The organism is Haemophilus paracuniculus (assembly GCF_002015115.1).
Taxonomy (GTDB): domain Bacteria; phylum Pseudomonadota; class Gammaproteobacteria; order Enterobacterales; family Pasteurellaceae; genus Haemophilus_E; species Haemophilus_E paracuniculus.
Genome location: NZ_MUYA01000008.1, coordinates 126257 through 183927, shown reverse-complemented (window position 1 = coordinate 183927; position 57671 = coordinate 126257). Strand labels below are relative to the sequence as shown.

Below are 57671 nucleotides of genomic sequence, written 5' to 3'. Positions count from 1 at the left end.
TGATGAGCGTAACTTCGTGGTGGTTTCTGACCCTTATCCGACCGCTTCCGCCTTGTCTGCGGACTTGATCTTACCAACCGCAATGTGGGTGGAAAAAGAGGGTGGCTACGGCAACGCCGAACGCCGTACCCAATTCTGGCACCAACAAGTAAAAGCCCCAGGTGAAGCAAAATCAGACTTGTGGCAATTAGTCGAGTTTTCTAAATACTTCAAAACAGACGAAGTATGGCCAGAAGAATTACTCGCTGCCAACCCAGAATTTAAAGGCAAAACCCTTTACGATGTGTTGTACCTCAACGGCAACGTAAACAAATTCCCGAAAGTGGAAGGTCAGTTGAACGATGAAGCGGATTACTTCGGTTTCTACATTCAAAAAGGCTTGTTTGAAGAGTATGCGACTTTCGGTCGCGGACACGGCCACGACCTCGCCGACTTCGATGTTTACCACCAAGTGAAAGGCTTGCGTTGGCCAGTAGTGAACGGCAAAGAGACCCAATGGCGTTATCGTGAAGGCTTCGACCCTTATGTGAAAGAGGGCGAAGGCGTGGCGTTCTACGGCTATCCAGACAAAAAAGCGATCATTTTAGCCGTGCCATACGAGCCACCTGCGGAAGCCCCAGATGCGGAATACGATTTATGGCTCTCAACGGGTCGTGTGCTGGAACATTGGCACTCTGGCTCAATGACACGCCGCGTGCCAGAGTTGCACCGTTCGTTCCCGAACAACCTCGTGTATATGCACCCAACGGATGCCCAAGAACGTGGTTTACGCCACGGCGACAAAGTGAAATTGATCACTCGCCGTGGGGAAATGATTTCGCACCTTGATACCCGTGGTCGTAACAAAGTGCCACAAGGCTTGGTGTTTACAATGTTCTTCGATGCAGGACAATTAGTAAACAAACTCACCCTTGACGCCACCGACCCAATTTCCAAAGAAACCGACTTCAAAAAATGTGCGGTGAAAGTGGTTAAGGCGTAATTCAAGCGTAGTAATAGAATGATCTGCCCCCGCTCGCGGGGGAAGTGGTTGCGCGAAGCGAAACCGAAGGGGGCAAGCGGTAGGATTTGCGAAAAATTTTACCAAACTGACCGCTTGATCCCCCTACCCCGCCTAACGGCGGTACTTCCCCCGCAAGCGGGGGCAGATAAGAATAGAGAGGATCAACCTTGAAACTCGACCCAAACCGCCGTCAGTTTTTGAAAAACGCTACGCGTACCGTGGCTGGGGTTTGTGGGGTGGGCATTATTTTAGGCTTACAGCAACAGCAGAGCCTTGCCCGACAAGGGGTAGCGTTGCGTCCCCCTGGGGCGTTAGCCGATGATAAAGATTTCGCCGCCGCTTGCGTGCGGTGCGGACAATGCGTTCAAGCCTGTCCTTACGAGATGTTGCATTTGGCGTCCTTGCTGTCGCCCGTTGAGGCTGGCACGCCCTATTTTATCGCTCGCGATAAACCGTGCGAAATGTGTCCTGATATTCCGTGCGTCAAGGCTTGTCCAAGCGGTGCGTTAGATCCAAATTTAACCAACATTGACGATGCTCGAATGGGCTTGTCGGTGTTGTTGGATCAAGAAACCTGCTTGAACTGGCAAGGCTTGCGTTGTGATGTATGCTATCGGGTTTGTCCGCTGATTGATAAGGCGATCACCCTCGAAATGCAACGCAACGAGCGTTCAGGCAAGCACGCCAAATTTATCCCGACCGTCCATTCGGACGCTTGCACGGGCTGTGGCAAATGCGAAGAAGCCTGCGTGCTGGAAGAGGCGGCGATTAAGGTGTTGCCAATCTCGCTCGCCAAAGGAATGTTGGGCAAACATTATCGGTTAAGCTGGCAAGAGCAGGAAAAAGCGAACAAAGCCAAGCAAAAAGCCCCTCAACAAGGGGTAGGATTTTCGGAAAAAAACGCTAATCCAACCGAACCTGCTGAACCAACCCTTGTGCCACAAGGTTTTGGCGGATTAGGCGGTCAAGGCGGAAAATCGGGCTTATTCGGTTCAGACGGCTTAAACGGCTCGAACGGGGCAGGGGGGCAATAATGGCAAACCTACTCAAAGAAGCTGGCAAAGAAGCGATTGAAAAACTCGGCTGGTGGCAAGCCCACCGCTTTTTGATCCTTCGCCGATTAAGCCAACTCAGCATTGTGCTGATGTTTTTAAGTGGTCCGTTTTGGAATCTGTGGATCTTAAAAGGCAATTACAGTGCCAGCCTGTTGTTGGACGTCATCCCATTAAGCGATCCGCTGATCGTGGCACAAAGCCTCGCCACAGGCTACTTGCCCGAGTGGAAAACCTTAGTCGGGGCGGGCGTGATTATCGTCTGCTACGGCTTGTTGGCGAGCAAAGTGTTCTGCGGTTGGGTCTGTCCTGTGAATGTGGTAACGGATCTCGCTGCGTGGCTAAGACGCAAACTCGGCATCCGCCAATCGGCAAAACTGCCTCGCTCGTTACGCTACGGCATTTTGGCGATGATCCTTGTCGGCAGTGCCATTTCAGGCACGCTGTTGTGGGAATGGATCAACCCCGTGGCAGCAGTCGGTCGCACCTTTGTGTTCGGACTGGGGGCAACCCTGTGGCTGGTGGCGGCGGTGTTTTTATTCGATCTGCTGATTGTGGAACACGGCTGGTGCGGTCATCTCTGCCCGATTGGGGCGATGTATGGCGTGATCGGGGCGAAAAGCCTCGTGCGAATTAAAGTTACCGACCGAGCCAAATGCGACCGCTGTATGGATTGCTTCCACGTCTGCCCCGAACCCCAAGTATTACGCTTGCCCCTCAACGGCAAGCCCCAAGATAGCACCATCGTGTTATCCCCTGATTGTATTAGTTGCGGACGTTGTATTGATGTCTGTGCAGAACAAGTTTTTAGCCTCAGCACACGTTTCAAACGTGAGATCGCGGTCAAAAACTGCTAATTTTTAACGGAGTGAACAATGAAAAAATATCTCGCCCTATTATTTGCAAGCCTTGCAGTGTCTAGCTTTGCAGTGGAAAAAGTGGGTTCAAGCATTGCCGAAGGTGCAGAAAGCACCGCCCCAGCCTTTGAAAATATGCCAAAGGATAACGGCAAAATCGGCTTGAACTATGTGAATCAACCGCCGATGATTCCGCACAGCGTAAAAGGCTACCAAGTTACCAAAAACACCAACCAATGCTTAAACTGCCACGGGGTCGAAAACTACCGCACCACCGGCGCACCTCGCATTAGCCCAACTCACTTTATGGATCGTCAAGGCAACGTATCGGCGGAAACCTCGCCTCGCCGTTATTTCTGCTTACAATGCCACGTTCCACAAGCTGATGTTGATCCGATCATCGAAAACCAATTTGAACCAACCAAAGGTTTTGGGGGTAAATAATGTTCAAGCTGATCAAAGCCTTTTGGACGAAATTCCGCACCCCGAGCAAAATTGGCGTAGGCTTCATTGTGGTCGCCGCCGCCCTTGCTGGGATTTTATTGTGGGGCGGATTTAACGTTGCCCTTGAATACACCAACTCGGAAAAATTCTGTTCCAGTTGCCATATGAATGATGTCGTGCCGGAATATCGTGCTTCACCACACTACAATAACCGCAGTGGCGTGAAAGTAATCTGTTCCGATTGCCACTTACCGAAAGAGTTCATTCCGAAATGGACTCGTAAAATTGAAGCAAGTAAAGAGGTTTATGCTTACCTCACAGGCAAAGTCGATACCAAAGAAAAATTTGAAGCTCACCGTTTGGCAATGGCGGAACGTGAATGGGCAAGAATGAAAGCCAACAACTCGCAAGAGTGCCGCAACTGCCATAACTTCCAAGATATGGACTTTACCCAACAGAAAAACGTGGCCGCGAAAATGCACGCAATGGCGGAAAAAGAGGGGAAAACCTGTATCGACTGCCACAAAGGGATCGCCCACGATTTACCTGATATGAAAGGCATCAAATCTGGCTTCGCCCCGAAAGAAAACGAACAGCCAGCAAAATAATCATCTCATTCACAAAAAACCACCGAAAGGTGGTTTTTTATTGCCTCAGAATTTAGCTTGCAAGGGGTGGGATTTTGAAAAATTTCAATAAAAAACGGTCAGATTTTTTTTAAAATCTGACCGCTTGCAGAGAATAAAAGTTGAAACCTAACGCCCAAACATTCCGCCCAAGCCACCAAGTCCGCCGCCCATCAGCCCCTTCATTCCTCGCATCATCTTCGCCATTCCACCTTTACGCATTTTTTTCATCATACGTTGCATTTCGTCAAACTGTTTGAGCAGTTTATTTACGTCTTGCACCTGCGTGCCTGAGCCAAGAGCAATTCGGCGGCGGCGTGAGCCTTTGATGATGTCTGGGTTAGCACGTTCTTTGAGGGTCATTGAGTTGATGATCGCTTCCATTTTGACGAACATTTTGTCATCCACTTGATTTTTAACGTGGTCGGGCAAATTTTTTGCCCCTGGTAATTTGTCGAGCATCGACATCATTCCGCCCATTTTCTTCATTTCGATCAACTGTTCACGGAAATCTTCAAGGGTGAAATCATCGCCTTTCTTGAATTTTTGTGCCATTTTTTCCGCTTTTTCACGATCTACCGAACGCTCTAAATCTTCGATCAGCGACAGCACATCACCCATTCCCAAAATGCGAGAGGCAATTCGATCAGGGTGGAACGGCTCTAACGCATCAGTTTTCTCGCCCACCCCGAGGAATTTAATCGGCTTGCCTGTAATTTGACGAATCGACAACGCCGCACCGCCTCGTGCATCGCCGTCCACTTTGGTTAAGATTACGCCAGTGAGCGGTAATGCTTCATTAAAGGCTTTTGCCGTGTTCGCCGCATCTTGCCCCGTCATTGCATCCACCGTAAAGAGGGTTTCAATCGGATTCAACACTTGGTGGATCTGCTGGATTTCTTCCATCATCTCGCCGTCCACGTGCAAACGCCCTGCGGTATCGACAATCAACACATCAAAAAAATTGAGCTTGGCGTGTTTTAACGCATTTTCGGCAATTTCCACAGGCTTTTGGCTGGTTTCCGTTGGGAAGAAATCTACATTGAGGGTTTCAGCAAGGGTTTGAAGTTGCTTGATCGCCGCAGGGCGGTAAACGTCCGCAGACACCACTAACACCTTTTTCTTATGGCGTTCTTTGAGGAATTTCGCCAATTTCCCCACCGAGGTGGTTTTACCCGCCCCTTGTAAACCCGCCATTAAAATCACCGCAGGCGGTTGGGTGGCGAGGTTAAGGCTCTCGTTCGCCTCGCCCATTGCTTGTTCTAACTCGTTTTGGACGATCTTGACGAACTCTTGCCCTGGGGTGAGGCTTTTATTGACTTCCACCCCAATCGCACGCTCTTTGACCTTATTGATAAACTCACGCACCACGGGCAACGCCACGTCTGCTTCCAATAACGCCATACGCACTTCACGCAGGGTGTCTTTGATATTGTCTTCGGTTAAACGCCCCTTGCCACTGATATTGCGAAGGGTTTTCGATAATCGTTCGGAAAGGTTTTCAAACATAATTTTCTCGATGTGCAAAAATTTCTAACAATCTGACCGCTTGTCAGCGGAAAATGTGGGGCATTATACAAAATAATCGGGGGGATTGGGGGATAAGCACAAAAGAAAAGCCATTTCTGTTGAAATGGCTTTGAGACATTATGAAAAATTAAAATCCAAATACACCACGAATTGAACTTACCGCACCCATTACAGATTGAACCGCTGATGAACCTTGACGGATAGTTTCTGAATAGCCTTGTGCTTTGGCTGCTTGGGTTTGAGATTCCGCAATTTCATTTGCACGTTGCTTGTTATATTGATCCAACTCAGCTTTGGTAACACGAGAAGAATTTAACCCACGAGATGCGTTAATATCTTCTGTTCCTGCACAAGCAGTTAATAATGCTGACATACCTAAAACAATCAATAATTTTTTCATTTTGGTTTCCCTCATAAATTAACGAATGATATAAATTTTTTGTTTACTTGAGTTTTCTCTTGATTTATTGATTGCCTTAGCACGGTTCATTTCCATTGTACCCAAATCTTCAATGGCATCTTGACGTTTTTTACGCTCATCTCGATAGTCTTGCATTTCCATTGCACGAATTTCCGCACGGCGTTGAGCAATTTCCGCATCGCTTTGCCCTGTTGCTTTTGGCAAATAAAGAGAACTAAAAGAACTACAACCTGTAACCCCAAAAACAAAAGGGGCTATACATAAAAATTTCAAATTCATAGAAGCCTCACAAAACTTAGTTAAACTTACCGAATTGTAAAAAAAAAAAACAATTGTCAAGCAAGTAAAATTTAATTGAACAAAATACAACCAAACATTGTATCAGCTAGAAAATTTGCAGAAAGGCAAACCGCAAGGGATAGGATTTTGGAAAATTTATGAAATGCGAAAAAAGAAAAACCCCGATGATTTCTCATCGGGGCTATGAATATGGCTCCTCCTGCGGGACTCGAACCTGCGACATATGGATTAACAGTCCACCGTTCTACCGACTGAACTAAGGAGGAATAGCACTTTGCAATTTAAGTGGTGCCTCGAGGCGGAATCGAACCACCGACACGGGGATTTTCAATCCCCTGCTCTACCGACTGAGCTATCGAGGCATCTCGTCGTTTGCGGGGCGTATTATGCGGATTTCGTTTCGGCTCGTCAAACGTTTTTTGCAAAAAATCTGAAAAAATGCGTTGAAAGCTAGTTTTTTGTGCATATCGGGTATTTTTACAACATTTTTACATTCTTTGGGCGGAAAAAATCGCCCATTGGCAAGATTTTTCGTGCCATAAAAAACCCGTTGCAAGCGGGTAGATTGTGAAAAATTTCGCAAAATCCGACCGCTTGTTGAAAAAAATGCCTCAATCTTTCGATTAAGACATTTTTGCGAATGAAATTAACGCACGCGGCGGTATTTTTCTTGGGCTTTGCTTACTTTTATTAAATAGTTGCGAGCCTGCGAGGACGGGTGAGCGGTGGTTAAAATGCGATACACCGCGTCTGGCGAGAGTTCGTTAATGCGATCAATTGCCGCATATTTATCGCGGTCAAACACGCGTAACACCGCCCCAGCACCGCTGTTATACGCTGAAATCATTGCGTAGCGTTTGGAAGTTGGGTCGGTAATGCCGTCCAGATATTCATCACGCAAGATAGTGAGGTAAAGCGTCCCTGCGTCCACGTTATTTTCTGGGTGGTAGAGGTATTCACGGCTTGGTTGTCCGCTCATTCCTTTACGAGCAAAAATATCACGCCCTGCGGTGCGTGGCACAACCTGCATCAAGCCAATCGCATTCGCATAGCTTACCGCATAAGGGTTGAACGCCGATTCCACTTCCATAATCCCCAAAATCAGGCTTTCATCAATGCCGTAGCGTTTCGCCATTTTACGCACAATCGGCAAATAGGCTCTCGCACGCACTTCAACGTGGTTGGCGATCATCTCAATCGTAACGTAAGTAACGGTTTTGCCGTTTTGCAAGCGGCGAGTTTTGGTTTTATTTTGAATCAGGTAGGTCGCAAAATCGTTGGCAATCGCCACGTTTGAGATTTCACGGCTGAAATGATCCACCACCTGACCACGCAAGAACGGGCGGTCGCTGATTGGCGTGTCGCCCGAGGCGAAAAGGTCGATCCCCGCAGGGTCGCCACCCATTAAGAGCGTGTGGATAATCGCATTACGCAAGCGGTTTTGATCGCCTAAGGTTTCAATCGTGATCTGACCGTCTTCAAAGGAAATGTGGCTACGGGTGTAGAATTTATCCGTATATTTCACATAGTCTTTACGGCTGGCTTGCAACAGCTCATTCACGCCCCAAATTTCGTCAATGTTTTGCGAAAATTGCCCCGTGAGAATGTCCAAACCGTTGGTATCTTTATAAGTGCCGCCCGCTTTGGTGCGACTTTTTTTACTGGTGCTTTTGGTGTCGCTACCACAAGAGGCAAGGAAAGGAATAATGGCTAACACTGCCAAATATTTTGCATACTTCTTCATTGAATTACCTTATTTTTGCGGCACATAGCCTTCAATATGAATATCTTTCCCCTCAAACAAAAAACTGACCATTTCGCTTTCAAGCAGTTGGCGGTGTTCAGGGTTCATCATATTTAATTTTTTCTCATTGACGAGCATTGTCTGTTTTTTAATCCATTCCGCCCACGCTGGTTTGCTGATCGAATCAAAAATGCGTTTACCCAATTCCCCTGGGTAAAGTTGAAAATCCAAGCCTTCGGCTTCTTGTTTGAGGTACTCACAAAATACGGTGCGTGCCATTTGGGTTTCCTTAAATTGAAAAAATTAACTCATCGAGGATTCGTTTCACGGGCGTTGCCAGCCCGATTTCACTCGGCAAGGCGAGATCATACCAATAATCCGCTTCGGAAGATACCGAAAGGCGATAATTTCCCCGATTTTCTGCCACTTTTAATTCATTTTGCGGCGAAAGGGGAAGTTCAACCAAAATCGGAAAAATATCCAAATGAAAATGGCTAAACGTGTGGCGAAATGCGGTTAATTGTTGCGAAATTTGCAGATTTTTCGCCAAAAGCCACCGCTTGATCGCTGCTAAATCCTCAAATTGCGGGAAAACGTATAATCCGCCCCACAAGCCTTTCGCCTCTCGCTGTTGCAACAATACTTTTGAGCCTTGTTTCAAAATCAAAAAATAGCTTTGGCGTTCGGGCAAGGTTTTTTTCAGCTTTTTGGCAGGGAAATCCGCCCACGCTTGACGAGCGTTCGCCTCGCAAGATTTTTCGAGGGGGCAGAGCGAGCATTTTGGCTTGGTGCGGGTGCAAATCATCGCCCCCAAATCCATCATCGCCTGATTAAAATCCGCCACCTGCGAGCTTGGCGTAACGCAAGCGGTGAGATCCCACAAACGATTTTCCACCGCCTTTTCGCCCGACCAGCCCTCAACCGCAAAATAGCGAGAAAGCACCCGCTTGACGTTGCCGTCTAAAATCGGGTGCGGTGCGTCCAGCACGGACGACAAAATCGCCCCTGCGGTGCTTCGTCCCACGCCTGACAACGCCAGCACCTCGTCAAAATCGGTGGGAAATTCGCCGCCAAACTGATCCCGAATTTGTTGTGCCGCCTTGTGCAAATTCCTCGCCCGAGCGTAATAGCCCAAGCCTGTCCAGAGGTGCAACACTTCGTCTAGCGAGGCATTTGCTAAATCGGTAACGGTCGGAAAACGAGCGATAAACCGCTCAAAATAAGGGATCACCGTTGCCACCTGCGTTTGTTGCAACATCACTTCCGACAACCACACGCCGTAAAGGGTTTTGTTCGCCTGCCACGGCAAATGCTTACGCCCATACCGCTCAAACCACGCCAAAACCGCCTTGGCAAACGGCTTATTCGGGGAAGATTGGGCAAGCGGAAACTGCAATTTTTTCACGTCTCACTCATCATTTCACACAAAAATAAAGGGCAAAATGATACCGCAAGCGGTCAGATTTGAAAGATTTTTTGCAAAACTTTGCGATTGGGTAAAAATAAGTTGTACTAAAAACGATCAATGTAGTAACATTACTACAATTTAACAACCCAAAGGGGGAAATATGGCAATCATCACATCACGCGAGTTTAATCAAGGGTCAAGCAAGGTGCTGAAAGTCGCCGAAACCGAACCCGTTTACATCACCAAACGGGGCAAAATTACCAATGTGGTGCTAAGTTATGAGCAGTTTCAGCAGTATCAAGCCCCAGAACCTCAAACCAAAGAAATGAGCTTCGCCGAATACTTTTCTGGTCGTAACCACCCTGCGTCAGATTTGCCTGATGAGGTATTTGAAATTAAACGAGACGACAAAGATTGGAATCTTCGCTATGAGGAACTGTTTGACGAATGAAATACTTACTCGACACCAACATTCTGGCGGAATTACGCAAATTCGATAAGGGCTTAATCGATCCGAATGTGCAAAAGTGGTTGGCACAAATTCCGCCCTCGCAAACCTGCATCAGCGTGATTTCGCTAATGGAAGTGAAAATCGGCTGGCTGTTAAAAATGCGGAAAGATCCTACGCAGGGCAAAATGCTTGAAGATTGGTATCAAAAAACCTTGATCCTACTCTACCAAGATCGCACCTTGCCCGTTACCAGCGAAATCGCCTTGCTGTGTGCGGAATTGCATATTCCCAACAAACGCTCTTATAACGATGCGTTAATCGCCGCCACCGCAATGGCTCACAATTTAACGCTGGTTACTCGTAATACCAAAGATTTTCAAGGGTTGAAGATCAAACTGCTCAACCCTTTTGAATTTCCCACACTAATTCAATAAGGACACCCAATGACCCCCATTCTCGGCTTTCATCACGTTGCAATTATCGGCTCGGATTACGCCAAATCTAAACATTTCTACACCCAAATTTTAGGGGCGAAAATCATCGAAGAAACCTACCGAGCCGAACGCCAAAGCTACAAACTCGACCTCAAATTCCCAGACGGCTCGCAGATTGAGCTGTTTAGCTTCCCCAATCCGCCAGCTCGACAGTCCACGCCCGAAGCCTGCGGACTTCGCCACCTTGCGTTCAAAGTCGCCAACCTCGATCAAGCGGTGGCTTACCTCGAAAAAAATAGCGTTCCCTGCGAGCCGATCCGCCTTGACGACCTCACGGGCAAACGCTTCACTTTTTTCCGCGATCCCGATGATTTGCCGTTGGAATTTTACGAAATTTGAGCCAATCCCACCCCTTGCAACCGTTGAGTGAATTGAAAGATGCAATTTCCACCGATTTCCTACGGCGTTTTAATCCGCCGTTATAAACGTTTTTTAGCCGATATTTTGTTGCCGAACGGCGAGCAGATTACGATTCATTGCCCGAACACTGGGGCGATGACAGGTTGTGCCAACGAGGGCGACCGCGTGTGGTTTTCCACCAGCGACAACCCCAAACGCAAATACGCCCACACTTGGGAACTCACCGAAACCCAAGCAGGGCATTTTATTTGCGTCAATACCCAACGAGCGAACGAGCTGGTGGGCGAGGCGTTGCAACAGAAATGGATTGCGGAACTTGTCGAGTTTGACGAAATTCTGCCCGAAGTGAAATATGGCGTGGAAAATAGCCGTGTCGATTTTTTATTGCGAAAGCCACCGCTTGCAGAGTGTTTTGTCGAGGTGAAATCCACCACCTTGCTCACCGAAAATGGGCTGGGAATGTTCCCCGATGCCAAAACGGAACGGGGGCAGAAACATCTGCGAGAGCTGACGAACCTTGCGGAACAAGGCAAACAAGCGGTGATTTTCTTTGCGATTTTGCACACAGGGATCGAGCGTTTTGAGGTGGCGAAGCAAATCGACCCCAAATATGCCGAGCTGTTTGAACTCGCTCAAAAGGCTGGGGTGCAAGCCTTAGCCTATCTGGCGGAAGTGGAATGTTGCGAGGGTAAGCCTGTCGCAATGCGGCTAACGCAAGCGGTATCATTATGAAAAAAAGCGATCAATTTGATCGCTTTTTCATTATTTGGCAAAAACTTGAAATAAACCATAAACGCCTTTTAAATCTTTTTTCGCCATAAATTTAAATGGCAACAATAAATAATAAACAAATTTATATTGCTCAATAAAATGAACGGTTTTTTGCCAAACTTCACGGTTTTCATTGGCGGCGAAAATATCTCGCATTTTTCTGATTTGATCCAACGGCACATTTTCACAACATAAACCGTAAATAAATAATAAATTATCCCTGATTTTATTATAGGTTAGATTTTTGGAATGGGACGATGCCTCAAAATCAATAAAGGAAATTTTACCCTCTTTCCATAAAATATCTTTTGAATAAGGGCGACCGTGAACGAGATTTTGCTCGTGTAATTGAGCGAGGGCTTTGGCGGCATCGTTTAAAATCTGCTGTTTTTGTTCGTTGGAAATGGCGGATTTCAGCCAATCCCGCACGCTTTGCCCGCCGTTTTCCATTAGGATAAAACCCTGATCGAGCTGATAGATTTTTGGAATCGGGGCGTTGAGCGACATCAATTCTTTCAAGCGATCCACCTCTCGCTGAAAGGCTTTTTGCGGCGAACCTTTCAGCCAACGCATCACCGCACTCGGCTGTTCGGGTTGCTTGATAATGTAAGATTGATTGTCAAACTCAAATGGAATAATCCGCCGTGTGGGATTTTTCATCCGCAATTCATTCGCATAATCGAGCAATAACATTTATCCCCCCATTTTTATCTCAAACCCCGTTATTTTAACGGCTTTTTGACCGCAAAAAATCAGGGCAGTTAGCAGGGTAATTTTCAACTGCTCAAAAAAAAAAACGATAATGTTAATTTATTGTTTTATTTGATAAAAAACCTTTAAATTCCTTTTTATTTCATTGCCATTTTAGCCGCCAAATTCCTTGTTTTAAAAAGGGGTATTATTTTTATTTTGAGTGAGAATTTTTTATTTTCCACGTTGTCTTTTTTGGCATAAATCTTCCCATTTTTTAAGGACTTTTATGGCACTTTTACGCCCCCGTTGGACACTTTCGTCCACCACATTAGTGGTGCTGTTGGCACTCTATTTCTCGCTCGTGATGAACTATGCGTTTTATCGCGAAATTTTAACCCTGCAACCGCTCACCAACGAGCCTGCAACCTACTTTCTCTACACCATTCCCGTCGCTCTCTTTTTCGGGCTTTTGGTGGTGTTTCAAATTCTATCAATGCCGATTATCCATAAAGTGATCATTCCGCTCTTGCTGATTTTAAGTGCGGCGGCGAATTATAATTCGATCTTTTATGGGGTCTATTTCAATACCGAAATGATCGACAACATTTTACAAACCACCCCAGCGGAAGCCTCTCGGCTCGTCAATGCTTCGAGTACGATGTGGCTGATTGGTTTTGGGATTGTGCCAGCGGTGCTATATTTGTTGGTGAAAGTGGAATATAAACCGTTTTGGAAAGAATTACGCACCCGCCTTGCGGTGATTGTGATTGGTGTGATCGGCGTTCTTGCGATTGCCAAATTTTTCTATCAAGATTACGCCTCGTTTTTCCGCAACAATAAATCCCTCACCCATCTGATTGTGCCGTCTAATTTTGTGGCGTCCAGCTTTAACAAGGTGCGAGAAGTGCGACAAGCCAACCTGCCTTACACCGAACAAGATCCAAACATCAAACAAACCAAAACCGACCGCTTCCGCCACGTTACCGTGCTAGTGCTAGGCGAAACCACCCGTACCCAAAACTGGGGCTTGAATGGCTACGCTCGCCAAACCACGCCGAACCTCGCTCAACGGGGCGATCAAATCATCAACTTCACCGATGTTTCTAGTTGTGGCACGGCAACCGCTGCATCCGTGCCTTGTATGTTTTCTTCGTTCACCCGTGCCGATTACGAGCCATACAAAGCCGAAAAACAGGACAACATTCTCGACATCATTCAACGTTCAGGTATTGATGTGCGTTGGTACAATAACAGCACCGACTGCAAAGGCGTTTGCAAGCGGGTGAAAACTATCGAAATTTCAAAAGAGACCGCCGAATACTGCCGTGCGGGCGAATGTTTGGACAACATTCTGCTACCCGAATTGGATAAAGCCCTCGCCGAAGAGAGCCAGCAAGATATTTTGCTCGTGCTGCACACAATGGGCAATCACGGTCCGACTTATTATGAACGCTACACCGAGCCATATCGCCAGTTCACGCCCGATTGCCAAACCAACGAAATCAACCGTTGCACCCCGCAACAGATCGTGAACACCTACGACAACGGCATTTTGTACATTGACCAATTTATCAACAACGTGATCAAACGCCTTGAAAATAAAGAGAATTGGGAAAGCACCGTTTACTACATTTCCGATCACGGCGAATCCCTCGGCGAAGACGGCATTTATCTACATTCAGCCCCTTATGCGATTGCCCCAGCCACCCAAACCAAAGTGCCGATGACAATGTGGTTCTCAAAAGCATTCCGCCAAAACGAGGGCTTCGATTTTGACTGCTTGCAAACCAAAGCCAAAACCGAATCGTTCTCGCAGGATAACCTGTTCCACACAATGTTCAGCATAATGGACATCGACCCCAAAACCTCTAACACCTACAACCCCGCGTTAGACATTTTGGCACAATGCAAAAAAGCCAAATAACCTAAACCAAGCGGTCAGATTTGAAATTTTTTTGGATCTGACCGCTTATTTCATTATTTCCTTGTAAATCAATAGATTACGCTGATGTTGGCTATGCCTATCGCTTTGGCAAATTCCGCCAATTCATCAACCTGTTCAACCGTTGGCACATAAGGGATTAAGCCCTCGCTGTCCCTTGCCCCTTTGGTGTGGACGCGGATAATTTTGAGTAGGACGTGGGGATAAGGTTTGAGCAGTTGGGCGACTTTTTCGATCAGGGCTTTGGCATCAAAAAAATTGTTGAGAAACACAAGGCGGATTTCTTCCACTTTGTCTTGCGGTAGCAGTCGGGCAAGGTTGGATAAATTACGGTTCAGATTTTCCGCTTTGATATGCAGGCTGGTCGGGATAATTTGGCTCGGCACAATGCCTTGCTGATTTTTACGATCAAAACAGAGGGTTTGCAAGCCTACCCCCTCGCCTTTGAGATCGAACAAAAATTTGTCGGTAACGGCAATCAGCGGGGCGGTTGCTTCGTAATCGAAAAAACCGCTGCTATCCAAATAACAGGTTAATCCCTCCGCTTGCAACGCCTTGAATAACGGCACTAATTTTTTGTGATGAATGGTCGGCTCGCCGCCCGAGACGGTAACGCCCCGAATAAACGGCACGGCGGACATCACTTGCTCAAACAGAAATTGCAAGCTCACCAGCTTTGCCTGCTCGGAATAGCGTGCAATGGTTTCGGGATTGTGGCAGTAAAGGCAGTTGAGTTTACACCCTTGCAGAAAAATGCTGGTGCGGTTGCCCCGCCCCTCAACATTGGAAAAGGGAATAATGCGGTGCAACGGCACGAAGATTTCAGATAAAGCGGTCATTTTCGGCGAAATTTTTGCAAATTAGGCGTTCACATCCTTTTCATCACGCAGTTGGCGGTCAAATACGCTGGCACATTCGTCCGTGCCAGAGCCGTACCAAGTGGTATCTCGTAACACCGCCTCGCCCTTGCGAAAACGCTCCACTTCGCTTTTCTTGACGAGGTAACCCGTAACCCGAATTAAATCGGTGTTTTTGAGATAGGTGGTGATGTAGCGATAATCGAGGGCGAACGCTCCGTCAATAATATCCACCACCGCATCAAGATGATCGACATAGGTTTGATCGAAGGCAAACAGATCACCCGTGCCAGACGGAAAATACTTATGGAATGGGGCGGATTGTTTGAGGTGGGCGAGCAAAGTCGGCTCTTGCCCCACTCGCACGCGGTGGGCTGGGTTGTTCGCCTTATCTTCCTCGTGCATACTCGCCCCCACTTGGGCGTGCAACAGGTAGCGACCGCCCGTGCGTTCCACATAAAGCCCTTGATGATCGTTCACAATCTCTTGCAGTTTGTCCATTATCATTGTCGCAATTTGGTCGCCTCGTTCGCTCTGCCCAAAGGTTTCGTTTAGCCCCTCTTGTTTGAGCAAGTGGTTGGTCGCATCCGCCAAACCGACAATCGCAATCATACTGGTAAAGTTTTCTCGCTGAATAAAGCCCTCTTTCGCCAAGAAATCCGTAGCGAAAAAGTTGCTTTCTTCCACAAGGAATTTGTGCCGTTTGTCCATTGTGGAAAGGGCAAGTTTCGCCACTTTCGGCAACAGTTCGTCCACCATTTCCGCTACGCTTTGACAGGCTCGCCCAATCGTCCCCAACCGTAGGCGAGTGAGGGTATAAGCCCCACCACATTCAGGCAGAGCATTGTAACAACTCGCCACGCCATATTGCTCGCCCAAATCTTCAATGTAGTAGTGGTCATTGGCGAACGAAGGCTTCGACACCAATAAGCAGGCTTTGGCAGCAAGCTCGGCAAATTCCCGTGAGGTTTTGGTTTTATCGTAGCGAATGGTCATATTCGGGGTTGGATTTTCCAACTCAATCACCGCCCGTAAAATCAACCGCCCTGCTTTGGTGTCGAACGGTCCGATATTCGCGTGGCAGAATGAATCGGGAATGGTTTTGTCGATATGATTAAGGAAGCGTTTGATCTTGATGTAATCCTGCTCCTCGTCTGTGATGAAACGGTCGAGCAACAGATCCAAACGCCCAATATAGACAGGGAAAGTGGTAATCGAAGGAACGTGAGAATAAATAATCAACAAGCCGTCCAGCACCTCATCAAGGGTTTGTGGCACAGGCAGATCGAGAAATTGACAGCCTTTTTCCAAATAGACATTAAAATCAGGCAAAATATAACGAGGGCGGTAAATCGCATAGCCCTCGTTCAAATCGCAAATCATCTGATTTTCAATATAGTGCCATTCCTCATCGGTGTAGCCCAACAGCTCACGCGGATCAAACAACCGCTCGGCGATATTGGCTAAAATCATCGCTTTCTGTTGGCAAGTTAAACCGTTCGATTTTACGGTGGCTAAAATTTCGTCTAGTGTGGCTTTCATTGCATTTTCCTCTGTAAAAACAGTCGCTATTTTACCGAAAAAACCAATCCCGTTTTGCGATCTGGATCGCATTTTTGCAATGCAAGCGGTAAGTTAATCGAAAATTTCCACCAATCCCACCCCTTGCCCTTGATTTTTGCCGTTGTCGTCCTCAAATACCGCCCAGTTTTTCTAAAAATAAAGGATTGAAAATGACAACGATTGTATGCGTTCGTAAAGATGGCAAAGTGGCGATTGGCGGCGATGGGCAGGCGACTTTGGGTTCGTGCGTGGAAAAAGGCACGGTGCGTAAAGTTCGCCGTCTGTATAAAGACAAGGTGGTAACGGGCTTTGCTGGCTCAACCGCCGATGCCTTTATTTTGCGTGATCTGTTCGAGAAAAAATTGGAATTGCATCAAGGGCATTTGGTGCGAGCGGCGGTGGAACTCGCCAAAGAGTGGCGAACCGAACGTTCGCTTCGCCGTTTAGAGGCAATGATGATCGTGGCGAACGAGAGCGAATTTTTGTTGGTATCGGGTTCGGGCGATGTGATCGAACCAGAATTTGACGTGCTGGCGATTGGCTCGGGTGGCAACTACGCCAAAGCAGCCGCCCTTGCGTTGTTGCGTACCGAAAACAACCTTTCCGCCAAAGAGATTGTCAGCGAAGCCTTAAAAATCGCAGGCGATATTGATATTTACACTAACCACAATCACGTTATTGAAGAAGTGTAGCCATACAAGGGGTAGGATTTTAAAAAATTTTACTATATCAAAATCAAAGCACAATTTATAAATCAGAGAGAGCGTTCCCCCGTCATTTTGCGTTGAGCGTTTTCGTCAATTTCAAGAACGATTTGTACTGTTTGAGCCAGCTTGCTGGCGAGTTTACAAATCGTTCGTAGAAATTAGAAAAAAGCGAAACATCAGCAAAATGTTCGGGTGTGCTTTCTTTGGTTACTTTCTTTACACAAGTAAAGAAAGTAACATAAAAAAGAATTATCGGGATCTCAAATCCCAAAAACAAAATAAGGAATAAAACAATGTCAATGACCCCTCGTGAAATTGTGTCGGAATTAGACGCTCACATTATCGGACAAACAGATGCCAAACGTGCGGTGGCGATTGCCCTGCGTAACCGTTGGCGAAGAATGCAGCTGCCAGAGGCGTTGCGTCAAGAAGTTACCCCGAAAAACATTCTGATGATCGGACCGACGGGCGTGGGTAAAACCGAAATCGCTCGCCGTTTGGCGAAGCTCGCCAACGCCCCGTTTATCAAGGTGGAAGCGACCAAATTTACCGAAGTCGGCTATGTGGGTAAGGAAGTGGATTCGATCATTCGTGATTTGACCGATGTGTCGATGAAATTGGTTCGTCAGCAAGCGGTCGAAAAAAATCGTTTTCGTGCCGAAGAAGCGGCGGAAGATCGCATTTTAGACGTGTTGCTACCGCCCGCCAAAGATCAGTGGGGCAATGTGCAAGAGAGCGACAACGCCTCAACCCGTCAAATCTTCCGCAAAAAATTGCGTGAGGGGCAGTTGGACGAGAAAGAGATCGAAATTGATGTCGCAACCCCCGTTAGCGTGGAAATTATGACCCCACCAGGAATGGAAGAGATGACCTCGCAGCTGCAATCACTGTTTGAGGGCTTTTCGCCGAACAAAACCAAAAAACGCAAATTGAAAATCAAAGATGCGTTAAAAGTGATGATCGATGAAGAAGCGGCGAAGTTGGTCAATCCCGAAGAGCTGAAAGATCAAGCGATTGAAGCGGTGGAACAGCACGGCATTGTGTTTATTGATGAGATCGACAAAATCTGCAAAAAAGGCGAACATTCGGGCGGCGATGTGTCGCGTGAGGGTGTGCAGCGTGATTTGTTGCCGATTATTGAGGGATCAACGGTTAATACCAAACACGGAATGGTCAAAACCGACCATATTTTGTTCATCTGTTCAGGGGCGTTCCAAGTGGCTCGACCGTCTGATTTATTGCCAGAATTACAAGGGCGTTTGCCGATTCGTGTGGAATTAAAATCCCTCACCAAAAACGATTTCGAGCGAATTTTAACCGAGCCAAATGCTTCGCTCACCTTGCAATATCGTGAGTTGATGAAAACCGAGGGCGTAGAAATCGAATTTACCCCAGATGGCATTAGTCGCATTGCGGAATCGGCATTCCGTGTGAACGAAAAAACCGAAAACATCGGAGCGAGACGTTTGCACACCGTCCTCGAACGCCTAATGGACGGCATTTCATTCGATGCCAGCGAACGCAAAGGCGAAAAAATCGTAATTGACGAAAAATATGTCGCCGAAGCGTTGAATGACGTGGTTGAGAATGAGGATTTGAGTAGGTTTATTCTCTAATGCTAACGATACAAAGCAAATTTTATAAAGTTTTGATCTTATTCGCTTTTTAGCATAGAATAAAAAACAAGGAACGGCGGTAACCGTTCCTTGCAGCAAATCTACCTAGCCAGTAGTGCTACCCTTTAATAGCAGGCAAAGTAGAATAATGATGAACCACATAATAATGCGTTTCATATTTTTATCTCCACGATAAAGTTGAACGTAAAGATCTACTAAAACAGCCCGACAGGTGCGAACTGGCGGACTGATTTCAGCAGATCCGCCTCTGCCCCAAAGGCATTGGATTGATTATAGCATAAGAGCCTATCAAACATTCATTTGATAGGCTTTTCTTTTACCAATATCCGACGACTTTCGTAAACTTTGTAAGAAATTCCTCTATTTTTGAACTTTCCCTATTTTTTGTACCTAAGGCTAGGTAAAATTTGCCTCGCCACTCGGTTTTGGGAAGAAAGTCAAAAAAGGTGGCGATTTTTTATTCACTTACTTTAAGGAACAACAATGAATTTCGATTTATCTCAATTAGTGCAAGGCCCAGTGCGTGATTTAGTGTTAAACCAAATCACCAAACAATTCGGCATTTCTGGTGAACAAGGTGGTAGCCTTTTAACCAAAGGTTTATCAATGGTATTAGGCGGAATGACCCAAAAAGCAAGCACCCAACAAGGTGCGTCTGCACTTTTCGATTTAATCAAAAACACCAATTTCTCTGGCAATCCGTTAGATATTTTAACGGGTAAAGCAGACGCAGCAGCAAGCGGTAGCTTATTAGAAACAGGGGCAAAATTATTACCAAGCCTGTTCGGTGAGCGTGCAGATTCAATCACAGATTTCTTATCAAACAACCTTAACGTTTCTTCAACCACCACCAAAGGTGTGTTGGGAATGTTATTGCCAACCGTGTTCTCATTCTTCAAAGGCAAAATTTTAAACGGTTTAGGCTTAAACGGTTTCTTAGGCTTACTCGGCGACCAAACCAAAGCCTTAGCGTCAAACTTAGACAGCAACACCCTTGGTGCATTAGGTTTCTCTGGTAACTTCAACGATGTATTAGGCAACGTAGCGAAAGTAGGTGCAGGTTTAGCGGGTGCGGGTGCAGCCGTGAAAGCAGCCACTTCTTCTGCGGCTTCATCAGCAACGGCAGCCGCAAGCAAAGCAGCGACTGCGGTGAAAGAAGATAAAAAATCTGGCTTAGGCAAATGGGTAATCGGTGGTTTAGCTTTATTAGCGGCGATCTTCGGTTTGAAAAACTGCGGTGGCACAACCACTTCAACCCAAGCTACCCCAGCCCCAACCGCTGAAACCGCACCAGCAAGCGTTGCTTCAAAAGTGGTGGAAGGCTTAGGCAACTTAGCGTGGGCGAAATCAGACAAAGATTTTACCGTTTCTGGTACAGTGCAAAATGACGGTGTAAAAGCGAACATCTTAGACGCATTCAAAGGTTTAGCAGGTAACTTACCGCTTGTGGATAAATTAGCCGTTGATGCGAACGCACCACAATTCAGCTTTAATAACTTCGGCGGTTTGGTTGATGCGTTAAAAGCGTTCCCGAACGTAAACGGTTCATTCGCAGACAAAGCGTTCAACTTAATCGGTCAAGTAGCAAACGGCGATGAAAAAGCCAGCCTTGTGGATAAAGTGAAAGGCGTGCTTGGTTCAGCATTCGACATCAATGCAGACGGCGTGAAAGCAGACAACCCAGTGGCAAACCTCGTTGAGGGCTTAGGCAACTTAGGTTGGGCGAAATCAGATAAAGATTTCACGGTTTCTGGTACAGTTCAAAATGAAGGCGTAAAAGCGAACATCTTAGACGCTTTCAAAGGTTTAGCAGGCAACTTACCGCTTGTGGATAAATTAGCCGTTGATGCTAACGCACCACAATTTAGCTTCGGTAACTTCGCAGGTTTAGCGAACGCATTAAAAGCATTCCCAGCGGTAAACGGCGAATTTGCGGATAAAGTGGTAAACCTTGTGGGTCAAGTGGCAAATGCAGGCGAGAAAACTGCCCTTGTGGATAACGTGAAATCAGTGTTAGGCGATGTTTTCTCAATCAATGCAGATAAAGTAACTGTGGCAGAAGCTGCACAAGCCGCAGCCCCAGCAGCGAACGCAGCGGAAGAAGAAGCGGCAGAAATCGCTGATGTAAATGCGAACAAAATCGACTTAGAGATCGTGTTCAACACAGGTTCATCAGAAATTAGCTCACGTTACTTCCGCCGTTTAGACGCCTTTGCGAAACACTTAGTGGAAAGCAAACGCCAAGGCGAAATCGCAGGCTACACCGACAACACAGGTAACGCCGCTGCGAACCAACAACTTTCTGAAAAACGTGCAATCGCTGTGCGTAACTACTTAGTGAGCAAAGGCGTGGAAGAAAGTGCCTTAACCGCGAAAGGTTACGGTCAAGAAAACCCAGTGGCGGACAACAACACCGCAGAGGGTCGTGCGAAAAACCGCCGTATTGAGTTTAACGCGCGTTAATTTTCTCTCTTAATACAAAGCCCCCAACTTGGGGGCTTTTGTCGTTTTGGGGCTTTTTTGCTAAAATTCGCCCCAATCTAACCGCTTGTAAGCAGATTTTTGAGGTTTTTGTGCAGTTTTTTACCATTATGCGAATTGTCGGCATTCTTGTGATGAGCTTTTCATTCACAATGCTTGTGCCTGCGTTCGTGGCGTTAATTTATGATGACGGCGGCGGTCGAGCCTTTTTGGAAGCCTTTCTGCTCAATTTTACCGTTGGGGCGGTGCTTTGGTGGTTCTGTCGCAAGCACAAAAACGAACTGCGTTCCCGTGAGGGATTTTTAATTGTGGTGCTGTTCTGGGTGGTGCTTGGCTCGTTGGGGGCTGTGCCTTTTATTCTGCTCGAAAAGCCTGATTTGAATTTTAGCGAATCGGTGTTTGAGTCGTTTTCGGGGCTAACCACCACGGGGGCGACCGTGATTACGGGCTTAGACACCCTACCCAAAGCGATGTTGTTCTATCGCCAATTTCTGCAATGGCTAGGCGGAATGGGGATCATCGTGCTTGCGATTGCGATTATTCCGATGATCGGTCTCGGCAAATTATACCGTGCGGAAATGCCTGGCCCGCTCAAAGATCAAAAAATGCGGCCACGCTTCGCCGAAACCTCAAAAATGCTCTGGCAGATTTACCTCACGCTGACGGTGCTTTGTGCTTTCGCCTTTTGGCTGGCAGGAATGACCCCGTTCGATGCAATTTCCCACAGTTTTGCCACCATTTCGATTGGCGGATTTTCCACCCACGATGCGAGTATCGGCTACTTTAACAGCTCGGCGATCAACTACATCACGGTCGCCTTTTTGCTGATTTCGTCCTGTAATTTCGGCTTGCATTTTGCCCTGTTCGACCAACTCAAAGATCGCAACAACAAACGCAAACAGTCGATTTTTAGCCGCCTTTACTGGCAGGATTATGAATTTCGCTCGTTCGTATTTATTCAGCTCGCCCTGTTCGTAACTTGCGTGGTGGTGTTGAGCTTTTACAACTATTTTGACGACCCAAAAACCACCTTTGAGCAAGCGTTATTTCAATCGGTGTCGATTTCCACCACCGCAGGCTTCACTACTACCGATTTTTCCTCGTGGTCGTCCTTTTTGCCGATTTTGCTGGTGCTGGCTTCCTTTATCGGCGGTTGTGCTGGCTCAACGGGGGGAGGATTGAAAGTGATCCGCGTGCTATTACTTTATTTGCAAGCCAACCGAGAAATACACCGCTTCGTTCACCCGAACACGGTCAAGCCAATCAAACTCGGCAAACACGTTTTTTCCGAACGGATTGAAGAAGGTATTTGGGCGTTTTTCGCCGCCTACTTGTTTGTCTTTTTGGTCTGCTGGTTAGCGGTAATCGCCTGTGGAATGGAACCCTTTGACGGCTTCAATGCGGTGGTCGCCAGTCTCAACAATCTCGGGCCAGCCCTCGGCTCGGTGAGCAGTAATTTCACCCAAGTGCCAGACGCCGCCAAATGGGTGCTGACCATTGCAATGGTGTGCGGTCGTTTGGAAGTGTTCACGCTTCTCGTTATTTTAAGCCCTGTATTTTGGAAAGATTAAATGAAAACCTTAATTCTCTATCTCACTAATGACGGTCAAACCAAGAAAATTGCCGAAAAACTTGCCAGCCATATTGACCACGCCACCGAAGTGCTTTCCCTGCGGGAACAAGCGGGTATTTCCCCTGAAATTTTGGCGAGCTACGATCAAATCGTGATCGGGGCGTCCATTCGCTACGGGCATTTTGATAAATTGCTCGAACAATTTATCGAAAAACATTTCGCCCTACTCAACCAAAAACGCACCTCCTTTTTTAGCGTGAATCTGACCGCTCGCAAAGCCACCCGCAACACCCCGCAAACCAACACCTACACCCGCAAATTGCTGGCTCGCATCAAATGGCAACCCACGGTGGTGGAAGTGTTCGCAGGGGCTTTATTTTACCCTCGCTACACCTTACTCGACCGCCTCTGCATTCAACTGATAATGAAGATCACCAAAGGCGACACCGATGCCAGCAAAGAATACGAATACACCGACTGGCAACAGGTGCAACGCTTCGGTAAACAATTAAGTAAAGTTTGTTAAATTTCACTAACAAAAATGGCGAATTTATGTATAATTCGCCCCCTATTTTGCTTCGGCAAAAGAACATCAATTTTTTATTAAGGATTTAAAATGAGCATTTTAAAAGAGTTCCGTGAATTTGCGGTAAAAGGTAACGTAGTAGATATGGCTGTCGGTGTGATCATCGGCGGTGCGTTCGGTAAAATCGTTTCTTCACTTGTCAGCGATGTGATTATGCCACCAATCGGTTGGTTAATCGGCGGCGTAGATTTCAAAGATCTTGCAATCACTTTACAAGAAAAACAAGGCGAAACCGAAGCGGTAATGATCAAATACGGTGCATTTATCCAAAACGTATTTGATTTCTTAATTATCGCGATTGCGGTGTTTGGTATGGTGAAATTGATCAACTCACTCAAAAAAGCCCCAGAACCAGCCGCCCCAGCAGAGCCACCAGCACAAGAAAAATTACTTGCTGAAATTCGTGATTTATTAGCGAAAAAACAGTAATGTAGAAAATAGAAAACCGCTCGATTGAGCGGTTTTTTTATTTTCTAAATGGCTACAAGGGGTGGGATTTTTGAAAATTTCAGTTTCATTAAGAATTTGCCTCACATTTTGAATCCTTGCTCGAATAAATCCCCCGTCATTTTGCGTTGAGCGGTTTCGTTAATTTCAAGGGCGATTTGTACTGTTTGAGCTTGCGAAGCAAGCGAGTTTACAAATCGACCGCAGAAATTAGAAACAAGCGAAACATCAGCAAAATGCTCGGGGCGTGTTTCTTTGGTTACTTTCTTTGCTCGTGCAAAGAAAGTAACAATATCTAATGCGAAATTTTGTAAAATCCTACCCCTTGCAAAAGGATTAAACCCGAATTTGCTGTAAAAACCGTTTCGTGCGTTCGTGTTGGGGGTTGTTGAACAGGGCTTCGGGCGAGCCTTGTTCGACAATTTCGCCGCCGTCCATTACCACCACCACGTCCGCCACATCGAGGGCGAATTTGATTTCGTGCGTTACCACCACCATTGTCCAGCCCTCGTTGGCAAGCTCTTTCATCGTGTTTAGCACATCTTGCACTAATTCGGGGTCGAGGGCGGAAGTGGGTTCATCAAACAACATCAATTCAGGCTGAATCGCCAAGGCTCGGGCAATGCCGACCCGTTGCTGTTGTCCGCCCGACAGTTGGAACGGGTAGAGATCCGCTTTATCCGCCAAGCCCACTTTTGCAAGCAACGCCATCGCCTCTTGCTTGGCTTGTTCAACGGCTTTACCCTGCACAAAAACAGGGGCTTCGATGATATTTTCTAATGCCGTTTTATGCGGAAACAGGTTGTAATTTTGGAACACCATTCCCGATTTGCGTCTCAGGGCGAGAATTTCCTTTTTGGACGGACGGGCGGAAAAATCCACCGCAAGCGGTGCGTTTCCGTCAAAATTTAGCGTCCCCTGCTCGGGCATTTCGAGGGCGTTTAAACAACGCAAAAAAGTGGTTTTGCCCGAGCCAGAAGGCCCGAGAATTACCACCACTTGCCCTTTTTCAATATCCAGATCAATCCCACGCAAAATGGGATTATCGCCGAAAGTTTTGTGAATGTTGCGGATTTTTAGCATAATTTATATTTCATTGTTTATTCCCTCTCTCTGTTTTAAATGCTAAACGCATTTAAAACTGTCTCTCTCCCACAAGTGGGCGAGAGTTTTTCTATTAAACCCCTCTCCCGTTTACGGGAGAGGGACAGATTTTTCTTCGTTGAGAAGAAAAATCAGGGAGAGGGTAAAAAGTTTACTTCGCCACAAACCGATCAAAGCGTTTTTCGAGGCGGGCTTGGATCAGGAAAAGCACCCAGCAGAATGCCCAGTAGATCAAGCCTGCTTCGATGTAAACGGGCAGGAAGTCGTAGGACATATTCGCCACTTGTTGAGCGACACGGAACATTTCCGTAACCGTAACCACCGAGGCGAGCGAGGTGTCTTTAAACAAGCCGATAAAAGTGTTGCTCAATGGCGGCACGGCAACACGGAACGCTTGGGGGGCGATAATGCGGCGGAAAGTCTGCATATAGGTCATACCAATGGTGTAACCTGCTTCCCATTGTCCTTTTGGCACAGACAAAATCGCCGCCCGAATGGTTTCCGATCCGTAAGCCCCGATGTTGAGGGAAAAGCCGATGATTGCCGCTGGGATTGGATCGATAAAAATCCCAATCGCTGGCAAGCCGTAGAACACGATACAAATCTGCACCAACATTGGCGTGCCACGAATGATCGAAATGTAGCCTTTGACTAGCCAGAGAAAAATCCGATGAATCCAACCGCTTGCAGGGGTAACACGCACCAACGCCACGCCCACTGCAATCATCATTCCTATAATAAAAGACGCAAGTGCAAGCGGAATCGAAACTAAAAACGCCGCTTGCACCATAGGAAGAAAGCCATTTATCACGAGTTCCGCCCGTGCGTCCGTCATAAATGGCAAGGAAGTGAGGAAATTATTTAACACTAATATCTTTACCGAAGAACTGTTCGCCTAATTTTTTTAGTGTACCATCTTTTTGCAATTCGACAACCGCTTGGCTGATTTTGGCGAGGGCTTCATCGTTGCCTTTGTTCGCAATAAAGCCAGCACCCACTTTTTCGGTTGATTCCCAAACGGGTTTTAAGCCTGAATTTGGGTTCTTTTTGAGGTAATCGAGTAACGCAAGCGAGTCGTTGAACGTAACGTCCGCACGTTTTTGCTGGATTAACAATAACCCTTGTGCCATACCGTCAATCGGCACGATCTCCGCTTGATATTTGCGAGCCAATTCGCCGTAGTTTGAGCTGAGGGTTTGAGCCGCTTTTACGCCTTTCACTTGCTCTGGGGCGGTAATGGTGGAATCTTGACGAGCCACCAACATCGCACCGCTCCAACTGTATGATTCTGATTTATCAAAGGTCGCTTGGCGTTCTGGGGTGGTTAAGCCCACTTGGTTCGCCACGAGATCAAAGCGATCCGCTTTCAAACCTGCCAACATTGCGTCCCATTGGGTCTCTTTAAAATCGACTTTCACGCCCAATTTTTCCGCCACCGCTTTGGTAACTTCCACATCGTAGCCCGTTAATCTACCGCTTGCGTCGTGGTAAGTGAACGGGGCGTAAGTGCCTTCCGTGCCGACCGTGATCGTGCCTTTATTATTGATACGCTCTAACAAACTCTCTTTCGCCACCGCCTGCACCGAAGTGGCTAATGCTACCGCCGATAACGCAATCACTGATAATTTTTTCAACATAATTCATTCCTTATTGATAGGTAAAACAAAATTGCGAGGCATTTTAGGCAAAAAATCAGGGGGTGCAAATAACCAAATGGAATATCAAAAAACTAATCGTTTGGAACTACAACCACGCCCCACAACAATGCTTAAATTTTTTGCCCGAACCGCAAAAGCAGGGCTGTTTTTGTGCGGGTAATGGTACGGTGGGATCGACAAAAAACCAGCGTCCGTTAATTTGGACGAATAGAGATTTTTCGTGGTGGGTTTCTATTTTACTTTCGGTTCGAAAGAAAGCGTTAAATTCCACTTGGCTGTGGATTTTGCTGATCTGCGGTTGATGTTGCACGATTTCCAACCCCGCCCATTCGGTGTTTTCGCCCCACGCTTGGATTGCCGCCACATCAAGCAACGGCTGTTGAGCTGGCACGGTGGTTTGCACGATGTAATCCGCATTCGCCAAGTAAAACGCCGTGTAGCGAGAACGCATTAGCTGTTCGGCGGTGGGGGGATATTGGCTAAATGCGTGAAACGGTTGGCAACATTCGCCATAATGTTTGCCCGATTGGCACGGGCAAGGGGTCTGATTTTCGATTTTTTCCATTATGTAACTCTCTCGCAGAAATTTGGCTCAATCTACCCCCTTGTTGAGCATTTTTCAAATTTTCCTTTTACTTTTTGATCATTCTCTTTATAATGCCGTCCGTTTTTACGAATCGAAACTTAAAACGAAATTTATGATCGAGGTTCAATATGTCAAAACGCAACACCCAACAACGCCGCCACTTGATTGCGACAATGGTGCAAGAGCAAGGGGAAGTGAGTGTCGAAGATTTAGCGACTTTATTTGAGACTTCGGAAGTAACGATTCGTAAGGATTTAACCGCCCTTGAAGAGAGCGGTTTTCTTCTTCGCCGTTATGGTGGGGCGATCAAAATGCCAACCGAGTTGATTGACGAAAGCGAACATCTTTCAAAACAAAAGTTAGCGATTGCCAATGAGGCGGCGAAACTGATTCGAGATCACAATCGTATTATTATCGACAGCGGCAGCACCACGGGAGCGTTAGTCAAAGCCTTGCATCAAACGGGTTTAGTGATTATGACTAATTCGTTAGCGTTGGCGAACGAATTAACCGCCCTCGAAAACGAGCCGACTGTGCTGATGACAGGCGGCACTTGGGACGCTCGCTCGGAATCTTTTCAAGGCAAGGTGGCGGAACAGGTGCTACGCTCTTACGATTTCGACCAACTTTTTATCGGGGCGGACGGGGTCGATTTGGCTCGTGGCACAACCACCTTCAACGAGTTGGTCGGGTTAAGTCAAGTAATGGCGGACGTGGCGAGGGAAGTGATCGTGCTGGTGGAATCGCAAAAAATCTGCCGTAAAATGCCGAACCTTGAACTGGAATGGTCGCAGATTGACCGCTTGATTACCGATAATGAACTTTCCCCCGAAATTAAGGCTCAGATTGAGGCGGTGGGGGTTGAGGTAATTATCGCAAATTAGGGCTGCCCCCTACCCCACCTTCGGTGGTACTTCCCCCGTAAACGGGGGAAGATCAGATCTGCCCCCGCTAGCGGGGGAAGTGGTCGAGCAAAGCGAGACCGAAGGGGGCAAAAGAGAAAGGAATACAAGCGGTCAGATTACCGCAAATTTTTACTTATTTTTAATATCAAACTCATAGGAAACAAAAATTATGTGTGGAATTGTCGGTGCAGTAGCACAACGTGATGTAGCAGAAATCCTGGTGGACGGTTTACACCGTTTGGAATATCGTGGTTACGATTCAGCAGGGGTGGCGGTGTTGAATGATAAGCACGAAATGCAAATCGTTCGCCGTGTGGGCAAAGTGAAAGCCCTTGACGAGGCGATTGAAGCTAACCCAATTTTAGGTGGCACGGGGATCGCACACACACGCTGGGCGACCCACGGCGAGCCATCTGAAACCAATGCTCACCCACACCGTTCGGGCAAAATTGCGGTGGTGCATAACGGTATCATCGAAAACTACGAAGAACTTCGCACCGAATTACAATCCCGTGGCTATGTGTTCCAATCGCAAACGGACACCGAAGTTATCGCTCACTTGGTGGAATGGGAATTCCGCACCGCTAAAACCTTGTTAGAAGCGGTGCAAAAAACCGTGGTGCAGCTGCGTGGGGCGTACGGCACAGTGGTAATGAACCAAGACGATCCAGAGCGTTTAATCGTGGCACGTTCGGGCAGTCCGCTCGTGATCGGTTTGGGCGTGGGCGAGAATTTTATTGCGTCTGACCCGCTTGCACTATTAAGCGTAACTCGCCGTTTTATCTACCTTGAAGAGGGCGATGTGGCGGAAATCACTCGCCGTACAGTGGATATTTTTGACCGTGCAGGGGCAAGCGTTGAGCGTGAAATCCACGAAGGCAATTTCGAGCAAGATGCGGCGGACAAGGGGCAATACCGCCACTATATGCAAAAAGAGATTTTTGAACAGCCAGTGGCGATTATGAATACCCTTGAAGGGCGTATCGCTAACGGTAAAGTGAATTTGGACGCCATCGGGGCGAATGCGGAACAAATCCTCAAAAAAGTGGAACATATCCAAATCGTGGCGTGTGGTACGTCTTACAATGCAGGTATGGTCGCTCGCTACTGGTTTGAGTCCATTGCAGGTGTGGCGTGTGATGTGGAAATCGCCTCAGAATTCCGCTATCGCAAATTCGTAACTCGTCCAAACAGCTTGCTAGTAACGATTTCACAATCGGGTGAAACCGCTGATACTCTTGCAGCGTTACGTCTTGCAAAAGAATCAGGATTTATGGCTGCAATGACGATTTGTAACGTAGCAAGTTCCTCTCTTGTGCGTGAATCAGACTTTGCATTTATGACCCGTGCGGGTGTTGAAGTTGGCGTAGCATCCACCAAAGCATTTACCACCCAATTAACGTGTTTACTACTTTTAACCGCTGCACTTGGACGTGTAAAAGGCAATATCAGCGAGGACAAAGAGCAACAAATCGTTGCCGCTTTACAACGTTTACCTGCTCAAATTGAAAGTGCCTTGGTATCAGATAAAGAAATTGAACAATTATCTGCCGATTTTGCTGAGAAGCACCATACTTTATTCTTAGGTCGTGGTGAGTTTTACCCAATCGCAATGGAATCAGCGTTGAAATTGAAAGAAATTTCTTACATTCACGCCGAAGCCTATGCCGCAGGCGAATTGAAACACGGACCACTCGCGTTAATCGACAGCGATATGCCAGTGATCGTGGTTGCCCCTGAAAATGATTTGCTCGAAAAAGTGAAATCAAACATCGAAGAAGTGCGTGCGAGAGGCGGTCAGCTTTACATTTTCGCCGACCACGATGCAGGCTTAGGACACAAAACCCTTGTGTTCCCGAAAGTAGATGAAATTACCGCACCAATTTTCTATACCGTGCCGTTACAATTACTTTCATACCACGTTGCTTTAATTAAAGGCACCGATGTGGATCAACCTCGTAACTTAGCGAAATCTGTTACCGTAGAGTAACCCTCAAAAAAAACAAGCGGTTAGATTTTTGAAAAAATTTCACAAAATCTAACCGCTTTTTATTTAAGCATTCAATTTAAAATACATTTCTAATTCTGATGATCAAGCATAAAAAAACCGACCAAGCGGTCGGTTTTTCCAAAATTTCGTTGTTTAAATCAAGTTAGCGATTAAGCTAATTTTTTGATTTGAGCAGCTAATTTTGATTTGTGGTTTGCGGCTTTGTTCGCGTGGATTAAGCCTTTTGACGCCATACGGTCAACCACTTTTTGCATTTCAACGAATGCTTTTTCTGCTACTGCTTTGTCGCCTGTTGCTACTGCTGCATATACTTTTTTGATGAAAGTACGCATCATTGAGCGTTGGCTTGCGTTGTGTTGGCGGCGTTTTTCAGATTGAACCGCACGTTTTTTTGCTGACTTGATATTAGCCAAGGTCAAACTCCTAAAAATATCTGTGTAAAAATAAAAACATAAACCGAAGTTTATGCGTTGCTATCGATAGTTTAAATTCATTTTCAACGAGACACGGGCTTGAAAATAATACCGCTTAAAGCCAAGCAGAGCCTGCCTAGAAACGATAGGTCGAGATTTTAGCAGTTTTTTTCTGATTTTCCTACCTTAAACTGCTAAAATTCCGATCATTTTCTCGATCCTGATAAACAAGCGGTGCGATCCGCTGTTTTTTTTCGTTTTTTGATGAGCATTTTATGAGTAAGAAATTATTAAAATCGGGCATTATCGTCAGTTCGATGACGCTGATTTCCCGCATTCTCGGCTTGGTGCGAGATGTGGTGGTGGCAAGCCTGCTCGGGGCGGGGGCGATGTCGGACGTTTTCCTATTTGCCAACCGCATTCCCAACTTTCTTCGCCGTTTGTTCGCCGAGGGGGCTTTTTCCAAAGCCTTTGTGCCAGTGTTGGCGGAATATAACGCCGATAATGATCCGAACAAAACCCGTGAATTTATCGCCAAAGTGTCTGGCACGCTGGGCGGATTGGTTACGATTGTAACGCTGGTGGCAATGATCGGCTCGCCGATTATCGCCGCCTTGTTCGGTACGGGCTGGTTTATGGATTGGCTGAACGGCGGGCAGAACGCCGAAAAATTTAGCCAAGCCTCGTTATTGCTCAAAATTACTTTCCCTTACCTTTGGTTCATTACCTTTGTCGCCTTATCTGGGGCGGTGTTGAACACGATTGGTAAATTTGGGGTGATGGCGTTTTCGCCCGTGTTGCTCAATGTAGCGATGATTGGAATGGCACTTTGGGGGGCAGATTATTTCGCCTCGCCCGATGTCGCATTGGCATGGGGGATTTTCCTCGGTGGTTTGTTGCAATTTCTGTTCCAAATTCCCTTTTTGAAAAGAGAGGGATTGCTCGTCAAACCCAAATGGGCGTGGCACGATGAGGGGGTGAAAAAAGTCCGCAATTTGATGATCCCCGCCCTATTTGGGGTGTCGGTAACTCAACTCAATTTGCTGATTAACCAAGTGATCGCCAGCTTTTTGGTTACGGGTTCGATCACTTGGCTCTACTATTCCGACCGCTTGATCGAATTTCCGCTCGGTTTATTTGGGATTGCGATCTCAACCGTGGTGCTGCCGAGCCTTTCCCGCATCGCCAAGAAAAAAGAGATTGACGAACCACAACGGGCGATTGAGTTTCGCCAAACCCTCGATTGGGGGGTGAGAATGGTGCTACTACTCGGTATTCCTGCGATGGTCGGCATTGCGATTTTGGCTCAACCGCTGATGATGACGATTTTTATGCGGGGTAAATTTGGCTTGCCAGATGTGATCGCCACTTCGCACGCTTTGTGGATTATGTGTTTAGGCTTGAACAGCTATATGTTGATTAGCGTCCTCGCCAACGGCTTCTACGCCCGCCAAAACACCAAAACCCCCGTGAAAATCGGGATTATCGCCACCGTCAGCAATATCTGTTTTGGCGTGTTAGCGATTCCATTCGGTTACCTCGGTTTGGCAATGGCTTCGGCACTTTCCGCCGCCGTAAACGCAGGCTTGCTTTACCGCAACCTCGCCAAAGAGGGCGTGTATCAAATCAGCGACAAAACCGCCCTGTTCACCGCCAAACTCGCCCTGTCAGCGGCGATAATGGGCGGACTGGTTTACTACTTCTCACCCCAACTGCCACAATGGTTTGCGATGACCTCCCTCGCCAAAATCCACTGGCTCGCGTGGCTACTCGCCCTCGCAGCAATTAGCTATTTCGGATCGTTGTTTGTGTTGGGGATTAGAAAGCAGGATTTCCGAGCGGCGTAAAAATAGATATTTCAAGGGGTGGGATTTTTGGAAATTTCGCAATGATTCCCCCTACCCCGCCTAACGGCGGTACTTCCCCCGCTTGCGGGGGAAGTACCCTGCGTAGCAGGGGGTAGGGGGCTACAAAAAATAAACGGACACTCTCGTGTCCGCTTTTCTTATTTATCCAACGCCAACTTCAACCGCCCTTGATTGCTTGCCAGCATTTGCTCGGCGGTGGTTTTATCCACATTGGCTAAAATCATCAAAATCGCTAATTTGGCGTGATTATTCGCCTGTTGCAGGGTGGTTTCCGCTTGCTCTTTACTACATTCGGTGGCTTGCATTACGATCCGCACCGCACGGGCTTTGAGTTTTTCATTGCTCGCTTGCACATCGACCATTAGATTTTGATAGCACTTGCCGAATAAAATCATCGAGGCGGTGGTGAGCATATTCAGCACCAACTTTTGAGCGGTGCCAGATTTCATACGGCTCGACCCCGTCAGTACTTCCGCACCGACCACCGTATCAATCGCAATATCAGCGATTTCCGCCATTGCCGAAGCGGGATTGCTGGCAATAGATACCACCGCCGCCCCCAGCGATTTAGCGTATTGCATCGCCCCGATCACATAAGGGGTGCGACCGCTCGCCGCAATGCCGACCAACACATCTTTTGACGAAAATCCGACCCCTTGCAAATCCGCTACGCCTGCCTCTCGGTTATCTTCCGCCCCCTCAATCGGGTGGCGTAACGCACGCTCACCGCCGGCAATCAGCCCCACCACCATTTCAGGTGGCACGCCAAAAGTGGGTGGACATTCGGACGCGTCCAACACGCCCAAACGCCCACTCGTGCCAGCCCCCACATAAACCAACCGCCCCCCGTTTTGAAAGGCTTGCACGATTTTTTCCACCGCCGCCGCAACCTGTGGCAACGCCTTTTCCACCGCCAAAGCGACCTGTTTATCTTCATTATTGATGATCCGCACAATTTCCAACGCCGACAAGCGGTCAATATTCATCGAATTTGGGTTACGTTGCTCGGTTATCATCTGAGCGAGGCTATTGAGTAAAGTTGGGTTCATTGGATTTCCTTGTAAAAATTTGGGCGGAACATACCGCTTGTTATGCGATCTTACCGAAAAATTTAGCAACTTTCATTAACGATGATTTGATTAAATTTTGTTTATTTGAAACAACTCAGTTATACTTTGCCAACATCATTTTTTGCCATAAGAGGATAAGATGAATTTACAACAAATCCCAACGGGAACGATTAAACAATTCGGACAATTTGGCGTGCCTTATGTCGTTGGCGAGGCTTATGAGCAACTGCCTGATGGCGATGTGTTGGTCAAAATTACCTTACTTGAATCTGGTTACGAAGATCTCTACAAATTATCAAGTTTACTGGCAGATCCAGAGGCAGAATAATGTTTGCAATCGCATTTGATTTAATTGTTAAAGATACCCAAGAAAATCATCCAAAAGGTGTGCAACAAGCCTACACGGATATTGGGGCAACTTTATCCAAATTTGGTTTTGTGAGAACCCAAGGTAGTTTATACACGAGCCAAAATGAAGATATGGCAAATTTGTTTATGGCGATGAATGCTCTCAAACAACTGCCGTGGTTAGCTCAATCCGTCAGAGATATTCGAGCTTTTCGCATTGAGCAATGGTCTGATTTTACCGCCTTTATCAAAAATTAAATAAAAAAATGCCGATCATCTGATCGGCATTTTTCTTTTGTTTAATTAGGCGAATAAACCGCCCCGAGTTGCACCGTTTTGCTTGCCCCTGTTACGCTCGGTAAATTTCCTGAAAGATTGTTGAGGCGTTGATAAGCGAGCCAGGCGAAGGCGGCGGCTTCGACATAATCGACATCTAAGCCGTAATCAGTGGTGGGGGCGACTTGCCATTCGGGGAGCAAATCGGCGAGGCGTGCCATTATCAGCGGATTTCTCGCCCCGCCGCCACACACCAACAGCAGACACGGCAAGCCTTGCGGATTTTCCAATTTGGCTAAATCGTTGGCAATCGCTTGGGCGGTAAATTCCACCAACGTGCGTTGCACATCTTCGGGCGAGCAAGCGGGTAGTTTCGCCAATTTTTTTGCGAGCCAATCTAAATTGAACAGCTCTCGCCCCGTGCTTTTCGGTGGGGCTTGTTGGAAAAAGGGTTCATCAAGCAATTCGGCAAGCAGATCCGCTCGCACCTGCCCCGACTTCGCCCAATCGCCATTTTTGTCGAACCGCTTGCCGTGGTGCAATTCAATCCAGCTATCCAGTAACGCATTGCCCACCCCAACATCATAGCCGATGGTGGTTTTGTCGGGCTGCAACAGCGACACATTGCTAATCCCACCGATATTCAACACCACCGTGATGCGATGCGGATCAGCAAAAATCCCCTGATGAAAAGCAGGCACGAGGGGCGCACCCTGACCGCCGACCGCCATATCTTTACGGCGAAAATCGCCCACGGTGGTAATGCCCGTGCGAGCCGCAACAAGGTGCATATCGCCGATTTGCATTGTGAACGGGTGGTCGCCGTGCGGGGCGTGCCACACGGTTTGACCGTGGCAGCCAATCGCCTGAATGTGCTTCGGTGCAAGCTGATGTTTCGCCAAAAAAGCGAGGACACTTTCCGCATAAAGCACGCCCAGCCGATGATCGAGTTCCCCCAATTTTTGCAGGCTGGTTTCGCCCGATTTGAGCAGAGCAGACAGATCCGCCCGTAAATCCTCTGGCATTGGGGTAAAGTCGCAAGCGGTCAGTTTCGGCGGATTTTCCGCAAAATCCACCAACGCCAAATCCACCCCGTCCAAACTCGTGCCAGACATCATTCCTAGGTAAAGTTGTTTCATTTTCATTCCATAAAAAACGGCAAGATCGCAAAATTTTCGCTGATCTTACCGCTTGTTTTAGCCTTTTGCCAACACCACCAAATTTCGCTCGCCGACCAGCTCTGGCACATTGAGGGGGAGCACGTCCACCAACGCCACGGCTTGCTCGATTTCTGCCACTTCTTCGGGTTGGTAGATACCTTTGAGGGCGTAGAAACGACCGCTTGCGTTCGGCAGGTGATAGCACCACGCCACCATATCGTTGAGGGAGGCAAAGGCACGGCTCAACACACCGTCAAATTGCTGTTCGATGTATGCTTCCACACGGCTTTGCACGGCGGTTACGTTGTGAATGCCGAGTTCACGCAGGGCGTTTTTGATAAAGGTAATCCGCTTGCCGAGGCTGTCGAGCAGGACGAACTGTTTATCAGGGTTGGCAATCGCCAGCGGAATCCCCGGTAAGCCCGGCCCTGTGCCAACATCAATAAAATGTTGCCCCTGCAAATGGCGGCTGACTACGAGGCTATCCATAATGTGCTTGACCAACATTTCATCGGGGTTACGCACGGACGTGAGGTTGTAGGCTTTGTTCCACTTATCCAAAAGTTTAACAAAATCAACCAGTTGCGTTTTTTGCTGATCGGTAAGAGAAATTTCCGCCTGCGTTAGCAAGCGGTCTAATTTGGCGAACATTGAGCAAATCCTTTCTTTTTCAAAAATGGGTAAATTTTACCGAAAAACCGACCGCTTGTCGTTGGGTGTTTTGCGTGCTTCGTTTTTGGTTTTATTGATCAAATAATATCCAACACCCTATCTAAGATCGAGCGAGGGGGTTTAGTAGTCCTTTTAAGGACAGTCATTATAATGGCAGTCAAGCAGGTTGCGAACGTTACAAAGATCTTGGCGAGCAGGGTTATTAAGACTTGCTAGATTGAATAAACAAGCGGTCAGTTCCCACAAAATTTTTGCCAAAACTGACCGCTTGTGTTTAGAGTTCCCCTCGTTTTAACATTCCTTGCTTTTTGAGATTAACCAGCAAGATGGAAATCGCCGCGGGGGTGATGCCTGAAATACGGGAAGCTTGCCCGATGGATACGGGGCGGTGCTGCATTAGCTTGGCTCGCACTTCGTTTGAGAGGCTTTCCACTTTGTCGTAGTCAAATTGCGGTGGAATGAGGGTGTTTTCGTGGCGTTTGTGGCGTTCGATTTCGGCGTATTGATGTTCGATATAGCCTTGATATTTAATCGAAATTTCCACTTGTTCCGCCGCTTGTTTGTCGTCCAACGCTGGGGCGAAGGCTTCTATTTGGGTTAATTTTTCATAACTCATTTCTGGGCGGCGAAGCAGATCCTCACCGCTTGCTTCACGGGTGAGCGGACTGCTCACAATCTGATTAACAGCGTCTAAATGAGGGGATTGCGGATGAATCCAGATCTGTTTCAAACGCTCACGCTCTTTCTCGATATTGTCCATTTTTTGATTAAATCTCGCCCAGCGTGCTTCATCAATCAAGCCAAGTTGGTGAGCGATTGGGGTGAGGCGAATGTCGGCGTTATCTTCACGCAACAACAGGCGATATTCGGCACGCGAGGTAAATACGCGGTACGGCTCTTTGGTGCCGAGGGTGCAGAGGTCGTCCACCAACACGCCCGTGTAGGCGAGATCGCGGGTTGGATACCACGCCTCTTTGCCTTGCACCTGCAAACCTGCGTTAATCCCTGCCAACAAGCCCTGTGCAGCAGCTTCTTCGTAACCGGTGGTGCCGTTGATTTGCCCTGCGAAGAACAAGCCGTCAATCGCTTTGGTTTCAAGAGTCGGTTTGAGATCGCGAGGGTCGAAATAGTCGTATTCAATCGCATAGCCTGGTTTGATAATGCGGGTTTTTTCCAAGCCTTTCATTGAATTGACGATCCCCATTTGCACATCAAACGGCAAGCTGGTGGAAATGCCGTTCGGATAGACTTCGTTTGAGGTTAGCCCCTCAGGTTCGAGGTAAATTTGATGCCCGTTACGGTCGCCAAATCGCATTACTTTATCTTCGATAGACGGACAGTAACGCGGTCCGATCCCCTCGATAATCCCTGTGTACATTGGGCTACGGTCGAGGTTGGCACGGATAATATCGTGGGTTTGGTTATTGGTGTGGGTGATGTAACACGGGATCTGACGCGGGTGCAGATCCAAAGATCCCATAAAAGAAAACACTGGCAGATCCGCATCGCCGTGCTGTTCGGCAAGCACCGAAAAATCAATAGTGCGAGCGTCTAGACGTGGTGGCGTACCTGTTTTGAGGCGATCCACAAGCAAGTTAAGATCACGCAAACGATCTGCCAACATTGTTGCGGCAGGATCGCCTGCACGTCCGCCTGCATAATTATCCAAGCCAATATGGATCTTGCCCGCCAAAAACGTGCCAGCGGTTAAAATCACCGAACGTGCTTTAAAGGTTAAGCCCATTTTGGTTACCGCACCGACTGCACGGTTATTTTCGACCAAAATATCCACCACTTCTTGCTGGAAAATATCCAAATTCGGCTGATTTTCAAGGGCAATTCGCACCGCTTGACGGTAAAGCACACGGTCAGCCTGTGCACGAGTAGCACGCACCGCAGGGCCTTTACTGCTATTGAGGGTGCGGAATTGGATCCCTGCTTTATCGGTCGCCAACGCCATTAAACCGCCCATTGCGTCAATTTCTTTCACCAAATGCCCCTTACCAATCCCCCCAATCGCAGGGTTGCAAGACATCTGCCCTAAGGTATCCACATTATGAGTTAAAAGCAGGGTTTTTAGCCCCATTCGAGCAGGGGCAAGGGCGGCTTCGGTGCCTGCGTGGCCACCACCGACCACAATCACATCATAAATATCACGATAAATCATTTTTATTCTTCGTTAAATTCGGTTCATAAAAAAGATCGCAATTCTACCCGAAAAAAGCAGGATCGTAAAAAGGCATTTTGCGATCTTTTTCAGGATCTCACCCCTTGATCAGCAGATCCCTAAGAATAGATCTGATCTTTATATAAAGATCTTTATTATGATTACTATTAGATCGTAGGATAATTGAGGAAAACTCAAAAAAGTTACCGAAAATCAAAAGGTTATCGAAGATTATATTGTGTAAAAATCTTGCCAACTAACGGGATCTAAGTTGTGTATAAGATCCAAAGTTATCCACAGAATGGAAAAACGATCGGATTATTCCAACAAAGATCCCAACTTATCTACCATTTAGATCAGGAGTTATCCACAGATCAGAAAAATGATCTTTATTCATTCCAGCCGAGATCAACGGAGATCGCTTTGGCGGTTTGTTGCAATTCAGCAAGTAGATAATCAATGCCTAACTGGTTTAATTTGGCGGTGGAGAGGGAAATGGACACCGCATAATTGACCTTATTTTCATAATCAAAAATCGGGCAGGCTACGCAGGATACTCCCAGCTCATTTTCTTCGTTATCCATTGCAAAACCTTGTTGTTTGATTTGTGCAAGGCTCTGTTTCATTTCGGCTAAATCGGTAATGGTGTTGCAGGTAAGCGGTTGGATATGACCTTGATTTTGCAACCAATAATCTTGCAAATAATCTGTTTGATCGTGAGCGAGGTAGAGCTTGCCCATTGCGGAACAATAGAGGTGCAGATGCTGCCCGATGTAGGCTCGGGTTTTCATCATTCCCGTGGTGGGTTCGAGTTTATAGATCAAAATCGCGTGATCTTTTTCTCGCATTGAAAAATTGACCGTTTCCCCCACGGTGAGATTAAGGCGTTCTAAATGAGGTGAAGCGAGATGAATAATGTTGAGTGAGGAGAACATTTTATGCCCAATCGCCAGACATTTGGTGGTTAAGCGGTAGCTACCTGCGGTGGTGGCACTCTGAACAAAGCCCTCTTGTTGCAAGCCTTGCAGCAGCCGATGCACTGTGCTTTTATTGAGTTGAGCTAAATCCGCCAAGGTCGCCAACGGGCAACCGTTTGGGTAATTGCTTAGCAAATCGATCAGTTTTAGCCCTCGAATCAGGCTCTGATTGCCGCCGATTTTATCTTTTTCTGCCATAAAAATTTCCTCCGCAGGCTATTTTAGCGAATAAAACGAGATCTTGATCACAAATTTAGCAAGAAGTGATTAACCTTTGTGCTTTTTCCGTTTATAGTAAAAATGAAATCTAATTCCATATTATGAAATTTTATCGAGAGGTCAAGATGAGAGTTAGCTACCAAGCCTTAAAAGCCGAATTTAAACGGGTGTTACTTGCTCGCAATGTGCGAGAAGAAATCGCCGAACAGTGTGCCACCGTGTTTGCCGACACCGCTCAAGCGGGGGCGTATTCCCACAGTGTGAACCGTTTTCCTCGCTTTATTCAGCAGTTGGAAAATGGCGATATTATCCCCGATGCCGAGCCGACCAAAGTGCTGTCGTTGGGGGCGATTGAGCAGTGGGACGCTCATCAAGCGATCGGCAATTTAACCGCTCAAAAAATGATGGATCGGGCAATGGAAATTGCCGATCAATTTGGGATCGGCGTAGTCGCTCTCAAAAATGCGAACCACTGGATGCGAGGCGGCAGCTACGGCTGGCAAGCGGCGGAAAAAGGTTACATCGGCATTTGTTGGACGAACGCCCTTGCGGTAATGCCACCGTGGGGAGCAAAAGAGTGTCGAATTGGCACCAATCCGCTGATTATCGCCGTGCCGAGCAATCCGATCACAATGGTCGATATGTCTTGCTCAATGTATTCCTACGGAATGTTGGAGGTTCATCGTTTGGCGGGCAAACAAACCTTTGTGGACGCAGGTTTTGATGATGAGGGCAATCTCACTCGCGATCCTGCTACGGTTGAGAAAAACCGCCGTTTGTTGCCTGCGGGTTTTTGGAAAGGATCGGGCTTGTCGATTGTGCTAGATATGATCGCCACCTTGCTCTCAAACGGGCTTTCCACCGCTGCCGTAACGGAAGATAAAGATGATGAATACTGCGTTTCGCAGGTGTTTATTGCGATTGAGGTCGATCGCTTAATTGACGGCGACACCAAAGCGGAAAAATTGGCTCGGATTATGGATTATGTCAAAACCGCCGAGCGAGCCGATCCAAATGTGGAAGTGCGTCTGCCCGGCCACGAATTTACCACCATTCTTGCCGATAACATTGCGAACGGCATTCCAGTGGACGAACGGGTGTGGGCGAAGTTGCAATCGCTGTAAGCCGTTTACAAGCGGTCTGATTTTCTCAAATTTTTGCAAAGGGGGCGATGATGTTTTTTGGACATCTTTCTGCGGTAAATCTCAAACAGTATCCAGCTGCGATTCAGTTTGCGTTGAATTACCTCAAAAACACCGATTTTGATCAGCTTGACGTGGGGCGTTATCCGCTAAAAGGCGACCGCATTTATGTGCAAGTGTTGGACTTAACCACCCAGCCGAAAGCCGAGATTTTGCCCGAAGTGCATCGCCATTATCTTGATGTGCAATATCTGCACCGAGGCAACGAGATTATCGGTTTTGCCCCCGATTTAGGCAACAATCCGATTGCGATTCCTTATTCGGCGGAACGGGATATTTTGCGTTATCAATCGGCGGAAAATGAGAGCGATTTGATAATGCAAGCGGGTAGTTTTGCGGTATTTTTTCCCGAAGATATTCATCGCCCAGCCTGCATTCACGGCGAGCAAAGCGAAATCCGCAAAGTGGTGGTCAAAATCGCAATGAGCGAAATTGAGGGGTAAATGATGAAACCGTTGATTGCTTCCGTGAGCCGTGTGCTGGAATTTTTGGTGGTGTTGATTTTGTCGGCGATGTCGCTGTTGGTGTTTGTCAATGTGGTGCTGCGTTATGGATTTAACAGCAGTATCAATGTAACCGAAGAAGTTTCTCGCTACCTGTTCGTCTGGTTGGCTTTTTTAGGGGCGGTGCTGGCGTTTAATGAAAATTTACACGTGAATGTAACCTTGCTCACCTCAAAACTCTCGGCGGTCAAACAAAAGCTGTTACGCCTGATCACTGACGGGGCAATGCTCTTTTGTTGCTATTTGATTTTGGTCGGCAGTTGGGTGCAATTCCAGCTTAATTTAACCAATATCGCCCCGATTTCAGGCTTACCGCAGGGGATTACTTTTCTCGCCAGCGTGATTGCAAGCGGGCTGATCGGCATCTTGTTAGCGGTGCGTTTGGTCTCAAATTTTACCGTTTTGATTAAAGGGGAAACGCAATGACTGTGGTGATTTTTCTTTCCGTGCTGCTCGGCTCGATTTTGCTGGGCGTACCCGTTGCTTTTTCGCTGCTGATTTGTGGTGTGGCGTTAATGTTACATTTAGACCTGTTCGATCCGCAAATTTTGGCTCAACAGCTCGTGAGTGGGGCGGATAGTTTCTCGTTAATGGCGATTCCGTTTTTCATCTTGGCTGGCGAAATAATGAACGAGGGCGGTTTATCCAAACGGATTATCGATCTGCCGATGAAATTAGTCGGACACAAACGCGGCGGCTTGGGCTTTGTGGCGATTATGGCAGCGATGATTATGGCAAGCCTTTCAGGTTCAGCGATTGCCGACACCGCCGCCGTTGCCGCAATGTTATTGCCAATGATGAAAACCACGGGTTACCCGTTGGATAAATCGGCAGGTTTAATCGGCACCGCAGGGATTATCGCTCCGATTATTCCGCCGTCCATTCCGTTTATCGTATTTGGGGTAGCAAGCGGTGTCTCGATCACTAAACTTTTCCTCGCAGGCATTTTCCCTGGCATTTTAATGGGCGTTTGTTTAGCCGCATTATGGTGGTGGCAGGCAAAACGGCTCAACCTGATGACCTTTTCCAAAGCGACCAAACAAGAGCTTTGCATTTCATTCAAAAACAGCATTTGGGCGTTGTTGTTGCCTGTGATTATTATCGGCGGTTTCCGCTCGGGAATGTTTACCCCAACGGAAGCAGGGGCAGTGGCGACTTTCTATGCGTTGGTGGTATCGTTGTTTGTCTATCGTGAGTTGAAATTCCGTGATCTCTACCGTGTGATTTTAGCCGCCGCCAAAACCACCGCTGTGGTAATGTTCCTCGTGGCTGCCGCTAACGTTACGGGCTGGTTGATTACCGTTGCAGAACTGCCGCAAATGATGACCGAACTGTTAGAACCGTTGATTGAAAGCCCAACCTTGCTGTTGATCGTGATTATGCTTGCGGTGTTTGTTATCGGAATGGTAATGGATCTGACCCCAACGGTACTGATTTTAACCCCTGTGCTAATGCCGTTGGTGCAAGAAGCAGGGATCGACCCCGTTTATTTCGGCGTGCTGTTTATTCTCAACACCTCGATTGGCTTGATTACACCTCCTGTCGGCAATGTGCTGAATGTGATTACGGGCGTGTCTAAACTGCCATTCGACCAAGCCGCCAAAGGGATTTTGCCTTATATGTTGATGATGATCGCCTTGCTGTTTGCGTTCGTTTTCTTCCCTTCGTTGATTTTAGTGCCGCTCGGCTGGTTGCAGTAAGCGGTCGGATTACGCCAAAGTTTGGCAAATTGTTTAACCCTCAAAAAGGAGAACGTTATGAAAATGTTTAATCGTAAAATGTTGGCAAGTTTGATTGCTTCTGCCTGTCTTTTTGCTGGTACGGCGGTGGCGGAAACCACCTTGCGGTTTGGCTATGAAGCCCCACGCAGCGATACCCAACATATCGCCGCCAAAAAATTTAACGAATTGTTGAAAGAGAAATCGAAAGGCGAATTGAAATTGAGCCTGTTCCCCGACAGTACTTTGGGTAACGCTCAAACAATGATCAGTGCGGTGCGAGGCGGCACGATTGACCTTGAAATGTCTGGCTCGCCAAACTTCACGGGCTTAGAACCGAAGTTAAACGTGATCGATATTCCTTTTATTTTCAAAGATCGTGAACACGCTTTCAAAGTGCTAGATGGCGAAATCGGGCAGGGATTATTGAAATCCCTCGAACAGCAAGGGCTGAAAGGATTAGCGTTCTGGGACGTGGGTTTCCGTGCTTTTTCCAACTCGAAAAATGCGGTTACGCAACCCGATCATATTAAAGGCTTGAAAGTGCGAACCAACCAAAATCCGATGTATATTCAAGCATTTAGCCTATTTGGGGCGAACCCCGTGCCTATGCCATTAGCCGAGCTTTACACAGCCCTCGAAACCAAAGCGGTTGATGCCCAAGAGCACCCAATCGGTATTTTCTGGTCGTCTAAATTGTTTGAGGTGCAAAAACACCTCAGCCTCACCAATCACGGCTACACCCCTTTGATCGTGGTAATGAACAAAGCGAAATTTGACGCCCTCTCGCCTGAATTACAGCAAGCGATTGAAACCGCCGCCAAAGAAGCGGGGCAATATCAGCGTCAGCTCAATATCGACAATGAAAAAGAGATCATCGCCAAGTTACGCAAAGCAGGCGTGGAAGTGATCGAACAAATCGACCAAGCCCCATTCAAAGCCGTTATCGAAGCCGATGTGCGTAAAGCCTTTATCGACAAACACGGCGATGACTTAGTGAAACAGATTGACGCCTTGGCGAAATAGCGTTGCAAGCGGTGGGATTTTGCGAAAAATATGCGAAATCCTACCCCTTGTTATCAATGAGGAACGGATATGCACTATTTTCTTGGGATTGATTGCGGCGGCACTTTTATTAAAGCGGTGCTATTTAGCCAAAAAGGCGAAGCGGTGGCGAGCGTTCGGCAGGGCGTGGCGGTGATTAGCGAGCAGGCGGGCTATGCCGAGCGAGATATGTCGCAACTCTGGCAAATTTGTGCCAAAGTGATTCGCCAAACGATTGAGCAGAGTGGCGTTGAACCGACCAAAATTAAAGGCGTAGGGATTTCCGCCCAAGGCAAAGGGGCTTTTTTGCTCGATAAAAATCATCAACCGCTGGGGCGAGGGATTTTGTCCTCCGATCAGCGTTCCCTTGACATCGTTAAACAGTGGCAGCAACAACAAATCCCCGAACAGCTTTACTCTTTCACTCGCCAAACCTTGTGGACAGGACACCCCGTTTCGATCCTGCGTTGGTTAAAACAGCACGAACCTGAACGTTACCAAAAAATCGGGGCGGTGTTGATGTCGCACGATTACTTACGTTTTTGCTTAACGGGCGAACTGCACAGCGAAGAAACCAACATTTCCGAATCCAATCTTTACGAGATGCAAGCGGGTAGTTACGCGGAAAATTTAGCGAAAATGCTCGATCTTGACGATATTTGCGACAAACTACCGCCGATCATTCAATCGGATCAAATCGCAGGATATGTAACTCAATCCGCTGCAAATGAAACAGGGCTGGCGGCAGGCACGGCGGTGGTCGGTGGGTTGTTTGATGTGGTTTCTACCGCCCTTTGTGCAGGGCTTGATGATGAAACCAAGCTAAATGTAGTGTTGGGGACTTGGTCGGTGGTCAGTGGCATTACCGATCATATCGACCCAAATCAATCCTTGCCCTTTGTGTATGGACGCTATGCGGAGCAAGGTAAGTTTATCGTGCACGAAGCAAGCCCGACTTCGGCAGGCAATTTAGAATGGTTCGTCAAACAGTGGGGATTGGATTATTCGCAAATCAATCAGCAAATCGCACCGCTTGCCCCTGCGGAAAGTTCAGTGCTATTTGTGCCATTCCTCTACGGCTCAAACGCAGGCTTAGGAATGAAAGCAGGCTTCTACGGCATTCAAGCCCACCATAGCCAAGCCCATTTGCTCCAAGCCATTTACGAGGGCGTACTATTTAGCCTAATGCACCACCTCAACCGAATGTTGCAACGTTTCCCGAATGCCAAAGTGTTACGTGTAACGGGCGGCGTGGTGAAATCCCCGATTTGGTTACAAATGCTCGCTGACCTCAGCGGAATGCGGCTTGAAATTCCCGCGGTGGAAGAAACTGGCTGTTTAGGTGCTGCAATGATGGCAATGCGAGGCGTGGGCAAAAATTCACAATCCCTCGACTGCTTCAACCAACAAATGCAAACCTACCACCCCAACCCCGAACATTTCGAGGCTTACCAACGAAAATATCAGCAATATCAAGCGTTGGTAAAGGCGTTGCAGACATTGAATTAAAAACTAAGCCCCTTGTGTGGGGGGCTTAGTTTTTATAGAGACTCCGTAAAGTTAGGCAACCACCCTTCCGCCGTTTCGTCGTGGTTGAAGTTTTCAACCACATCAATACGGAGGGAGTCGCAGAGTTGGGTGGCGTTTTTGGCTTTGAGGGTTTGTTCGACAATATTGACGGCGTTACAGAATGTGTCGTAGTCGGAGCTACCTAAGCCGACTACGCCGAATTTCATTGCGGAGAAGTCTAAATCGCTTTGCTCAATTTCCTCGAAAAGTGGGCGGAGATTGTCAGGCAATTCGCCCGCCCCGTGGGTGGAGGTTACCACTAGCAAATGGGTGCGATCTTGAATATCGGCGAGGGTGGCTTGGTTGAATAAATCAACCGCAAAGCCTTGTGCGGTCAGGCAATCATTGAGATGATCGGCAACATATTCCGCACCGCCGAGGGTGCTTCCCGTGATGATACAAATGGTTGTCATAGGCTTGTCGAGTGAAAAAAGGTGGCGATATTCTAGCCTTTCGAGGGCGAAGTGTAAAAGATTTTCCTAAAAATACCGCTTGCAAGCGGTCGGTTATCACAATTTTTTTACAAAAATGTGACAAATTTCAAAATTTTAACGTTTGCTTGTTGTTTTTTAATCCATTTCGAGTATTTTATTAGCACTTTTCTGATTTGGAGGTGCTATGTTTGGATTTGATCCGACCACAACAACATTCCTGATCTACATTTTGGGAATGATCGCCATCGGCTTTATTGCCTATCGTTATACAAAAAATTTATCTGATTACATTTTAGGCGGTCGCCGTTTGGGGAGTTTCGTTACCGCCTTATCCGCAGGGGCGTCCGATATGTCGGGCTGGCTCTTGATGGGACTGCCGGGGGCGGTGTATGCCGCTGGGTTGGTCGAGGGCTGGATTGCCATCGGGCTTACCATTGGGGCTTATTTGAACTGGTTATTTGTGGCAGGGCGTTTGCGTGTTCATACGGAACACAATGCAAACGCCTTAACTTTACCCGATTATTTTCATCATCGCTTTGCTGATAACAGCAAACTACTCAAAATCGTGTCCGCCTCAATTATCCTGTTTTTCTTTGCGATCTATTGTGCCTCGGGCGTAGTGGCAGGGGCGAGATTGTTTGAAAATCTGTTCGGCGTACCGTATAGCACCGCCCTTTGGTATGGGGCGTTGGCGACCATTATCTATACCTTTATCGGTGGCTTTTTAGCGGTGAGCTGGACGGACACCATTCAAGCCTCGCTGATGTTATTCGCCCTATTCCTCACCCCGATTTTCGTGTTAATTCAACTGGGCGGATTTGCCGAGACCCACGCCATTATCGTGGCGGCAGGCGATGCGGTGCAGAAAGATTTTACCGACCTTTTCACGGGTACGACTTTTATCGGTTTGTTGAGCCTGTCGGCGTGGGGCTTGGGCTACTTCGGACAACCGCACATTTTGGCGCGTTTTATGGCGGTCGATAGTGTGAAATCAATCCCGAACGCACGCCGAATCAGTATGGCGTGGATGATTATCTGCCTGTTCGGGGCGGTCGGCATTGGCTTTTTCGGGCAAGCCTACTTTTTCGCCAATCCGCAAAATGCCAGCATTGTGAGCCAAAACCACGAGCAGGTCTTTATCGAACTCGCCAAAATGCTGTTCAATCCGTGGATCGCAGGGATTTTACTGTCCGCGATTTTGGCGGCGGTGATGAGTACGTTGAGCTGTCAATTATTGATCTGTTCGAGTGCGATTACCGAAGATTTTTATAAGGGCTTTATCCGCCCGAACGCCAGTCAAAAAGAGCTGGTTTGGCTCGGGCGTGCGATGGTGTTAGCGATTGCGGTGCTGGCGATTGTGATCGCCCAAGACCCAACCAGCAAAGTGCTGGGCTTGGTTTCCTATGCGTGGGCAGGCTTTGGTTGTGCGTTCGGGCCGTTGATTATCCTTTCCCTGTTGTGGAAACGGGTAAACCGCTTTGGGGCAATGGCTGGAATGATCACAGGGGCGTTAGTGGTCGTATTCTGGAATAGCCTCGTGCCGAATAGTGGCATTTATGAAATGATCCCCGGCTTTATTTTAGCGACTGTGGCGATTGTGGCTGTGTCGTTGCTGACCCCAGCGCCGAGTGAGCAGGTAATTAAAACCTTTGAAACGGCGGATAATGAATATCGTTCTTCGCTCAAATAAATGGGTAAAAGAAAGCGAAAAACTCACCGCTTGTTTAAGATTGTTACTTTCTTTACTCGTGTAAAGAAAGTAACCAAAGAAAGCACGCCCGAGCATTTTGCTTTGTTTCGCTGATTTCTAATTTCTACGAACGATTTGTAAACTCGCCACTGGCGTGGCTCAAACAGTACAAATCGTTCTTGAAATTGACGAAATCCGCTCAACGCAAAATGACGGGAACACCATTCGAGCAATGATTTAAAACCGTAAAAATTTTTCAAAATCCTACCCCTTGTATTTCTTTATGGAGAGAGACTATGTCGTACCAACTTCTTCCGACTCAAACCGCTATCCGTCCGCAAATTAGCGAACATTACCGCATTGATGAAATCACGCTGGTGCAACGCTTGTTAGCACTGGCGCGCACCGATGAATTGCAGGGTGAGATCAAAGCCCTGACCCATAAATTAGTTGAAAAAGTGCGTACGGCACGCAAAAAAGCGAGTGGGGTCGATGCGTTAATGCACGAATTTTCCCTGTCGAGCCAAGAGGGGGTTGCCTTGATGTGCTTGGCGGAGGCGTTGTTGCGAATCCCTGATCAAAGCACCGCCGATAAGTTGATCCGCGATAAAATCGCCCACGGCGACTGGAAAGCCCACACGGGCAATAGTCCGTCGCTGTTTGTGAATGCGGCGGCGTGGGGACTGGTGGTCACGGGGAAATTGGTCTCAAACCATAGCGAACAAGGCTTGGGGAATGCGTTGAGCCGTTTGATCGCCAAAGGGGGTGAACCCTTGATCCGCAAGGGAATGGACGTGGCAATGCGTCTGCTCGGCAAACAATTTGTGACGGGCGAAACCATTGCGATTGCCCTCAAAAATAGTGAGGCACGTTTTCAAAAAGGATTCCGTTACACCTACGATATGCTCGGCGAATCCGCCTTGACCGAACAAGACGCAAAACGCTATTACGCCGATTATGTCGCCTCAATCCACGCGGTCGGGGCGGTGTCCAAAGGGCTGGGTGTGCATAATGCCTCGGGGGTGTCGGTCAAACTATCCGCCATTCACCCTCGTTATAGCCTCGCCCAACATCAACGGGTGATTGACGAACTCTACCCTCGCCTCAAACAACTTTTCCTACTCGCCAAACAATACGACATCGGCTTGAACATTGATGCGGAGGAGGCGGATCGCTTAGAAATTTCCCTCGATTTAATGGATCGCCTTTTGACCGACCCCGACCTCGCAGGTTTTAATGGGGTGGGTTTTGTGGTGCAGGCATACCAAAAACGTTGCCTTTCCGTGATCGAGTATCTGATTGAAAAAGCTCGCGCCAATAACCGCCAGCTAATGATCCGCTTGGTGAAAGGGGCGTATTGGGATAGCGAAATCAAACGGGCGCAAACGGACGGAGCGGAGGGCTACCCTGTCTTTTCTCGCAAGGTGCATACCGATTTGAACTATATCGCTTGTGCCAAATTGTTGCTGTCGGCGCAAGATGTGATCTACCCCCAATTTGCGACCCACAACGCCCAAACGCTGGCAACCATTTATCATCTCGCCAAAGGCAAGCGGTTTGAATTTCAATGCCTACACGGAATGGGTGAAACCCTTTACGATCAAGTGGTGGGTGCGGAAAATCTGAATGTGCAGTGTCGCATTTACGCCCCTGTCGGCTCATACAAAACCCTGCTTGCTTACCTCGTCCGCCGTCTGTTGGAGAATGGGGCGAACAGCTCATTTGTGAACCAAATTGTCGATGAAACCATCAGCTTGGACGATCTCGCCCAAGACCCTGTCGCCAAAGCCTCGCAAACAAGGGGTGCGATGCACCCGAAAATCCCTCTGCCTCATCAGCTTTTTGGCGATCAGCGAGCCAATTCCAAGGGCTACGATTTAACCGATGTCATTCATTTACAACAGTTAGAAAATGAACTCAACCGCCTCGCTCAACAATCTTATTTGGCGACTTCGCAAGTTGAGGGCGTCAAGGCAAGTGGCGAAAAACGCCCTGTTCTCAACCCTGCGAACCAAAATGAGCAAGTGGGCGAAGTGATTTTTGCCAACCTTGATGATGTGGCGACCGCTTTCGCCAATGCGGAACAGGCAAAATCCGCGTGGCAATCGACCGCCCCTGAACAGCGTGCGGACATTCTCGACAAAATGGCGGATTTAATGGAAGCCAATATGCCGACCCTGTTTGATTTGGCGGTGCGTGAGGCGGGCAAAACCCTCAATAATGCGATTGCCGAAGTGCGGGAAGCGGTCGATTTCTGCCGTTATTATGCAAAAATCGTGAGAGACAATCCGCAGGATTACCAACACCCGCGTGGCATTGTGGTGGCGATCAGCCCGTGGAATTTCCCACTGGCGATTTTTGTCGGCGAAGTTTCCTCGGCGTTGGTGGCGGGCAATGTGGTGCTGGCGAAACCTGCGGAACAGACCTCGCTAATGGCGCATTTTGCGGTGAATTTATTCTATCAAGCTGGCGTGCCGAAAGGGGCTTTACAATGCTTGCTCGGCTCGGGCAAAGAGATTGGGGCGGCGTTGGTGGCGGACGAACGGGTGAACGGTGTGATTTTCACGGGTTCAACCGACACCGCCAAAAACATCAACCGCAATTTGCAAAAACGTGCTGAGATCGTACCGCTTATTGCAGAAACTGGCGGACAAAATGCGATGATCGTGGACAGTTCCGCCCTCGGTGAGCAGGTGGTAGCGGACGTGCTAAATTCCGCATTCGACTCGGCAGGGCAACGTTGCTCGGCGTTACGGGTGCTTTATCTGCAAAGCGATGTGGCGGATCATATCCTCACAATGTTGAAAGGGGCAATGGCGGAATTGCGAGTGGGCAGACCGCAGGCGTTGAATACGGACGTTGGGCCTGTGATCGACCAAACCGCCCAAGCTCGCTTGTTGGCTCATATCGAACAGATCAAAAAAGTGGCGAAAGATTTCTATCAAGTGCCGATTGAGGCAGAAATTGCCGAACAGGGCATTTTCGTACCGCCGACTTTGTTGGAAATAGACCACATCAGCCAGCTCAAACAGGAAGTTTTCGGCCCCGTGCTACACGTTATCCGCTTTGAAGCAAGCCAACTGCCACAAGTGATCGCCGACATCAACTCGACAGGATTCGGCTTGACCAGCGGTATTCATAGTCGGATTAACGAGACGATTGAGCAATGGCTAAACGGCATTCACGCGGGCAACCTCTATGTGAACCGTAACACGGTCGGGGCGGTGGTTGGGGTGCAACCGTTCGGCGGAATGGGCTTGTCAGGCACAGGCCCGAAAGCAGGTGGACCTCTCTATTTACAACGCCTCGTTAATCGCACCAAGTGGACAGTGCCAAATCTGGTGGGCGAAAGCCAACAAGATTTAAGCGAGCTAATTTCGGCGGTCAAACAAGTATTGGACGGCGAAGCCCAAACGCAAGCGGTCAGTTTAGCGGAAAAATTTGCGGCTAACTCACCGCTTGCAAAACGCCACCCAATGCAAGGCATCACGGGCGAAACCAATGAATTAACCTTTGTGGCTCGCCCCGTGATTGCGGTCGGCAACGGCTCGCTCGCCGACCAAGTCAAAGCGGTGGTGGCGATTGTCGCTTGTGGCAGCCAAGCCCTCGTGCAACAAGGCTCGCCACTGGCTCAGTACGCCTCGAAATTTAACGGCAAAGTGATCGTGCTGGATGATTTCAACCAACGAGCCGACTTGGCGGTAATGATCGTGCTTGACCCACTTTCCCCAGCGGAAAAACAGCACCACGCCGAACGCCAAGGGGCGATTTTAACCTACATCGAAAACCTCGACCTCGCCCTCTCGCTGTTCCCCCTCGTCCACGAACAAGCGATCAGCATCAACACCGCCGCCGCAGGCGGAAACGCAAGTTTAATGGCGGAAATGGACTAGCCAAAAAACGGAAAGGGGACGAAAGTCCCCTTTTTATTGAATACGAAAAATAAATTTGGCGGAAGTGAATGGGAGTCGAACCCACCCAAGATTGCTGGCAACCTTAACAGGATTTGAAGTCCTGCCGCCTCACCGGAGACGACTCACTTCCGAAATGGTGGCGATATTTTACCGTTTTCATTAAAATTGTCCAAAATTTCTTAACAAAAAAGCCTATGCACACATTATTTCGTTCCCTGCCTTCCATAGACAAACTGCTGAACAGCCCACAAGGGGTAGGATTTTTAGAAAAATTTGGTCGCACCGCCGTTACCGCCGAATTGCGTTTGCTGTTGGAACAGGCTCGCAACCAAATTCAGCAACAGCAAAGATTGCCCGATTATTTGCAAAACAGTGAGCAAATCTGGTCGCTTGTTGAACAAAAACTTACGCAAAATCAACAGGTTGCAATGAAACGGGTGTTTAATCTGACTGGCACGGTGTTGCATACCAATTTGGGGCGAGGGCTTTGGTCAGCACAGGCGGTGAAGGCGGCGACCACCGCAATGCGGAATAATGTCGCCCTTGAATTTGATATTGCACAGGGCAAACGCAGCCACCGAGATTTAGAAATTTCCCAATTATTACAACAACTTACAGGGGCGGAAAGTGCGTGCATTGTGAATAATAATGCGGCGGCGGTGTTGCTGATGTTGGCGACTTTCGCCCAAGGCAAGGAAGTGATCATTTCCCGCGGCGAGTTGGTCGAAATTGGCGGAGCGTTTCGCATTCCTGACATTATGGCTCAGGCGGGCTGTAAATTGGTTGAGGTCGGCACGACCAATCGTACCCATTTGCGTGATTATCGCAACGCGATCACCGAAAATACCGCCTTTTTGATGAAAGTTCACAGCAGCAACTTCCATATTCAAGGTTTCACGGCAAGTGTGAGCGAAGAGGAATTAGTGGCACTCGGCAAGGAATTTAACTTGCCCGTGATCACCGATCTCGGCAGCGGCTCGCTCGTTGATCTGCAAGCCCTCGGCTTGCCAGCCGAGCCAATGGTGCAACAAAAAGTGGCGGCAGGGGTGGATTTAGTCTCTTTTTCGGGGGATAAATTGCTCGGCGGCCCACAGGCTGGGGTGATTGTCGGCAAAAAAGCCCTGATCGACCAACTGCAACAACACCCCCTCAAACGGGTGCTACGTTGCGACAAAGTGATTTTGTCGGGCTTAGAAGCGACCCTACGCCATTACCTTTTCCCCGAACGCCTTTGCGAAGATTTGCCGACTTTGCACCTTTTAACCCAACCGCTCGAAACCTTGCAAATCAAGGCGGAACAGCTTAAAAACGCCCTTTGCAAGCGGTTAGATTCTCGCTATTTTCTACAAATCGAACCGAGCCTCGCCCAAATCGGCAGCGGTGCTTTGCCGAGCGAAACCCTTGACTCATTCGCTGTTACCATTTCCGCCCCAAACCAAACGGATTTACTCGCTCTTGACACCCAATTCAAAGCCCTTGCTAGCCCGATTATCGGACGCATCGCCCAACAAAAAATTTGGCTGGATTTACGCTCGGTGGCAGAGTTTGATGCTCTTTTAACGGAGGTTGAAACCCTATGATTTTTGTTACCGCCGGCCACGTTGATCACGGCAAAACCTCACTTCTGCAAGCCCTAACTGGCACGCACACCGCCCACTTACCCGAAGAAAAACAGCGTGGGCTGACCATTGATTTGGGCTACGCCTATTTGCCTGTGGGCGAGCGAACTCTCGGCTTTATTGATGTGCCAGGGCATCAGAAATTTCTATCTAATATGCTTGCGGGTTTGGGAGGCGTGCAGCACGCTTTGCTGGTGGTGGCGGCTGACGAGGGGATTAAACCGCAAACCGTTGAGCATTTGCATATTTTAAAATTGCTTAATTTTGAACAAGTTTGGGTAATTATTTCCAAATCAGATCGTGCCGAAAAAGATCAAATTGATGATCTGATTTTGAAATTAAAACAGGATTTTCCTTTTTTAGTTCAATCTCGCTTTTTTATTACTTCGGCAACCAAAAATATCGGTATTGATGAATTAAAATCTGCATTAATTTCTGTTTCAGAAAATCCACAAAATAACGAAAAACCATTCCGTTATTGTATTGATCGGGTGTTCCATATTAAAGGGGCTGGGTTAGTCGTTACGGGAACAGCGATTGCAGGAAAAATAAAAATTGGCGATGAATTGTTTTTATCTAATGGTGAAAAAGTACGAGTAAAACAAATTCACGCACAAAATCAACCTGCGGAAATGGGATTGAGCGGGCAACGTTTAGCCTTAAATTTAGCTAATATCGAAAAAGAAAAAATAAAACGGGGCGATTTTATCACGGAATCAAATCCTCAATTTGCCACCGATAGAATTAGCGTAATCTTACAAGCGGAAAAAAGTTTAAAAGAAAATCAAACGGTTCATCTTTATCATTTCGCTACCCATATTATGGGAAAATTAAATTTATTAAACGCCAAACAAGCGGTGCGAAATCAGCAAGTTTTTGCTGAAATAATATTAGATCAACCGTTGCACATTACTTTTGGCGATAAATTGATTTTACGCAATGCAGATGATAGTCAAACCATTGCAGGGGCGAGAGTGTTAGAAATCCATTCGCCAAAACGTTATAAACGTAGCGAGCAACGGCTTGCTTATTTAGAAAATCTTGCAAAAACAACTAGTTACCAACAGCGAGCGGATCTTTACTTGCAAGATAATGTAATGTCTGCCAAACAATTTTTATGGGTGGAACAATTATTTCCAACACAACTTAACTTATTAGGTTTTAATCCTGAAAGAGAATGGTTATATTCGGCGAAATATCAACAAAAAATCGAAAATTATTTATTAGAAAAAATCACAGAATATCATCAGAAACATAACGATCAATTAGGGGTAACCAAATCAAGATTATATCGTATTGCTTTATTAAATTTACCTCAATCATTAGCTTATAAATTTATCGACAATTTAATTGAAACAGGTAAATTAGCCCAAACTCGTGGCTGGATTCATACCCTCGATCATAAAATTGAATTATCCGCAGAAGAATTGAAAATTTGGCAACAAATTGAACCGTTATTTAAAGCAACTAACCAAGCATTATGGGTAAGAGATATTGCCAAGGAATTAGTCTTTGATGAAAGTGAAATGCGGAATTTATTATATAAAATCGGCAAATTAGGCTATTTAGTACCGATTGTAAAAGATCGATTTCTATTAAATCAACAAATTAAAGCATTTGCCGATTTAATTTATACAATGATCGAAAAAAATGGTGCAATTTCAGTGAATCAGCTACGCGATGAAATTCAATATGGGCGTAAATTAACGGTGCAACTAATTGAGTATTTTGATCAAGTTGGTTTTTTACACCGAAAAGGGGATGTTCATTTATTACGAGATGGGGATATTTATCAATGAAAATCACATTAACCGAAGCTCAATTTAAATTAAATAGCCAACGTTCAATTTGTATTGAACAATTTGAACTAAATCAGCACGATTATTGGGTGATTATTGGCGGAAATGGTTCGGGCAAAACACTTTTTTCGCAAATTTTAAGCAAAAACTTACCGCTTGAACAAGGCGAAATGGATAACCGATTCCAAAAAATTTCGCTAATTTCCTTTGAACAACAACGTAAAATGGTTGAAGCGATTTTCAATGAGCGAAATAACGATAGTATTAGCCCCGATGATTTTGGCAAAACGGCAAAACAAATTATTTTAGAGGGAAATCAAAATGAAAATTTATGTGAACAATACGCCGAAAAATTACAGATTTTGCCTTTATTAGATCGTCCCTTTATTCAACTTTCGACTGGCGAAAGTCGCAAGGTTTTATTTTGCAAAGCCTTAGTTAATCAGCCAAATTTATTGATTTTAGATGAACCTTTTGAGGGATTAGATCAAAAATCTGTATCAGAATGGAAAAAATTATTTAGCCAGATTAAAAACCAAACCACTTTGGTGTTAATCTTAAATCGTTTAAATGATATTCCAACTGATGCCACCCATTTGGCAATTTTAAATAATCTACAAATTATTTTACAGGGTAAAAAAGAAGAAATCATCGAACAAGAGACTTATCAACAGCTCTTTTTTGCGGAAAACGCCACAAATATTCCTTTGCCTGAATCTGCATCAGAAATTATTCAATTACCTGAAAACCAACCGCTATTTGAATTAAAAAATGTCAATATTCAGTATGGCGAAAAAAAGATCTTAAATAACCTAAGTTGGACGGTTGAACCTCGTCAAAATTGGTGGGTTAAAGGCTCAAATGGGGCGGGTAAATCAACGCTACTTTCGATTATTACGGGAGATCATCCACAATCTTACGCCAATCACGTTATTTTATTTGGTAAACAAAGAGGTAGCGGCGAAACGATTTGGGATATTAAGAAAAATATCGGCTATATTAGTAGTCAATTACATTTAGATTATCGGGTAAATTGTTCGGCATTAGATGTGATTATTTCGGGCTTTTTTGATTCAATCGGTGTATATCAAAAAACACCAGAAAGTTTAAAAATAAAAGCAATGGAATGGCTCACTCGTATAAATTTACCACACCTTGCAAATAAACCCTTTAAATCCCTTTCGTGGGGACAACAACGTTTATTATTGATTGTGCGAGCAATGGTAAAATATCCGCCCATTTTAATTTTAGATGAACCTTTTCAAGGGTTAGACGGTATCAATCAAAAAATCATCAAACATTTTATTGAGCAACTGGTTGAAAATAGCCCAACCCAATTATTATTTGTTTCCCACCAAGATAGCGACGCCCCAAATTGCATTACGCATTTATTTGAGTTTGTCAAAGAGGATGATTTATTTCGCTATCAAATTTCAGAAGTGGCATAAATAAGCAAAACAAGGGGTAGGATTATCAGAAATTTCGCAAAATCCTACCCCTTGTATTTAGAGAAAAAACATACTCGGCTGGAAGAGCTTTTCAATTTCGTTGATCTGTTTTTTGTCGTTGGCGAACAGGATTACGCGGTCGTTTTCGCAAATCACGGTGGATTTGTGGGCGATGATCACGTTTTCGTCTCGCACGATTGCCCCGATGATTGCCCCTTGGGGTAATTTGAGTTCTTTGACCGTTTTGCCGACCACTTTCGAGGTGTCGCTGTCGCCGTGTGCCACCACTTCGATCCCCTCAGCCAAGCCCTGTTTGAGGGAGGCGACTTTGAGAATATCCCCTTTGCGGACGTGGCTCGACAAGGCGGAGATGGTCGCTTGTTGTGGCGAGAGGGCAATGTCAATCGTGCCGCCCTGAATTAGGTGCAAATACGCCATTCGTTGCACTAACACAATCGCCTTTTTCGCCCCCAACCGTTTGGCGAGTAGGGCGGACATAATGTTCGCCTCATCATCGCTGGTTAATGCCAAAAACAGATCGATGTTTTCGATATGTTCTTCAAACAGCAACTCTTGGTCGGACGCATCGCCTTTTAGCACCAGCGTTTTGGTTAAATTTTCGGCTAATCTATCCGCTTTCTGGGCATCTCGTTCGATAATTTTAACGCTACAACGCTCTTCCAAATCTTTTGCCAGTCCCATTCCGATACTACCACCGCCGACAATCATTACCCGTTTATGCGGTTTTTCGAGGCGTTGCAGTTCGCTCATCATCGCTTTGATATGCTGGGTCGCACAGATGAAAAACACCTCATCGCCCGCCTCAATAATGGTCGAACCCTGCGGAATAATCGCATTTTCTTGGCGGAAAATCGCCACAATGCGAGCCTCAATATGGGGCAGATGATCTTTGAGGGCGGAAATTGGGTAGCCGACCAACGGACCGCCGTAGTAGGCTTTGACGCTGACGAGGCTGACTAAATCATCGGCAAAATGGGAAACCTGCAACGCCCCTGGGTAGTTGATTAGGCGTAAAATTTCCTGCTTCACCAACACTTCGGGGGCGATAATTTGGTCAATCGGCAACACGCTGGTTTGGAAAATCTGCTCACGCTCACGCACATAATCGGGGTTGCGAATCCGTGCGATTTTGGTCGGTACGTTAAACAACGTGTGGGCGATTTGGCACGCTACCATATTGTGTTCATCACTTTGCGTTACCGCCACCAACAAATCCGCATCGCTCGCCCCCGCCTCACGCAAAATGCGAGGCGAAGCCCCGTTGCCTTTCAGCACGCGTAAATCGTGCTTATCCTGCAATTTGTTGAGCTGTTCCTGATTGTCGTCAAT

The 57671-nt window shown here is 47.1% G+C and carries 52 protein-coding genes, 3 tRNA genes and 1 pseudogene (2 of these 56 running past the window's edge); 32 read left to right on the top strand and 24 right to left on the bottom strand.

Annotated features, from left to right (window positions below):
- From napA to B0187_RS07200, 5 genes and pseudogenes are all read left to right on the top strand, one after another.
- A protein-coding gene (gene napA, locus B0187_RS07220) for a nitrate reductase catalytic subunit NapA (RefSeq protein ID WP_078237187.1) crosses the window boundary here: on the top strand, window positions 1-982 show its 3' end. 1493 nt of this gene lie to the left of the window's left edge; 982 of the gene's 2475 nt are visible here — the last part of the coding sequence; its start codon lies beyond the left edge, outside the window; the stop codon is at window positions 980-982.
- Window positions 983-1170: 188 nt separating this feature from the next.
- Window positions 1171-1855 (top strand): annotated as a pseudogene (napG, locus tag B0187_RS07215) (ferredoxin-type protein NapG); the annotation flags it as partial.
- Window positions 1856-2036: 181 nt separating this feature from the next.
- Window positions 2037-2912 carry a quinol dehydrogenase ferredoxin subunit NapH gene (gene napH, locus B0187_RS07210; RefSeq protein ID WP_078237186.1) on the top strand — a complete coding sequence of 292 codons (876 nt, stop codon included), beginning with the start codon at window positions 2037-2039 and terminating at the stop codon, window positions 2910-2912.
- Between the two features lie 18 nt (window positions 2913-2930).
- Window positions 2931-3356: a nitrate reductase cytochrome c-type subunit gene (locus B0187_RS07205; RefSeq protein ID WP_078237185.1), complete on the top strand. Its 426-nt coding sequence runs from the start codon at window positions 2931-2933 to the stop codon at window positions 3354-3356.
- An 8-nt stretch (window positions 3357-3364) separates the two neighbouring features.
- Window positions 3365-3964: a NapC/NirT family cytochrome c gene (locus B0187_RS07200; protein ID WP_078237216.1), complete on the top strand. Its 600-nt coding sequence runs from the start codon at window positions 3365-3367 to the stop codon at window positions 3962-3964.
- 147 nt (window positions 3965-4111) lie between these two features.
- Here B0187_RS07200 and ffh read toward each other — a convergent pair whose 3' ends face one another.
- From ffh to mutY, 8 genes are all read right to left on the bottom strand, one after another.
- On the bottom strand, window positions 4112-5491 hold the full coding sequence (gene ffh, locus B0187_RS07195) for a signal recognition particle protein (protein ID WP_078237184.1): 1380 nt from the start codon (window positions 5489-5491) through the stop codon (window positions 4112-4114).
- 148 nt (window positions 5492-5639) lie between these two features.
- Complete coding sequence (locus tag B0187_RS07190) at window positions 5640-5912, bottom strand: NGK_0946 family protein (RefSeq protein WP_078237183.1); 273 nt, start codon at window positions 5910-5912, stop codon at window positions 5640-5642.
- A gap of 18 nt (window positions 5913-5930) precedes the next feature.
- A complete protein-coding gene (locus tag B0187_RS07185; protein WP_078237182.1) occupies window positions 5931-6212 on the bottom strand; it encodes a hypothetical protein in 282 nt (93 codons plus the stop codon).
- A 211-nt stretch (window positions 6213-6423) separates the two neighbouring features.
- Window positions 6424-6499, bottom strand: a tRNA-Asn gene (locus tag B0187_RS07180).
- Between the two features lie 20 nt (window positions 6500-6519).
- Window positions 6520-6595: transfer RNA gene (locus B0187_RS07175), tRNA-Phe, on the bottom strand.
- Between the two features lie 284 nt (window positions 6596-6879).
- The gene (gene mltC, locus B0187_RS07170) at window positions 6880-7977 is read right to left on the bottom strand and encodes a membrane-bound lytic murein transglycosylase MltC (protein ID WP_078237181.1); all 1098 of its coding nucleotides are present in this window, start codon (window positions 7975-7977) and stop codon (window positions 6880-6882) included.
- Window positions 7978-7986: 9 nt separating this feature from the next.
- Window positions 7987-8256 carry an oxidative damage protection protein gene (locus tag B0187_RS07165; protein WP_078237180.1) on the bottom strand — a complete coding sequence of 90 codons (270 nt, stop codon included), beginning with the start codon at window positions 8254-8256 and terminating at the stop codon, window positions 7987-7989.
- Between the two features lie 10 nt (window positions 8257-8266).
- Window positions 8267-9382 (bottom strand): A/G-specific adenine glycosylase, encoded by a 1116-nt coding sequence (gene mutY / locus B0187_RS07160; RefSeq protein WP_078237179.1) that lies wholly within the window; start codon window positions 9380-9382, stop codon window positions 8267-8269.
- 163 nt (window positions 9383-9545) lie between these two features.
- On the opposite strand from mutY, the gene B0187_RS07155 reads away from it, so the two are divergent.
- The 4 genes from B0187_RS07155 to sfsA are packed head-to-tail and all read left to right on the top strand — an operon-like array spanning window position 9546 to window position 11422.
- Window positions 9546-9836, top strand: coding sequence for a type II toxin-antitoxin system Phd/YefM family antitoxin (locus tag B0187_RS07155; protein WP_078237178.1), 291 nt, complete (start codon window positions 9546-9548; stop codon window positions 9834-9836).
- Window positions 9833-10270, top strand: a complete 438-nt coding sequence (locus B0187_RS07150; protein ID WP_078237177.1) for a type II toxin-antitoxin system VapC family toxin — start codon at window positions 9833-9835, stop codon at window positions 10268-10270. The genes B0187_RS07155 and B0187_RS07150 overlap by 4 nt, the downstream gene beginning before the upstream one ends.
- 9 nt (window positions 10271-10279) lie before the next feature.
- Entirely contained in the window at window positions 10280-10669 is a 390-nt protein-coding gene (gloA2, locus tag B0187_RS07145) for an SMU1112c/YaeR family gloxylase I-like metalloprotein (protein ID WP_078237176.1), read from the top strand.
- Between the two features lie 39 nt (window positions 10670-10708).
- Entirely contained in the window at window positions 10709-11422 is a 714-nt protein-coding gene (gene sfsA / locus B0187_RS07140; protein ID WP_078237175.1) for a DNA/RNA nuclease SfsA, read from the top strand.
- Window positions 11423-11452: 30 nt separating this feature from the next.
- Here sfsA and B0187_RS07135 read toward each other — a convergent pair whose 3' ends face one another.
- A complete protein-coding gene (locus B0187_RS07135) occupies window positions 11453-12154 on the bottom strand; it encodes a lipopolysaccharide kinase InaA family protein (protein WP_078237174.1) in 702 nt (233 codons plus the stop codon).
- Window positions 12155-12440: 286 nt separating this feature from the next.
- Here B0187_RS07135 and B0187_RS07130 point away from each other — a divergent pair, with 286 nt between their 5' ends.
- A complete protein-coding gene (locus tag B0187_RS07130; RefSeq protein ID WP_078237173.1) occupies window positions 12441-14078 on the top strand; it encodes a phosphoethanolamine transferase in 1638 nt (545 codons plus the stop codon).
- Between the two features lie 68 nt (window positions 14079-14146).
- Here the strand turns inward: B0187_RS07130 and B0187_RS07125 are convergent, their stop codons facing one another.
- Both B0187_RS07125 and B0187_RS07120 read right to left on the bottom strand, forming a co-directional pair.
- A complete protein-coding gene (locus tag B0187_RS07125) occupies window positions 14147-14935 on the bottom strand; it encodes a 4Fe-4S cluster-binding domain-containing protein (RefSeq protein WP_078237172.1) in 789 nt (262 codons plus the stop codon).
- A gap of 21 nt (window positions 14936-14956) precedes the next feature.
- Window positions 14957-16495 (bottom strand): YjjI family glycine radical enzyme, encoded by a 1539-nt coding sequence (locus B0187_RS07120; protein WP_078237171.1) that lies wholly within the window; start codon window positions 16493-16495, stop codon window positions 14957-14959.
- A 191-nt stretch (window positions 16496-16686) separates the two neighbouring features.
- Here B0187_RS07120 and hslV point away from each other — a divergent pair, with 191 nt between their 5' ends.
- From hslV to mscL, 6 genes are all read left to right on the top strand, one after another.
- On the top strand, window positions 16687-17208 hold the full coding sequence (gene hslV, locus B0187_RS07115; protein WP_078237170.1) for an ATP-dependent protease subunit HslV: 522 nt from the start codon (window positions 16687-16689) through the stop codon (window positions 17206-17208).
- A 308-nt stretch (window positions 17209-17516) separates the two neighbouring features.
- Window positions 17517-18839 (top strand): ATP-dependent protease ATPase subunit HslU, encoded by a 1323-nt coding sequence (hslU, locus tag B0187_RS07110; RefSeq protein WP_078237169.1) that lies wholly within the window; start codon window positions 17517-17519, stop codon window positions 18837-18839.
- 504 nt (window positions 18840-19343) lie between these two features.
- On the top strand, window positions 19344-21323 hold the full coding sequence (locus B0187_RS07105; protein ID WP_078237168.1) for an OmpA family protein: 1980 nt from the start codon (window positions 19344-19346) through the stop codon (window positions 21321-21323).
- 110 nt (window positions 21324-21433) lie between these two features.
- Window positions 21434-22912, top strand: coding sequence for a TrkH family potassium uptake protein (locus B0187_RS07100; protein ID WP_078237167.1), 1479 nt, complete (start codon window positions 21434-21436; stop codon window positions 22910-22912).
- A complete protein-coding gene (hemG, locus tag B0187_RS07095) occupies window positions 22913-23440 on the top strand; it encodes a menaquinone-dependent protoporphyrinogen IX dehydrogenase (RefSeq protein ID WP_078237166.1) in 528 nt (175 codons plus the stop codon). It begins immediately after the preceding gene.
- Window positions 23441-23530: 90 nt separating this feature from the next.
- Window positions 23531-23929 (top strand): large-conductance mechanosensitive channel protein MscL, encoded by a 399-nt coding sequence (mscL, locus tag B0187_RS07090; RefSeq protein WP_078237165.1) that lies wholly within the window; start codon window positions 23531-23533, stop codon window positions 23927-23929.
- 354 nt (window positions 23930-24283) lie between these two features.
- Here the strand turns inward: mscL and B0187_RS07085 are convergent, their stop codons facing one another.
- The 4 genes from B0187_RS07085 to B0187_RS07070 form a co-directional block, all read right to left on the bottom strand.
- Complete coding sequence (locus B0187_RS07085; RefSeq protein WP_078237164.1) at window positions 24284-25030, bottom strand: amino acid ABC transporter ATP-binding protein; 747 nt, start codon at window positions 25028-25030, stop codon at window positions 24284-24286.
- A gap of 172 nt (window positions 25031-25202) precedes the next feature.
- The gene (locus B0187_RS07080) at window positions 25203-25886 is read right to left on the bottom strand and encodes an amino acid ABC transporter permease (protein ID WP_425432440.1); all 684 of its coding nucleotides are present in this window, start codon (window positions 25884-25886) and stop codon (window positions 25203-25205) included.
- A gap of 22 nt (window positions 25887-25908) precedes the next feature.
- The gene (locus B0187_RS07075; protein ID WP_078237162.1) at window positions 25909-26688 is read right to left on the bottom strand and encodes an amino acid ABC transporter substrate-binding protein; all 780 of its coding nucleotides are present in this window, start codon (window positions 26686-26688) and stop codon (window positions 25909-25911) included.
- A gap of 106 nt (window positions 26689-26794) precedes the next feature.
- On the bottom strand, window positions 26795-27274 hold the full coding sequence (locus B0187_RS07070) for a YchJ family protein (RefSeq protein WP_078237161.1): 480 nt from the start codon (window positions 27272-27274) through the stop codon (window positions 26795-26797).
- A 149-nt stretch (window positions 27275-27423) separates the two neighbouring features.
- On the opposite strand from B0187_RS07070, the gene B0187_RS07065 reads away from it, so the two are divergent.
- On the top strand, window positions 27424-28179 hold the full coding sequence (locus B0187_RS07065) for a DeoR/GlpR family DNA-binding transcription regulator (RefSeq protein ID WP_078237160.1): 756 nt from the start codon (window positions 27424-27426) through the stop codon (window positions 28177-28179).
- Window positions 28180-28369: 190 nt separating this feature from the next.
- On the top strand, window positions 28370-30190 hold the full coding sequence (gene glmS, locus B0187_RS07060; protein ID WP_078237159.1) for a glutamine--fructose-6-phosphate transaminase (isomerizing): 1821 nt from the start codon (window positions 28370-28372) through the stop codon (window positions 30188-30190).
- A gap of 170 nt (window positions 30191-30360) precedes the next feature.
- Here the strand turns inward: glmS and rpsT are convergent, their stop codons facing one another.
- Complete coding sequence (rpsT, locus tag B0187_RS07055; RefSeq protein ID WP_078237158.1) at window positions 30361-30624, bottom strand: 30S ribosomal protein S20; 264 nt, start codon at window positions 30622-30624, stop codon at window positions 30361-30363.
- A 275-nt stretch (window positions 30625-30899) separates the two neighbouring features.
- Between rpsT and murJ the strand changes: the two genes are divergently transcribed.
- The gene (gene murJ / locus B0187_RS07050; RefSeq protein WP_078237157.1) at window positions 30900-32471 is read left to right on the top strand and encodes a murein biosynthesis integral membrane protein MurJ; all 1572 of its coding nucleotides are present in this window, start codon (window positions 30900-30902) and stop codon (window positions 32469-32471) included.
- A 158-nt stretch (window positions 32472-32629) separates the two neighbouring features.
- On the opposite strand, the gene murQ is transcribed toward murJ, so the two are convergent.
- Window positions 32630-33541 carry an N-acetylmuramic acid 6-phosphate etherase gene (gene murQ, locus B0187_RS07045; protein WP_078237156.1) on the bottom strand — a complete coding sequence of 304 codons (912 nt, stop codon included), beginning with the start codon at window positions 33539-33541 and terminating at the stop codon, window positions 32630-32632.
- Between the two features lie 160 nt (window positions 33542-33701).
- Between murQ and B0187_RS07040 the strand changes: the two genes are divergently transcribed.
- Both B0187_RS07040 and B0187_RS07035 read left to right on the top strand, forming a co-directional pair.
- Window positions 33702-33890 (top strand): DUF5397 family protein, encoded by a 189-nt coding sequence (locus tag B0187_RS07040; RefSeq protein WP_078237155.1) that lies wholly within the window; start codon window positions 33702-33704, stop codon window positions 33888-33890.
- A complete protein-coding gene (locus B0187_RS07035; RefSeq protein ID WP_078237154.1) occupies window positions 33890-34168 on the top strand; it encodes a virulence factor in 279 nt (92 codons plus the stop codon). The genes B0187_RS07040 and B0187_RS07035 overlap by 1 nt, the downstream gene beginning before the upstream one ends.
- A gap of 41 nt (window positions 34169-34209) precedes the next feature.
- Here B0187_RS07035 and B0187_RS07030 read toward each other — a convergent pair whose 3' ends face one another.
- From B0187_RS07030 to B0187_RS07015, 4 genes are all read right to left on the bottom strand, one after another.
- Window positions 34210-35325, bottom strand: a complete 1116-nt coding sequence (locus B0187_RS07030; RefSeq protein WP_143413766.1) for an anhydro-N-acetylmuramic acid kinase — start codon at window positions 35323-35325, stop codon at window positions 34210-34212.
- Between the two features lie 57 nt (window positions 35326-35382).
- Window positions 35383-35997, bottom strand: coding sequence for a 16S rRNA (guanine(527)-N(7))-methyltransferase RsmG (rsmG, locus tag B0187_RS07025; RefSeq protein ID WP_078237152.1), 615 nt, complete (start codon window positions 35995-35997; stop codon window positions 35383-35385).
- A 295-nt stretch (window positions 35998-36292) separates the two neighbouring features.
- The gene (gene mnmG / locus B0187_RS07020; protein ID WP_078237151.1) at window positions 36293-38185 is read right to left on the bottom strand and encodes a tRNA uridine-5-carboxymethylaminomethyl(34) synthesis enzyme MnmG; all 1893 of its coding nucleotides are present in this window, start codon (window positions 38183-38185) and stop codon (window positions 36293-36295) included.
- Between the two features lie 389 nt (window positions 38186-38574).
- A complete protein-coding gene (locus B0187_RS07015; RefSeq protein WP_078237150.1) occupies window positions 38575-39360 on the bottom strand; it encodes an IclR family transcriptional regulator in 786 nt (261 codons plus the stop codon).
- 146 nt (window positions 39361-39506) lie between these two features.
- Between B0187_RS07015 and yiaK the strand changes: the two genes are divergently transcribed.
- The 6 genes from yiaK (at window position 39507) to B0187_RS06985 (ending at window position 45357) form a co-directional block, all read left to right on the top strand.
- On the top strand, window positions 39507-40505 hold the full coding sequence (gene yiaK / locus B0187_RS07010; RefSeq protein ID WP_078237149.1) for a 3-dehydro-L-gulonate 2-dehydrogenase: 999 nt from the start codon (window positions 39507-39509) through the stop codon (window positions 40503-40505).
- Between the two features lie 50 nt (window positions 40506-40555).
- A complete protein-coding gene (locus B0187_RS07005) occupies window positions 40556-41026 on the top strand; it encodes a NanQ anomerase/TabA/YiaL family protein (protein WP_078237148.1) in 471 nt (156 codons plus the stop codon).
- A gap of 3 nt (window positions 41027-41029) precedes the next feature.
- A complete protein-coding gene (locus B0187_RS07000; RefSeq protein WP_078237215.1) occupies window positions 41030-41512 on the top strand; it encodes a TRAP transporter small permease in 483 nt (160 codons plus the stop codon).
- On the top strand, window positions 41509-42786 hold the full coding sequence (locus tag B0187_RS06995) for a TRAP transporter large permease subunit (protein ID WP_078237147.1): 1278 nt from the start codon (window positions 41509-41511) through the stop codon (window positions 42784-42786). Before B0187_RS07000 ends, B0187_RS06995 begins: the two co-directional genes overlap by 4 nt.
- Before the next feature lie 57 nt (window positions 42787-42843).
- The gene (locus tag B0187_RS06990; protein ID WP_078237146.1) at window positions 42844-43830 is read left to right on the top strand and encodes a TRAP transporter substrate-binding protein; all 987 of its coding nucleotides are present in this window, start codon (window positions 42844-42846) and stop codon (window positions 43828-43830) included.
- Between the two features lie 69 nt (window positions 43831-43899).
- A complete protein-coding gene (locus B0187_RS06985) occupies window positions 43900-45357 on the top strand; it encodes an FGGY-family carbohydrate kinase (protein WP_078237145.1) in 1458 nt (485 codons plus the stop codon).
- 32 nt (window positions 45358-45389) lie between these two features.
- Here the strand turns inward: B0187_RS06985 and mioC are convergent, their stop codons facing one another.
- A complete protein-coding gene (mioC, locus tag B0187_RS06980) occupies window positions 45390-45830 on the bottom strand; it encodes an FMN-binding protein MioC (protein WP_078237144.1) in 441 nt (146 codons plus the stop codon).
- Window positions 45831-46035: 205 nt separating this feature from the next.
- On the opposite strand from mioC, the gene putP reads away from it, so the two are divergent.
- The gene (gene putP / locus B0187_RS06975) at window positions 46036-47541 is read left to right on the top strand and encodes a sodium/proline symporter PutP (RefSeq protein ID WP_078237143.1); all 1506 of its coding nucleotides are present in this window, start codon (window positions 46036-46038) and stop codon (window positions 47539-47541) included.
- 296 nt (window positions 47542-47837) lie between these two features.
- Window positions 47838-51434 carry a bifunctional proline dehydrogenase/L-glutamate gamma-semialdehyde dehydrogenase PutA gene (gene putA / locus B0187_RS06970; RefSeq protein WP_078237142.1) on the top strand — a complete coding sequence of 1199 codons (3597 nt, stop codon included), beginning with the start codon at window positions 47838-47840 and terminating at the stop codon, window positions 51432-51434.
- 56 nt (window positions 51435-51490) lie between these two features.
- On the opposite strand, the gene B0187_RS10260 is transcribed toward putA, so the two are convergent.
- Window positions 51491-51585 (bottom strand) — tRNA-Sec (locus B0187_RS10260).
- 64 nt (window positions 51586-51649) lie between these two features.
- Here B0187_RS10260 and selA point away from each other — a divergent pair.
- Genes selA through modF form a run of 3 tightly spaced genes read left to right on the top strand, consistent with a single transcriptional unit; the run spans window position 51650 to window position 56321 of the window.
- Window positions 51650-53035: an L-seryl-tRNA(Sec) selenium transferase gene (gene selA / locus B0187_RS06965; protein ID WP_078237141.1), complete on the top strand. Its 1386-nt coding sequence runs from the start codon at window positions 51650-51652 to the stop codon at window positions 53033-53035.
- The gene (gene selB, locus B0187_RS06960; RefSeq protein ID WP_078237140.1) at window positions 53032-54873 is read left to right on the top strand and encodes a selenocysteine-specific translation elongation factor; all 1842 of its coding nucleotides are present in this window, start codon (window positions 53032-53034) and stop codon (window positions 54871-54873) included. The genes selA and selB overlap by 4 nt, the downstream gene beginning before the upstream one ends.
- On the top strand, window positions 54870-56321 hold the full coding sequence (gene modF / locus B0187_RS06955; RefSeq protein ID WP_078237139.1) for a molybdate ABC transporter ATP-binding protein ModF: 1452 nt from the start codon (window positions 54870-54872) through the stop codon (window positions 56319-56321). Before selB ends, modF begins: the two co-directional genes overlap by 4 nt.
- Before the next feature lie 57 nt (window positions 56322-56378).
- Here the strand turns inward: modF and trkA are convergent, their stop codons facing one another.
- On the bottom strand, window positions 56379-57671 hold the 3' portion of the coding sequence (trkA, locus tag B0187_RS06950; protein ID WP_078237138.1) for a Trk system potassium transporter TrkA. The gene runs 84 nt beyond the window's last position; the window shows 1293 of its 1377 coding nt (coding positions 85-1377); its start codon lies off the right edge, out of view; it ends in the stop codon at window positions 56379-56381.

Coding starts and splice junctions, on each gene's coding strand:
- B0187_RS07075 (WP_078237162.1), bottom strand. CDS start 26,688: ATGTTGAAAAAATTATCAGTGATTGCGTTATCGGCGGTAGCATTAGCC.
- B0187_RS07015 (WP_078237150.1), bottom strand. CDS start 39,360: ATGGCAGAAAAAGATAAAATCGGCGGCAATCAGAGCCTGATTCGAGGG.
- B0187_RS07040 (WP_078237155.1), top strand. CDS start 33,702: ATGAATTTACAACAAATCCCAACGGGAACGATTAAACAATTCGGACAA.
- B0187_RS07205 (WP_078237185.1), top strand. CDS start 2,931: ATGAAAAAATATCTCGCCCTATTATTTGCAAGCCTTGCAGTGTCTAGC.
- B0187_RS07105 (WP_078237168.1), top strand. CDS start 19,344: ATGAATTTCGATTTATCTCAATTAGTGCAAGGCCCAGTGCGTGATTTA.
- B0187_RS07135 (WP_078237174.1), bottom strand. CDS start 12,154: ATGTTATTGCTCGATTATGCGAATGAATTGCGGATGAAAAATCCCACA.
- B0187_RS07000 (WP_078237215.1), top strand. CDS start 41,030: ATGAAACCGTTGATTGCTTCCGTGAGCCGTGTGCTGGAATTTTTGGTG.
- yiaK (WP_078237149.1), top strand. CDS start 39,507: ATGAGAGTTAGCTACCAAGCCTTAAAAGCCGAATTTAAACGGGTGTTA.
- glmS (WP_078237159.1), top strand. CDS start 28,370: ATGTGTGGAATTGTCGGTGCAGTAGCACAACGTGATGTAGCAGAAATC.
- B0187_RS06985 (WP_078237145.1), top strand. CDS start 43,900: ATGCACTATTTTCTTGGGATTGATTGCGGCGGCACTTTTATTAAAGCG.
- murQ (WP_078237156.1), bottom strand. CDS start 33,541: ATGAACCCAACTTTACTCAATAGCCTCGCTCAGATGATAACCGAGCAA.
- B0187_RS07080 (WP_425432440.1), bottom strand. CDS start 25,886: ATGACGGACGCACGGGCGGAACTCGTGATAAATGGCTTTCTTCCTATG.
- B0187_RS07085 (WP_078237164.1), bottom strand. CDS start 25,030: ATGCTAAAAATCCGCAACATTCACAAAACTTTCGGCGATAATCCCATT.
- hemG (WP_078237166.1), top strand. CDS start 22,913: ATGAAAACCTTAATTCTCTATCTCACTAATGACGGTCAAACCAAGAAA.
- hslV (WP_078237170.1), top strand. CDS start 16,687: ATGACAACGATTGTATGCGTTCGTAAAGATGGCAAAGTGGCGATTGGC.
- B0187_RS07185 (WP_078237182.1), bottom strand. CDS start 6,212: ATGAATTTGAAATTTTTATGTATAGCCCCTTTTGTTTTTGGGGTTACA.
- mioC (WP_078237144.1), bottom strand. CDS start 45,830: ATGACAACCATTTGTATCATCACGGGAAGCACCCTCGGCGGTGCGGAA.
- selA (WP_078237141.1), top strand. CDS start 51,650: ATGCACACATTATTTCGTTCCCTGCCTTCCATAGACAAACTGCTGAAC.
- B0187_RS07005 (WP_078237148.1), top strand. CDS start 40,556: ATGTTTTTTGGACATCTTTCTGCGGTAAATCTCAAACAGTATCCAGCT.
- murJ (WP_078237157.1), top strand. CDS start 30,900: ATGAGTAAGAAATTATTAAAATCGGGCATTATCGTCAGTTCGATGACG.
- B0187_RS07035 (WP_078237154.1), top strand. CDS start 33,890: ATGTTTGCAATCGCATTTGATTTAATTGTTAAAGATACCCAAGAAAAT.
- modF (WP_078237139.1), top strand. CDS start 54,870: ATGAAAATCACATTAACCGAAGCTCAATTTAAATTAAATAGCCAACGT.
- putA (WP_078237142.1), top strand. CDS start 47,838: ATGTCGTACCAACTTCTTCCGACTCAAACCGCTATCCGTCCGCAAATT.
- putP (WP_078237143.1), top strand. CDS start 46,036: ATGTTTGGATTTGATCCGACCACAACAACATTCCTGATCTACATTTTG.
- B0187_RS06990 (WP_078237146.1), top strand. CDS start 42,844: ATGAAAATGTTTAATCGTAAAATGTTGGCAAGTTTGATTGCTTCTGCC.
- mscL (WP_078237165.1), top strand. CDS start 23,531: ATGAGCATTTTAAAAGAGTTCCGTGAATTTGCGGTAAAAGGTAACGTA.
- B0187_RS06995 (WP_078237147.1), top strand. CDS start 41,509: ATGACTGTGGTGATTTTTCTTTCCGTGCTGCTCGGCTCGATTTTGCTG.
- mnmG (WP_078237151.1), bottom strand. CDS start 38,185: ATGATTTATCGTGATATTTATGATGTGATTGTGGTCGGTGGTGGCCAC.
- sfsA (WP_078237175.1), top strand. CDS start 10,709: ATGCAATTTCCACCGATTTCCTACGGCGTTTTAATCCGCCGTTATAAA.
- B0187_RS07190 (WP_078237183.1), bottom strand. CDS start 5,912: ATGAAAAAATTATTGATTGTTTTAGGTATGTCAGCATTATTAACTGCT.
- B0187_RS07130 (WP_078237173.1), top strand. CDS start 12,441: ATGGCACTTTTACGCCCCCGTTGGACACTTTCGTCCACCACATTAGTG.
- rsmG (WP_078237152.1), bottom strand. CDS start 35,997: ATGTTCGCCAAATTAGACCGCTTGCTAACGCAGGCGGAAATTTCTCTT.
- B0187_RS07155 (WP_078237178.1), top strand. CDS start 9,546: ATGGCAATCATCACATCACGCGAGTTTAATCAAGGGTCAAGCAAGGTG.
- selB (WP_078237140.1), top strand. CDS start 53,032: ATGATTTTTGTTACCGCCGGCCACGTTGATCACGGCAAAACCTCACTT.
- gloA2 (WP_078237176.1), top strand. CDS start 10,280: ATGACCCCCATTCTCGGCTTTCATCACGTTGCAATTATCGGCTCGGAT.
- napH (WP_078237186.1), top strand. CDS start 2,037: ATGGCAAACCTACTCAAAGAAGCTGGCAAAGAAGCGATTGAAAAACTC.
- B0187_RS07030 (WP_143413766.1), bottom strand. CDS start 35,325: ATGAAACAACTTTACCTAGGAATGATGTCTGGCACGAGTTTGGACGGG.
- hslU (WP_078237169.1), top strand. CDS start 17,517: ATGTCAATGACCCCTCGTGAAATTGTGTCGGAATTAGACGCTCACATT.
- mltC (WP_078237181.1), bottom strand. CDS start 7,977: ATGAAGAAGTATGCAAAATATTTGGCAGTGTTAGCCATTATTCCTTTC.
- B0187_RS07165 (WP_078237180.1), bottom strand. CDS start 8,256: ATGGCACGCACCGTATTTTGTGAGTACCTCAAACAAGAAGCCGAAGGC.
- ffh (WP_078237184.1), bottom strand. CDS start 5,491: ATGTTTGAAAACCTTTCCGAACGATTATCGAAAACCCTTCGCAATATC.
- B0187_RS07065 (WP_078237160.1), top strand. CDS start 27,424: ATGTCAAAACGCAACACCCAACAACGCCGCCACTTGATTGCGACAATG.
- B0187_RS07150 (WP_078237177.1), top strand. CDS start 9,833: ATGAAATACTTACTCGACACCAACATTCTGGCGGAATTACGCAAATTC.
- B0187_RS07120 (WP_078237171.1), bottom strand. CDS start 16,495: ATGAAAGCCACACTAGACGAAATTTTAGCCACCGTAAAATCGAACGGT.
- B0187_RS07070 (WP_078237161.1), bottom strand. CDS start 27,274: ATGGAAAAAATCGAAAATCAGACCCCTTGCCCGTGCCAATCGGGCAAA.
- B0187_RS07125 (WP_078237172.1), bottom strand. CDS start 14,935: ATGACCGCTTTATCTGAAATCTTCGTGCCGTTGCACCGCATTATTCCC.